The 57,381-nt window shown below is 60.7% G+C and carries 51 protein-coding genes and 2 tRNA genes (2 of these 53 cut by a window edge); 26 read left to right on the top strand and 27 right to left on the bottom strand.

Annotated elements, in window-relative coordinates; genetic code table 11:
• The 10 genes from J7548_RS16910 to J7548_RS16865 form a co-directional block, all read right to left on the bottom strand.
• Window positions 1–126, bottom strand: the 5' portion of a protein-coding gene (locus tag J7548_RS16910) for a CMD domain protein (protein WP_290976650.1). The gene continues 399 nt to the left of window position 1, outside the view; the window shows 126 of its 525 coding nt (coding positions 1–126); the start codon lies at window positions 124–126; its stop codon lies beyond the left edge, outside the window.
• Window positions 123–1,445: an acyl-CoA thioester hydrolase/BAAT C-terminal domain-containing protein gene (locus tag J7548_RS16905; protein ID WP_290976647.1), complete on the bottom strand. Its 1,323-nt coding sequence runs from the start codon at window positions 1,443–1,445 to the stop codon at window positions 123–125. Before J7548_RS16905 ends, J7548_RS16910 begins: the two co-directional genes overlap by 4 nt.
• A gap of 4 nt (window positions 1,446–1,449) precedes the next feature.
• Complete coding sequence (locus tag J7548_RS16900) at window positions 1,450–3,036, bottom strand: ABC transporter substrate-binding protein (protein WP_290976644.1); 1,587 nt, start codon at window positions 3,034–3,036, stop codon at window positions 1,450–1,452.
• A 74-nt stretch (window positions 3,037–3,110) separates the two neighbouring features.
• Window positions 3,111–4,127 carry an oligopeptide/dipeptide ABC transporter ATP-binding protein gene (locus tag J7548_RS16895; protein ID WP_290976641.1) on the bottom strand — a complete coding sequence of 339 codons (1,017 nt, stop codon included), beginning with the start codon at window positions 4,125–4,127 and terminating at the stop codon, window positions 3,111–3,113.
• The gene (locus tag J7548_RS16890) at window positions 4,120–5,124 is read right to left on the bottom strand and encodes an ABC transporter ATP-binding protein (protein WP_290976639.1); all 1,005 of its coding nucleotides are present in this window, start codon (window positions 5,122–5,124) and stop codon (window positions 4,120–4,122) included. Before J7548_RS16890 ends, J7548_RS16895 begins: the two co-directional genes overlap by 8 nt.
• Entirely contained in the window at window positions 5,121–6,056 is a 936-nt protein-coding gene (locus J7548_RS16885) for an ABC transporter permease (RefSeq protein WP_290976636.1), read from the bottom strand. Before J7548_RS16885 ends, J7548_RS16890 begins: the two co-directional genes overlap by 4 nt.
• Window positions 6,057–6,073: 17 nt before the next feature.
• Window positions 6,074–7,048, bottom strand: a complete 975-nt coding sequence (locus tag J7548_RS16880; protein ID WP_290976633.1) for an ABC transporter permease — start codon at window positions 7,046–7,048, stop codon at window positions 6,074–6,076.
• Window positions 7,045–8,508, bottom strand: a complete 1,464-nt coding sequence (locus J7548_RS16875) for an NAD(P)/FAD-dependent oxidoreductase (RefSeq protein WP_290976631.1) — start codon at window positions 8,506–8,508, stop codon at window positions 7,045–7,047. The genes J7548_RS16880 and J7548_RS16875 overlap by 4 nt, the downstream gene beginning before the upstream one ends.
• Before the next feature lie 24 nt (window positions 8,509–8,532).
• Complete coding sequence (locus J7548_RS16870; RefSeq protein ID WP_290976628.1) at window positions 8,533–9,468, bottom strand: LysR family transcriptional regulator; 936 nt, start codon at window positions 9,466–9,468, stop codon at window positions 8,533–8,535.
• Window positions 9,469–9,531: 63 nt separating this feature from the next.
• Window positions 9,532–9,714, bottom strand: a complete 183-nt coding sequence (locus tag J7548_RS16865) for a hypothetical protein (RefSeq protein ID WP_290976626.1) — start codon at window positions 9,712–9,714, stop codon at window positions 9,532–9,534.
• Between J7548_RS16865 and J7548_RS16860 the strand changes: the two genes are divergently transcribed.
• The 4 genes from J7548_RS16860 to J7548_RS16845 all read left to right on the top strand — a co-directional run bounded on the left by J7548_RS16860 (window position 9,713) and on the right by J7548_RS16845 (window position 13,549).
• Complete coding sequence (locus J7548_RS16860) at window positions 9,713–10,900, top strand: aminotransferase class V-fold PLP-dependent enzyme (RefSeq protein WP_290976624.1); 1,188 nt, start codon at window positions 9,713–9,715, stop codon at window positions 10,898–10,900. The two genes, J7548_RS16865 and J7548_RS16860, sit on opposite strands and share 2 nt — an antisense overlap.
• Before the next feature lie 142 nt (window positions 10,901–11,042).
• On the top strand, window positions 11,043–12,053 hold the full coding sequence (locus J7548_RS16855; protein ID WP_290976621.1) for an ATP-binding cassette domain-containing protein: 1,011 nt from the start codon (window positions 11,043–11,045) through the stop codon (window positions 12,051–12,053).
• Window positions 12,050–12,721 (top strand): methionine ABC transporter permease, encoded by a 672-nt coding sequence (locus tag J7548_RS16850; protein ID WP_290976618.1) that lies wholly within the window; start codon window positions 12,050–12,052, stop codon window positions 12,719–12,721. The genes J7548_RS16855 and J7548_RS16850 overlap by 4 nt, the downstream gene beginning before the upstream one ends.
• Window positions 12,722–12,757: 36 nt before the next feature.
• Window positions 12,758–13,549: a MetQ/NlpA family ABC transporter substrate-binding protein gene (locus J7548_RS16845; protein WP_290976616.1), complete on the top strand. Its 792-nt coding sequence runs from the start codon at window positions 12,758–12,760 to the stop codon at window positions 13,547–13,549.
• Between the two features lie 84 nt (window positions 13,550–13,633).
• On the opposite strand, the gene J7548_RS16840 is transcribed toward J7548_RS16845, so the two are convergent.
• A complete protein-coding gene (locus J7548_RS16840; RefSeq protein WP_290976613.1) occupies window positions 13,634–14,638 on the bottom strand; it encodes an HD domain-containing phosphohydrolase in 1,005 nt (334 codons plus the stop codon).
• A 54-nt stretch (window positions 14,639–14,692) separates the two neighbouring features.
• The gene (locus tag J7548_RS16835) at window positions 14,693–17,566 is read right to left on the bottom strand and encodes an MHYT domain-containing protein (RefSeq protein WP_290976609.1); all 2,874 of its coding nucleotides are present in this window, start codon (window positions 17,564–17,566) and stop codon (window positions 14,693–14,695) included.
• A 972-nt stretch (window positions 17,567–18,538) separates the two neighbouring features.
• On the opposite strand from J7548_RS16835, the gene J7548_RS16830 reads away from it, so the two are divergent.
• From J7548_RS16830 to J7548_RS16815, 4 genes are all read left to right on the top strand, one after another.
• On the top strand, window positions 18,539–20,656 hold the full coding sequence (locus J7548_RS16830) for a bifunctional diguanylate cyclase/phosphodiesterase (protein WP_290976608.1): 2,118 nt from the start codon (window positions 18,539–18,541) through the stop codon (window positions 20,654–20,656).
• A gap of 246 nt (window positions 20,657–20,902) precedes the next feature.
• A complete protein-coding gene (locus J7548_RS16825) occupies window positions 20,903–21,727 on the top strand; it encodes an ABC transporter substrate-binding protein (protein ID WP_290976606.1) in 825 nt (274 codons plus the stop codon).
• 66 nt (window positions 21,728–21,793) lie between these two features.
• Window positions 21,794–22,540 (top strand): amino acid ABC transporter permease, encoded by a 747-nt coding sequence (locus J7548_RS16820; protein ID WP_290976605.1) that lies wholly within the window; start codon window positions 21,794–21,796, stop codon window positions 22,538–22,540.
• Window positions 22,540–23,301: an amino acid ABC transporter permease gene (locus tag J7548_RS16815; RefSeq protein WP_290976603.1), complete on the top strand. Its 762-nt coding sequence runs from the start codon at window positions 22,540–22,542 to the stop codon at window positions 23,299–23,301. Before J7548_RS16820 ends, J7548_RS16815 begins: the two co-directional genes overlap by 1 nt.
• Window positions 23,302–23,367: 66 nt before the next feature.
• Here the strand turns inward: J7548_RS16815 and J7548_RS16810 are convergent, their stop codons facing one another.
• Window positions 23,368–23,529, bottom strand: coding sequence for a hypothetical protein (locus J7548_RS16810; protein ID WP_290976600.1), 162 nt, complete (start codon window positions 23,527–23,529; stop codon window positions 23,368–23,370).
• 22 nt (window positions 23,530–23,551) lie between these two features.
• Window positions 23,552–25,033: a putative sulfate exporter family transporter gene (locus J7548_RS16805; RefSeq protein ID WP_290976597.1), complete on the bottom strand. Its 1,482-nt coding sequence runs from the start codon at window positions 25,031–25,033 to the stop codon at window positions 23,552–23,554.
• A gap of 427 nt (window positions 25,034–25,460) precedes the next feature.
• Between J7548_RS16805 and J7548_RS16800 the strand changes: the two genes are divergently transcribed.
• The 7 genes from J7548_RS16800 (at window position 25,461) to J7548_RS16770 (ending at window position 33,181) form a co-directional block, all read left to right on the top strand.
• The gene (locus J7548_RS16800) at window positions 25,461–25,961 is read left to right on the top strand and encodes a rhodanese-like domain-containing protein (protein ID WP_290976594.1); all 501 of its coding nucleotides are present in this window, start codon (window positions 25,461–25,463) and stop codon (window positions 25,959–25,961) included.
• A gap of 24 nt (window positions 25,962–25,985) precedes the next feature.
• Window positions 25,986–26,906 carry a serine O-acetyltransferase EpsC gene (epsC, locus tag J7548_RS16795; protein WP_290976591.1) on the top strand — a complete coding sequence of 307 codons (921 nt, stop codon included), beginning with the start codon at window positions 25,986–25,988 and terminating at the stop codon, window positions 26,904–26,906.
• An 11-nt stretch (window positions 26,907–26,917) separates the two neighbouring features.
• The gene (locus J7548_RS16790; protein ID WP_290976588.1) at window positions 26,918–27,238 is read left to right on the top strand and encodes a helix-turn-helix transcriptional regulator; all 321 of its coding nucleotides are present in this window, start codon (window positions 26,918–26,920) and stop codon (window positions 27,236–27,238) included.
• Between the two features lie 79 nt (window positions 27,239–27,317).
• Window positions 27,318–28,250, top strand: a complete 933-nt coding sequence (locus J7548_RS16785) for a family 2A encapsulin nanocompartment shell protein (RefSeq protein ID WP_290976585.1) — start codon at window positions 27,318–27,320, stop codon at window positions 28,248–28,250.
• A 9-nt stretch (window positions 28,251–28,259) separates the two neighbouring features.
• Window positions 28,260–30,116, top strand: a complete 1,857-nt coding sequence (locus J7548_RS16780; RefSeq protein WP_290976691.1) for a family 2A encapsulin nanocompartment cargo protein cysteine desulfurase — start codon at window positions 28,260–28,262, stop codon at window positions 30,114–30,116.
• 252 nt (window positions 30,117–30,368) lie between these two features.
• Window positions 30,369–32,069 carry a methyl-accepting chemotaxis protein gene (locus J7548_RS16775; RefSeq protein ID WP_290976582.1) on the top strand — a complete coding sequence of 567 codons (1,701 nt, stop codon included), beginning with the start codon at window positions 30,369–30,371 and terminating at the stop codon, window positions 32,067–32,069.
• A 203-nt stretch (window positions 32,070–32,272) separates the two neighbouring features.
• The gene (locus tag J7548_RS16770) at window positions 32,273–33,181 is read left to right on the top strand and encodes a bestrophin family ion channel (protein WP_290976580.1); all 909 of its coding nucleotides are present in this window, start codon (window positions 32,273–32,275) and stop codon (window positions 33,179–33,181) included.
• 100 nt (window positions 33,182–33,281) lie between these two features.
• On the opposite strand, the gene J7548_RS16765 is transcribed toward J7548_RS16770, so the two are convergent.
• Window positions 33,282–34,244 carry a Dyp-type peroxidase gene (locus tag J7548_RS16765; RefSeq protein WP_290976578.1) on the bottom strand — a complete coding sequence of 321 codons (963 nt, stop codon included), beginning with the start codon at window positions 34,242–34,244 and terminating at the stop codon, window positions 33,282–33,284.
• Between the two features lie 169 nt (window positions 34,245–34,413).
• The gene (locus J7548_RS16760; protein WP_290976575.1) at window positions 34,414–37,014 is read right to left on the bottom strand and encodes an EAL domain-containing protein; all 2,601 of its coding nucleotides are present in this window, start codon (window positions 37,012–37,014) and stop codon (window positions 34,414–34,416) included.
• Window positions 37,015–37,147: 133 nt separating this feature from the next.
• On the opposite strand from J7548_RS16760, the gene J7548_RS16755 reads away from it, so the two are divergent.
• On the top strand, window positions 37,148–38,743 hold the full coding sequence (locus J7548_RS16755; protein ID WP_290976572.1) for a sensor domain-containing diguanylate cyclase: 1,596 nt from the start codon (window positions 37,148–37,150) through the stop codon (window positions 38,741–38,743).
• Window positions 38,744–38,798: 55 nt separating this feature from the next.
• Here the strand turns inward: J7548_RS16755 and J7548_RS16750 are convergent, their stop codons facing one another.
• Window positions 38,799–39,977 (bottom strand): MFS transporter, encoded by a 1,179-nt coding sequence (locus tag J7548_RS16750; protein WP_290976570.1) that lies wholly within the window; start codon window positions 39,975–39,977, stop codon window positions 38,799–38,801.
• 100 nt (window positions 39,978–40,077) lie between these two features.
• Between J7548_RS16750 and J7548_RS16745 the strand changes: the two genes are divergently transcribed.
• The 4 genes from J7548_RS16745 (at window position 40,078) to J7548_RS16730 (ending at window position 42,512) form a co-directional block, all read left to right on the top strand.
• Entirely contained in the window at window positions 40,078–40,695 is a 618-nt protein-coding gene (locus tag J7548_RS16745; RefSeq protein WP_290976567.1) for a carboxymuconolactone decarboxylase family protein, read from the top strand.
• Between the two features lie 430 nt (window positions 40,696–41,125).
• Window positions 41,126–41,386: a hypothetical protein gene (locus J7548_RS16740; protein WP_290976564.1), complete on the top strand. Its 261-nt coding sequence runs from the start codon at window positions 41,126–41,128 to the stop codon at window positions 41,384–41,386.
• A 69-nt stretch (window positions 41,387–41,455) separates the two neighbouring features.
• Window positions 41,456–41,833 carry a hypothetical protein gene (locus tag J7548_RS16735; RefSeq protein ID WP_290976561.1) on the top strand — a complete coding sequence of 126 codons (378 nt, stop codon included), beginning with the start codon at window positions 41,456–41,458 and terminating at the stop codon, window positions 41,831–41,833.
• Between the two features lie 409 nt (window positions 41,834–42,242).
• Window positions 42,243–42,512, top strand: coding sequence for a hypothetical protein (locus J7548_RS16730; RefSeq protein WP_290976558.1), 270 nt, complete (start codon window positions 42,243–42,245; stop codon window positions 42,510–42,512).
• Between the two features lie 59 nt (window positions 42,513–42,571).
• Here J7548_RS16730 and J7548_RS16725 read toward each other — a convergent pair whose 3' ends face one another.
• From J7548_RS16725 to J7548_RS16710, 4 genes are all read right to left on the bottom strand, one after another.
• Window positions 42,572–43,108, bottom strand: a complete 537-nt coding sequence (locus J7548_RS16725) for a hypothetical protein (protein WP_290976555.1) — start codon at window positions 43,106–43,108, stop codon at window positions 42,572–42,574.
• Window positions 43,109–43,591: 483 nt separating this feature from the next.
• The gene (locus J7548_RS16720) at window positions 43,592–44,284 is read right to left on the bottom strand and encodes a winged helix-turn-helix domain-containing protein (protein ID WP_290976553.1); all 693 of its coding nucleotides are present in this window, start codon (window positions 44,282–44,284) and stop codon (window positions 43,592–43,594) included.
• A gap of 84 nt (window positions 44,285–44,368) precedes the next feature.
• Window positions 44,369–44,923 (bottom strand): DUF4755 domain-containing protein, encoded by a 555-nt coding sequence (locus tag J7548_RS16715; protein WP_290976550.1) that lies wholly within the window; start codon window positions 44,921–44,923, stop codon window positions 44,369–44,371.
• A 9-nt stretch (window positions 44,924–44,932) separates the two neighbouring features.
• A complete protein-coding gene (locus J7548_RS16710; protein WP_290976546.1) occupies window positions 44,933–45,262 on the bottom strand; it encodes a hypothetical protein in 330 nt (109 codons plus the stop codon).
• A gap of 99 nt (window positions 45,263–45,361) precedes the next feature.
• Between J7548_RS16710 and J7548_RS16705 the strand changes: the two genes are divergently transcribed.
• On the top strand, window positions 45,362–45,622 hold the full coding sequence (locus J7548_RS16705; RefSeq protein ID WP_290976543.1) for a helix-turn-helix transcriptional regulator: 261 nt from the start codon (window positions 45,362–45,364) through the stop codon (window positions 45,620–45,622).
• 86 nt (window positions 45,623–45,708) lie between these two features.
• Here the strand turns inward: J7548_RS16705 and J7548_RS16700 are convergent, their stop codons facing one another.
• The 4 genes from J7548_RS16700 to acs all read right to left on the bottom strand — a co-directional run bounded on the left by J7548_RS16700 (window position 45,709) and on the right by acs (window position 50,096).
• On the bottom strand, window positions 45,709–45,996 hold the full coding sequence (locus tag J7548_RS16700; protein WP_290976541.1) for a hypothetical protein: 288 nt from the start codon (window positions 45,994–45,996) through the stop codon (window positions 45,709–45,711).
• A gap of 92 nt (window positions 45,997–46,088) precedes the next feature.
• Window positions 46,089–47,594 (bottom strand): phage integrase N-terminal SAM-like domain-containing protein, encoded by a 1,506-nt coding sequence (locus J7548_RS16695; protein ID WP_290976539.1) that lies wholly within the window; start codon window positions 47,592–47,594, stop codon window positions 46,089–46,091.
• Window positions 47,595–47,847: 253 nt separating this feature from the next.
• A tRNA-Ser gene (locus J7548_RS16690) sits at window positions 47,848–47,938 on the bottom strand.
• A gap of 175 nt (window positions 47,939–48,113) precedes the next feature.
• Window positions 48,114–50,096: an acetate--CoA ligase gene (gene acs, locus J7548_RS16685; RefSeq protein WP_290976536.1), complete on the bottom strand. Its 1,983-nt coding sequence runs from the start codon at window positions 50,094–50,096 to the stop codon at window positions 48,114–48,116.
• A gap of 423 nt (window positions 50,097–50,519) precedes the next feature.
• Between acs and J7548_RS16680 the strand changes: the two genes are divergently transcribed.
• From J7548_RS16680 to J7548_RS16665, 4 genes are all read left to right on the top strand, one after another.
• Entirely contained in the window at window positions 50,520–52,061 is a 1,542-nt protein-coding gene (locus tag J7548_RS16680; protein ID WP_290976533.1) for a fumarate hydratase, read from the top strand.
• 117 nt (window positions 52,062–52,178) lie between these two features.
• Window positions 52,179–53,006 (top strand): glutamate racemase, encoded by an 828-nt coding sequence (murI, locus tag J7548_RS16675; RefSeq protein ID WP_290976530.1) that lies wholly within the window; start codon window positions 52,179–52,181, stop codon window positions 53,004–53,006.
• A 155-nt stretch (window positions 53,007–53,161) separates the two neighbouring features.
• A tRNA-His gene (locus J7548_RS16670) sits at window positions 53,162–53,237 on the top strand.
• Between the two features lie 334 nt (window positions 53,238–53,571).
• Window positions 53,572–54,765 (top strand): GGDEF domain-containing protein, encoded by a 1,194-nt coding sequence (locus J7548_RS16665; RefSeq protein WP_290976528.1) that lies wholly within the window; start codon window positions 53,572–53,574, stop codon window positions 54,763–54,765.
• A 25-nt stretch (window positions 54,766–54,790) separates the two neighbouring features.
• Here J7548_RS16665 and J7548_RS16660 read toward each other — a convergent pair whose 3' ends face one another.
• Window positions 54,791–55,777 carry a quinone oxidoreductase gene (locus J7548_RS16660; RefSeq protein ID WP_290976525.1) on the bottom strand — a complete coding sequence of 329 codons (987 nt, stop codon included), beginning with the start codon at window positions 55,775–55,777 and terminating at the stop codon, window positions 54,791–54,793.
• Between the two features lie 84 nt (window positions 55,778–55,861).
• Here J7548_RS16660 and J7548_RS16655 point away from each other — a divergent pair, with 84 nt between their 5' ends.
• Entirely contained in the window at window positions 55,862–56,761 is a 900-nt protein-coding gene (locus J7548_RS16655; RefSeq protein WP_290976523.1) for a LysR family transcriptional regulator, read from the top strand.
• Window positions 56,762–56,799: 38 nt separating this feature from the next.
• Here J7548_RS16655 and J7548_RS16650 read toward each other — a convergent pair whose 3' ends face one another.
• Window positions 56,800–57,381 carry the end of a fimbria/pilus outer membrane usher protein gene (locus J7548_RS16650; RefSeq protein ID WP_290976520.1) on the bottom strand. Its footprint extends 2,046 nt past the window's final position, so only the last 582 of its 2,628 coding nucleotides appear in the window; its start codon lies beyond the right edge, outside the window; its stop codon occupies window positions 56,800–56,802.

Here is a 57,381-nt window from a genome sequence, read left to right as displayed (position 1 = left end):
GCTGCCCTGGCTGGCGGCGGCGACCTTGTCGCGCTGGTGGCGCAGTGCATACAGCGGACTGCCGGGTTCCAGGCCGGCCAGCTGGTCGATGACATCGTGGCCGATGTCGTAGACGGGAGTGCTCATGGGTTTTCCTTTCGGAGCTGGTGTTGGGAGACGGCATCGCGCAGGAAGCGCTGCGCGTGCTGCCATGAATCGAGGTCGGCGCGGGCATTGGCCGCGGGTTCGCCGCCGCCGGTGCTGATGCGGCCCGAGACCGGGTGCGCGTAGGTCGTCTGGGTGGTCGGCACGAACGGGAACAGGATCGAATGCCCGGCGTTGGCATAGTCGCGCCACACCACCGGCCAGGCATGCTTCACCTCGGCCAGCTTGTCGCTGACCATGCGGCAATACACGCTGGAAGGCCAGGAGCCGTCGTCGGTGGCCGACAGCAGCAGCACCGGCGCCCGGATGCATTCCACCGGGATGCGGGCGCGCGCCACGGCTTCCTCATCCTGCAGCGCGGTCAGCATCGCCAGTTCGTGGCGATGCGGCGACGGGCCTTCGTCGAAGGGCTTCCAGCTGGCGGTGCGGTTGCCTTCCCACTGGTGCGGCAAGGGCTGGCCGCGCAAGAGCCAGGTCGGCCCTTCCCTGCCCACCACCGGATCGGCCGCGTTCTGGCCGCTGTGCACCAGCGCGCTGGGCACGTAGGCCAGCACCGCCGACACCTTCTGAGGGAAGGTCGCACCCAGCAGCAGCACCAGCTCGCCGCCGCGCGACTGGCCGCTGATGGCGACGAAGCCGTCCTGCGGCTGCACCTCGGCGCGCAGCCAGTCGAGGCCGCGCTCGAAGTATTCCAGCGGCGTGTTGGAGATGTAGTCGGACAGGCCCGGCGCCTTGAAATACGCCAGCGCGAACGCCGCATAACCGCGCGAGGCATACAGCGCCGCGCGCGGCTCGTTGATGCCGCCGCCCGAGCCGTTGACGATCATCACCGCCGGATGCGGGCCGGGCGTGGCCGGCAAAAACAGCGTGCCGACCAGGCCTTGCTCGCGCACTTCGCGCCGTGTCACTCCCGCCGCCGCCAGGCGCTGCACCAGCTCGGCGCCGGCCGTGCCCTGCGTGCCGCTGGCCTTGATGACGGTGACCAGCGGCGCCGTGACATCGGCGTGGAAGTTGTCGCGCTTGCCCGCCTGCAGCGGCTTTTGCGACCACAGCAAACCCATCGCGTCGATACCGCGGTAGTCGCCGTAGTCGTCACCATCAATGGCGGGGCTCATCGCGAGGTCGGCCTCGCCCTGCGCGTCGGCGACGAAGCAGGCGCTGCTGGCCCACTCGGCGCCGTTGCGCACGGTCGATGTCGAGACCCGCACCGTTTCGCCCGGCGCCGCGCCGCGCACGACGATGCGGCGCGGCACGTCGACCAGGTCGTCGGCCGGGGTGACGGCGATCGAGAAGTCCGGCATGGCCTTACTTCTTTTCCTGGGTGACCATCATGGCGGTGGTGCGGTCGCTGCTGACCGGCGTCACCTTCAGGCCCTTCTTGGCGGCCCAGATGTTCTGGTAGTGGTACAGCGGGATCACGCCCACATCGTCCGACACCACCTTGGCCGAGGCGCGCAGGATGGCTTCGCGCTTGGCGGCGTCAAACTCGGCGGTGGAGTCGGCCAGCGCACGGTCCACGGCCGGGTTGCTGTAGTGGTTCCAGTTGGAAGCGCCGATGCCCTTCTTGGCGTCGACCGTGCCCAGCACGTTGACCAGCGCGTAGCTGGCTTCGCCGGTGCCGTTGCCCCATGCCAGTACCGATACCGCGAACTCGTTCTTGTTGGCGCGCGAGGAGTACGAGGCCCACGGCAATACCTCGACCTGGGTCTTGATACCGATGCGGGTCCAGAACTGCGCCACCGCCTGCATGGTTTCCGGCGCTTGCGGGTAGCGGTCGTTAGGCACGTGGATGGTCAGCTTGAAGCCTTCCGGGAAGCCGGCGTCGGCCAGCAGCTTCTTGGCCTGGGCGGCGTCGAACGGGATGTTCTTGATCTCCGGGTTGTAGCCGAAGGTGTCGGACGGCATCCACTGGTTGGCCTCGGTGGCCGCGCCCTGCAGGATGCGGTCGATCAGCGCCTTGCGGTTGATCGCCAGCGACATGGCGCGGCGCACGCGCACGTCCAAGAGCGGGTTCTTGTCCAGTTGCTTGCCGGCGTTGTCGGTGATGTACGGGCTCGGGCCTTCATGGAAGGTCGGCTGGATCAGCAGCACCCGCAGGCCGTTGTACGGATAGACCGTGACGTTGGGCGACTGCTTGAGCTTGGCGATGTCGGACACCGACACCTTGTCGATCACGTCCACGTCGCCCGACAGCAGCGCCGCGGTGCGCGCGGCGGCGTTGTTGATGTAGCGGTAGTTGACCTTCTCCCACAGTGCCTTGCCGCCCCAGTAGCCGTCGTTGCGCTGCATCACCACGCGGTCGCCCGGGGTGTAGGAGACGAACTTGTAGGGGCCGGTGCCGACCACGGCGGCGCCGCTGTTGTAGTTCTCGGTGGAGGACTTCTCACCCACGTGCTTGCTGACGATATGCACCGACGCCAGGTTCAGCGGCAGGTCGGGGTTGGGGATGTTGGTCTTGATCACCAGCGTCAGCGGGTCCTTGGCGGTGACTGACTCCACCGTGCGCAGGTAGCCGGCGAAGGTCGCCACGCTGCCCGGCACGCTGCGCGCGCGCTGGTAGGAGAAGATCACGTCCTCGGCGGTGAACGGCTTGCCGTCCTGCCACTTGACGTTGGGGCGCAGCTTGAACTCCCAGGTCTTGGGGTCGATGTTCTTCCACGACACGGCCAGGCCGGGCTGCAGCTTGTTGTAGTTGTTCTCGACCAGCAGGTCCCAGAAATGCAGGTCCACCGAGCGGTCGCCGGCGTGGTTGTTCAGTTGCGGATCCAGCGAGGACAGCGGATCGGCGAAGGCGATGTTGAGGTTCTGCGCGCGGGCGGCGTCGGCGGCCGAAGCCAGTGCCACGCCGGTCAGGGCGACCGCCAGCAGGCGGGTCAGGAGCGTTTTCTTCATGTGCTGTTTCCTCTGTTTCTGGTCAGGTTGAAAGCAATCGGCGATTCTTTGTTTCTTGCTGCGGTAATACGTATTCAGGTCTCGTCATTCAAATGGCAGGCGCTCATGTGCCCCGGCGCGATTTCCTTCAGCGCCGGCGCCTCTTCGCGGCAGCGCTGCGTGGCGTACGGGCAGCGCGGGTTGAAGTGGCAGCCGGAAGGCGGGTTCAGCGGGCTGGGAATCTCGCCCTTGATCGCCGTGAACTCCTTCTTGCGCGCCGACAGGCGCGGTACTTCGGCCAGCAGCGCCTGGGTGTAGGGATGGTTGGCATGGCCGAACAGCTCCTGCACCGGCGCACTCTCCACCACCCGCCCCAGGTACATGATCACCACGCGGTCGGAGACGTGCTCCACCACGCCCAGGTCGTGGCTGATGAACAGGTAGGTCAGGCCGAGCTGCTCGCGCAGGTCGGCGAACAGGTTCAGGATCTGCGCCTGGATCGATACGTCCAGCGCCGCCACCGCCTCGTCGCACACCAGCATGCGCGGCTGCACCGCCAGTGCGCGGGCGATGCCGATGCGCTGGCGCTGGCCGCCGGAGAACTGGTGCGGATAGCGGTCGCGCAGCGCCGGATCGAGGCCGGCGCGCAGCAGCTGGCGGCACACGTAGTCGTCCAGGTCGCCCTCGACCTTGCCGTTGACCTGCGCCGCCTCGCCGACGATCTGGTCGATGCGCAGGCGCGGGTTGAGGCTGGCGTAGGGGTTCTGGAAGATCATCTGCACATCCAGCCGGGCCGCCTCGCGCTCGGCGCCGGTGAGCGCGGCGCGGTCGCGCCCGCCGACCAGCGCCTGGCCGTCGGATGGATCGAGCAGGCCGCAGGCGATGCGGCCCAGCGTCGACTTGCCGCAGCCGGACTCGCCCACCAGCCCCACCACTTCGCCCGGCATGACCTTGAGGTCGACGTTGTCCAGCGCGCGCGTGACGGCCGGCGCGCGCGTCCAGCCGCGCTGCTGCAACTGGCGCGCCAGCCAGCCGTCGCGGCGTTCGCCGAAGCGCTTGCTGACGCCGCGCGTTTCGATGATGGGAACGGCCTTGTGTTGCACATCATGCATGTTGAGGCACCTTCGATTCATATTGCGCCGGATGGAAGCAGCGCACCAGGCGGCCGGCCAGCGGCTCGCTCAGCGCGGGCGCCGTCAGGCATTGCTGGCTGACCCGCTCGCAGCGCGCGGCGAAGGCGCAGGTCGGCGGCAGGTGCAGCAGGTTGGGCGTCATCCCCGGGATCTGGCGCAGGCGGCTGCCGCGCCGGTTGTTGCTGGGCAGGCTGCCGATCAGGCCTTGCGTGTAGGGATGCAGCGGCGCATCCAGCACGGCATCGACCGCGCCCTGCTCGACGATGCGTCCGGCGTACATCACCGCCACTTCGTCGGCCAGGCCGGCCACCACCGACAGGTCGTGGGTGATCCAGATCAGCGAGGTGCCATGCTGGCGCGCCAGCTTCTGCACTTCCGACAGGATCTGCGCCTGGATGGTGACGTCCAGCGCCGTGGTCGGTTCGTCGGCGATGATCAGGTCGGGCTTGTGCAGCAGCGCGATGGCGATCGCCACGCGCTGGCGCATGCCGCCGGACAACTGGTGCGGATACGCCTGCAAGCGTTCTTCCGGGCTGGCGATGCCCATCATGCCCAGCGTGTCGCGCGCCAGTTCGCGCGCGGCCTGGCGGCCGACCTTGCTGTGCGCCAGCACGGCATCGACCATCTGCGCTTCGACCTTCAACACCGGGTTGAGCGTCATCATCGGGTCCTGGAAGATCATGGCGATGCGGTTGCCCTGCAGCTCGCGCAATTCGGTACGGCTCATCTGCACCAGGTCGCGCCCCTGGAACAGGATCTCGCCGCCGACGATGCGGCCCGGCGCATCGACCATGCCGAGGATGGAGAAGCCGGTGACGCTCTTGCCCGAGCCGGATTCGCCCACCAGGCCGAGGATGCGGCCGCGGCCGACCGACAGCGAAACATCGTCCACCGCCGGCAGCACGCCGTCGGGAGTGAAGAAATGGGTGCGCAGCTTGCGCACTTCCAATGTAGGGGGAAGGTTCGGCGCGCTCACTTCTGCCACCTCGGATTCAGGATGTCGCGCAGGCGGTCGCCTACCAGGTTGATGGCCACGATCACCACCAAGAGCGTGATGCCGGGATAGAAGCTGATCCAGTATTCGCCCGACAGCATGTATTGGTAGCCGTTGGAAATCAGCAGGCCCAGCGACGGTTCGGTAATGGGCACGCCCAGGCCGAGGAAGGACAAGGTCGCCTCCAGCGTGATCGCGCGCGCCACCTGCAGCGTGCCGATCACGATCAGCGGCGGCAGGCAATTGGGCAGGATATGGCGCACCATGATGCGCCACGCCGACAGGTTCAGCCCGCGCGCCGCCTCCACGTATTCCTTCTGGCGCTCGACCAGCGCCTGGCCGCGCGCGGTGCGGGCGTAGTAGGCCCACTCCAGCACCACCAGCGTCACCATCACGTTCATGATGCCCTTGCCGACATAGGCCAGGATCAGCATCGCCACCAGGATCGAGGGGAACGACAGCACCAGGTCGGCCAGGCGCATCAGGAGCGTATCGACCTTGCCGCCGGCATAAGCCGCCAGCAAGCCCACCAGCGTGCCGATGATGCCGGCGATCAGCGCCGAACCGACGCCGATGCCCACGCTGATGCGCAGGCCGTACAGGATCGCCGACACCAGGTCGCGGCCCTGGCCGTCGGTGCCCAGCCAATAGGTGAAGGTGCCGGCGCCGTTGGCCGTGCCGGGATGCAGGCGCGCATCCAGCACGTCGAGCTGCATCAGGTCGTACGGGTTCTGCGGCGTGATCCAGGGCGCGGCGATGGCGGCGATCACCAGCAGCAGCACCACGGCCAGGCCCAGCATGGCCGACTTCGAGGCGATGAAATGGCGCACCACGCGGCGCCAGGGCGACTCGCGGCGCGGCGCCGTGAAGGCGGACAGTTCAGCGATGCGCGCGCGCACCTGTTCCTGCGTCATGATTGGTTCCGGCGCGCTCATGCCCTCGCCTCCACCCGCACGCGCGGGTCAAGAATCTTGTAGAGCACGTCCACCACCAGGTTGATGGCGACGAACATGCACACGATCACCATCAGGTAAGCCACGATCACCGGGCGGTCCAATGCGTTGATGCTGTCCAGGATCAGCTTGCCGGCGCCGGGCCAGGCGAAGATGCTCTCGGTCACCACCGCGAACGCGATGGTGGAGCCGAACTCCAGCCCCAGCACCGTCACCAGCGGGATCAGCGTATTGCGCAGCACGTACATCAGCACCACGCGCGCCGGGGCCAGGCCCTTGGCGCGGGCGAACTTGACGTAGTCCATCGGCAGCACCTCGCGCACGTTGGCGCGGGTCAGGCGGATCACCAGCGAAATCTTGAACAGCGACAGGTTGAGCGCCGGCAGGATCATGTGGCGCCAGCCGTCGGAGGTCAGCCACGACCATTGGATGCCGAACAGTTCGGCGGTCTGGCCGCGCCCGCCGGATGGCAGCCAGCCCAGCGTGACCGAGAAGGCCATGATCAGCATCAGGCCGATCCAGAACGTGGGCAGGGAAAAACCGAAGATGCTGCTCGTCATTACCAGCCGCGAGAACGGATGGTTGGGCTTCATGCCGGCGAACAGGCCCAGCGGGATGCCCACCAGCACGGCCAGGATCAGCGCCGCGAACGCCAGCTCCAGCGTGGCCGGCAGGCGCTGGAAGATCAGCAGGATGGCCGGCGAGTTGTAGACGAAGCTGTTGCCCAGGTTGCCGTGCAGCGCGCCGTTGAGGAAGGCCAGGTACTGGCGCCAGATCGGCTGGTCCAGCCCCAGCTCCTTGATGATGCGCAGGCGGTCGACCTGGTCGACGTCCTGGCCGATCAGGATATCGACCGGATTGCCGATCAGGTGCAGGCCGAAGAAGACGATCACCGTCATCAGCAGCACCACCATCAGCGCCTGCAGCAAGCTCTTTGCGATGGCGATGGTCATCCCGGCAACTCCCATTCCGACGGCGTCCACTCGTCGCCGACCAGTTCGGGTTCTTCGTAGGCCTCCAGGTTGCGGTAATGGTATTCCACATCCTCGCCGTACAGCAGCGAAGCGATGCCCTGCGCCAGGCGGTAGGCGCCGTCGCTGATGGCCGGGATGTCGCCGGAGACGGTGCCGTGGCTGGCCGCGGCCGGATAGCAGAAGCAATGCACGCGCTCCAGGCCGGGCAGCGCGCCGGGGGTCTTTTCCTGGAACTCGAAAGCCGGGCCGAGGTAAGGCGAATCGGACAGCTCGGCGTCTTCGTCGCCGGCCGGCGGCGTGTAGCGCTCGTTCCAGGTCAGGATGTGCTGGGAAATGGCGGCGAATTCGGGACGCACGCTCCAGTCGATCCGGAAACCGGTGGAGAAGAACAGGAAGTCGAGATCCAGCGGGCCGCGGTTGGTCTCCAGGCGCAGCGTGCCGTCCGGCTGCACGGCCACATCCTTGATGGCGGTGCCGAGCAGGAAGCGCGAGTTGGCGAAGCGCGACACGCGGCGGGTGCTGCCCGACGGCGGCGGCACCTGCTGCACGTTGACGTAGTGGCGGATGCGCCATTTCCATTCGTCCGGCAGGTGCTGGTGGCCGTTGACCAGGCCCGGGTTGCCCGAACCCTTGCCCTTGTTGACGCGCGGCAGTTCCTTGCGGCGGATCAGCAGGTCGACCCGTACTGCACCCGCTTCCAGCGCGGTGGCCGCGCTGTCCATGGCCGACGAGCCGCCGCCGACCACGCCCACGCGCTTGCCCTTGAGCGTGGCGTAATCGAGCACGTCGGACGAATGCGCCCAGCGTGCGCGCGACAGCTTGTCCACCAGCGGCGGCAGGTAGGGACCGCCCAGGCCGTCGCGGCCGGTGGCCAGCACCACGCGGCGCGCCAGCACCGAGGATTCGCCCTGCGGCGAGGCCAGCTTGAGTTCCACCACGCCATCGGCGCGCGGCAGCACGGCCAGCACGCGGTGTTCGTTGCGCACATCCAGGTTCATCACGCGGCGGAACCAGCGCAGGTAATCCATCCACTGCAGGCGCGGGATCTTGTCCAGTTCTTCCCAGGCCTGCGCGCCGAACTGCGCCTCGAACCAGGCGCGGAAGGTCAGCGCCGGGAAGCCCAGCGCGGGGCCGGTCAGGGTCTTGGGCGAGCGCAGCGTTTCCATGCGCGCGGTAGTGGCCCAGGGGCCTTCGAAGTCCTTGGGAGAACGATCGTAAATGACGTTGGGGATGCCCAGGTGGCTCAGGGCCACCGAAGCCGCCATGCCGGCCTGGCCGCCGCCGATGATGGCCACGTCGACCACCGCCCTGCCGTCGCGCTCGGTCTGCGGCGTCCACGCCTTGCCGGGCAGCGCCAGCCATTCGAGGTCCTGGCGCAGGCGCGCTTCCAGCGCGGCCAGGCCCTGCGGCGCGGCAGCGGTCGATTCCGTATTCGGCATGTGTCTCCCCCTTCCAAAAATCGGTTACAGCAATTCGTCATGCTCGGCCGCGTCGCGTTTGACGAAGCCGTGCAGGATATGGCGCGCCGCGGTTTCGACCGCGTCGATCAGCGCCAGCGTGGTGCCTTCGACCGGCCGGCCGAACGGCGTCACCACGCCGAAATAAAACGGGATATCCACCGCCAGCGGCCTGGCCACCAGCCCCTCGATGGGCATGCCCAGCGCCGTGATCGGCTCCACCAGCGCCACTCCCAGGCCTGCATGCGCGGCCATGATGGCGTTGAAGGAGGTATTGGTATCGATCGCCACTTCCAGCGGGCCGCCGGCGCCCAGCGCGGTTTCGATGCGCTGGCGCAGGCGGTAGCGGTTGGACATGGTGATCACACGTTCGCCGCGCAGGGCCGCGCGCGTGATCTTGTCCTTTTGGGCCAGCGGATGGTCGGCGCGCATCACCGCCACGCAGGGCGCCTCGCCGATCCAGTGCAGATCCAGCCCGCGGTGCGCCACCGGCAGGCTGGTCAGGCCCAGGCTGACGGTACGGTGCAGCACCGCGTGCACCACCTGTTCGGCCGAGGCGCTGCGCAAGTGGATATGTTCGGGAAATGCCGCCTGGCCCTGCGCCAGCAATTTCAAGGCGGCCGGGGCGATGGTCGAGGCCAGCGCCGGGGTCGCCACCAGGTGCACCGGCTGCGCCTCTTCGCGGCCGATCTCGGCGGCGCGTTCGCGGATGCTGCGCAAGCCGACCAGCGAACGCTCCACCTCTTCGTACAGCAGGAAAGCCTTGCCGGTGGGCGTCACGCGCGGCCCGTTGCGGTCGAACAACGCATAGCCCAGTTCCGCCTCCAGGTCGCCGATGGCCTTGCTGATGGCCGGCTGCGAACGGCCAAGGCTGCGCCCGGCGCCGGTAACGCTGCCGATCGTCATGACTGCCGCAAAAGCTTCCAGCTGGTTGAGATCCATCAATGTCCCGGGTCAAGATCCATGCATATGATTTTCGAATTATAGGTTTGTATTTATTCTATTTCAGTATAATAATTTTGTATAAGCAAATGCAGGAAGTGCCAGGCCGACCGGGAATTGGCCATACTTCCTGCCTGGCTTGCCATTTTTGCCATTTTTCCGTTTCGCATTGCCTTTCAGACAAAACTCGGTGTAGCGGCGAATGCCGGCACCGCTTTTCCCTGGACTTCCTGAATTCGCCGCCATGAACGCCCCTGCTCCCTGCCGACCGCCTGCCGACCTGGCTTTCCCCATTTACCTGGACTACGGCGCGACCACGCCGGTCGATCCCCAGGTGGCCCGGATCATGTGCGACTTCCTTACCGAGAAATTCGGCAACGCCGCCAGCAGCTCCCACCCGTTCGGCTGGGAAGCCAAGCGCGCCGTGGAAAAGGCGCGCGCGCAGGTGGCCGGCCTGCTGGGCGCGCAGCCCGGCGAGATCGTCTGGACTTCGGGCGCGACCGAATCGAACAACCTGGCCATCAAGGGCACGGCCCAGGCGCTGGCCGGCAAGGGCAAGGGCCGCCACCTGGTTACCGTGGCCACCGAGCACAAGGCGGTGCTGGACACCATGCACACGCTGGAGCGTGCCGGCTTCGAAGTGACCTTCCTGCAGCCGGGGGAAGACGGCCTGGTCACGCCGGAACAGTTCTGCGCCGCGCTGCGCCCGGACACCATCCTGGCGTCGGTGATGTATGTAAACAACGAGATCGGCGTAATCCAGCCGATCGCCGAGCTGGGCGAGATCTGCGCCGCGCGCGGCATCGTCTTCCATGTGGACGCGGTGCAGGCGACCGGCAAGGTCGCCATCGACCTGGCCAGCCTCAAGGTCGACCTGATGTCGGTCTCCGCGCACAAGGTCTACGGCCCCAAGGGCGTCGGCGCGCTGTACGTGCGCCACAATCCCGAACTGAAACTGGAAGCCCAGATCGACGGCGGCGGCCACGAAAACGGCATGCGCTCCGGCACGCTGGCCACGCACCAGATCGTCGGCATGGGCGAGGCGTTCGAGCTGGCCGGCAAGCTGCTGGCCGAAGAAAGCGCGCGCATCCGCGCCCTGCGCGACCGCCTGTGGGCCGGCATCAACGGCCTGCCCGGCGTGCAGCTGAACGGCTGCGCGGTCAATCGCGTGCCGCACAACCTCAACGTCAGCTTCCCGCCCACCCGCTACGGCACGCTGGCCAGCCAGTTGCTCGGCATCGCGGTGTCGGCCGGCTCGGCCTGCAACTCGGCCGCCGCCCTGCCGTCCTTCGTGCTGCTGGCGATCGGCCGTTCGCCCGAAGTGGCCCGCAACGCGGTGCGCTTTTCGCTCGGCCGCGGCACCACCGAGGCCGAGATCGATTATGTAGTGGCGGCGATTCGCCAGGTGCTGGCGGCCGATGCCGCCGGCTGATCCGCCTTCCTGCGCCTGGCATTGCATGCCATATAACGGCTATTTCCTTAATCGTTTTTCCTCATAAGCAAAAAACAAATAAGAACTTCCCGCCTAAATAACTAAAAGTTAGACTTGGTCAGTTTCATCAACACTGACCATTGTGATCCGCATCGAGCACCTCCATAAAAACTACCAGGTAGGCAAGCGCGACATCGTCGCCCTGCAAGACATCAACCTGGACATCGCCCAAGGGGAAATCTTCGGCATCATCGGTCGCTCCGGCGCCGGCAAGAGCACGCTGATCCGCACCCTGAACCTGCTGGAACGCCCTGACAGCGGCCGCATCCTGATCGACGGCGAAGACATCACCGGCCTCGGCCACGACGGCCTGCTGGAACTGCGCCAGCACATCGGCATGGTGTTCCAGCATTTCAACCTGTTGAACGCCAAGACCGTGGCCCAGAACATCGACTGGCCGCTGAAGATCACCGGCCGCTACAGCCGTGAGCAGCGCGACCGCCGCGTCGACGAGCTGCTGCAGCTGGTCGGCCTGGAAGCGCACCGCGACCAGTATCCGGCGCAGCTCTCGGGCGGGCAAAAGCAGCGCGTTGGCATCGCCCGCGCGCTGGCCAATTCGCCGTGCCTGCTGCTGTGCGACGAGGCGACTTCCTCGCTCGATCCCGAAACCACCCAATCGATCCTGCGCCTGCTGCTGGAAATCAACCGCAAGCTGGGCCTGACCATCGTACTCATCACCCACGAAATGCAAGTGATCCGCAACATCTGCGACCGCGTGGCGGTGCTCGACGCCGGCCAGGTGGTCGAGCGCGGCGACGTGGTCGACACCTTCCTGCACCCGCGCCATGCGGTCACGCGCGCGCTGCTGGCCGAGAGCTTCGCCTTCGACGATGTGCTGGCGCCCTATACGCGCCGCGCCGGCGGCAAGCTGGTGCGCCTGACCTATGCCGGCGAACTGGCGGCGCAACCTATCCTGTCGCAGCTGACCGCGGCCACCGCGGCGCTGGCGACCATCGTGCAAGGCACCGTCTCGCGCATCAAGGACACGCCCTATGGGCAATTGCTGGTGGAGTTCTCCGGCGGCGAGGAAGCCGTGGCCCAGGTGCTGGAGCGCCTGACCACTTCCGGCATCGACCATGAGGTGCTGGCATGAGCGCGCTGATCGACTTGTCGCAGATCGACTGGAGCGAAGTCTGGGACGCCACGCTGGAAACCCTGGCCATGACCGGCGGCTCGCTGTTCTTCACGGTGCTGCTGGGACTGCCGCTGGGCATCCTGCTGTTCCTCACCAACCGCAAGCAACTGCTGGAGCAGCGCGGCGTGTATGCGGTGCTGTCGCTGCTGGTGAACGTGCTGCGCTCGGTGCCGTTCCTGATCCTGCTGATCGTATTGATCCCGTTCACGCTGTGGCTGGTGGGCACCTCGCTGGGCGTGACCGGTTCCATCCCGCCGCTGGTGATCGGCACCGCCCCCTTCTTCGCGCGCCTGACCGAAAACGTCCTGCGCGAGATTGACCGCGGCGTGATCGAAGCCTGTACCGCCATGGGCGCGCGGCGCCGCCAGATCATCTTCGGCGCGCTGCTGCCCGAGGCCCTGCCGGGCCTGCTGGCGGCGGTCACGATCACCGCCATCACGCTGATGTCGTATGCCGCGATGTCGGGCGTGATCGGCGGCGGCGGCCTGGGCGACCTGGCGATCCGCTACGGCTACCAGCGCTTCCAGACCGAAGTGATGGTGGTGACCGTCGCCATCCTGGTGGTGCTGGTGCAATTGCTGCAGTTCTTCGGCGACCGCCTGGTGCTGCGCTTTACCCGTAAATAATCTTTTGACCTCTCACAACAAGACTGGAGCAAACACATGTCCCGCAAACTGATCCCCCACCTGTTCGCCGGCGCCGCACTGGCGTTTTCCATCGGCGCCCACGCCGCCGACAAGCTGGTGATCGCCGCCACCCCGGTGCCGCACGCCGAGATCCTGGAACACATCAAGCCGGTCCTGGCCAAGGAAGGCATCGACCTGCAGGTGAAGGTATTCACCGACTACGTGCAGCCGGCCGCGCAGACCAACGAGAAGCAGGTCGACGGCAACTTCTTCCTGCACCAGCCCTACCTCGACCAATTCAAGAAGAGCCACAAGAACGACATCGAAGTGCCGGTCGCCAAGGTCCACGTCGAACCGTTCGCCGCCTACTCGCAGAAGTACAAGAAGGTTGCCGACATCCCCAACGGCGCCACCATCGCCATCCCCAACGACCCGTCCAACTCGGGCCGCGCCCTGCTGCTGCTGGCTCGCAACGGCCTGATCAAGCTCAAGGACAACACCAGCATCTCGGCCACCCAGAAGGACATCACCGAAAACCCGAAGAAGCTGAAGTTCCGCGCACTGGAAGCGGCCACCCTGCCGCGCGTGCTGAACCAGGTGGATGTGGCGCTGATCAACACCAACTACGCGCTGGAAGCCAAGCTGAACCCGGTCAAGGATTCGCTGTTCATCGAAGACGCCAACTCGCCCTACGCCAACCTGCTGGTGGCGCGCGAAGACAACAAGGACAGCGCCGCCATCAAGAAGCTGGCCGCCGCGCTGAACTCGCCTGACGTCAAGAAGTTCATCGAAGAGAAGTACCAGGGCGCGATCGTACCGGCGTTCTGAGAAGCAACGCAGGTTCCCAAGCCATAAAAAAAGACGGTGGAATTTTCCACCGTCTTTTTTATTTTCCGCCGGGGCTCGTCCCGCTCAAACGGGAACCTCCATCGGATCGCTCCAGCGCGCCTTGATTTCCAGGATCTCCGGCAGGCACTCCACAAACAGCGGCACCAGCTCCGGATCGAAGTGCTTCCCGCTTTCGCGCTGGATCAAGGCCAGCGCGTCTTCCACCGACCAGGCCGCCTTGTACGGCCTGACGCTGGTCAAGGCGTCGAACACGTCGGCAATGGCGATGATGCGCGCCGCCTGGGGAATATCGTTGCCGACCACGCCGTTCGGATAACCGCTGCCATCCCATTTTTCATGGTGGTACAAGGCGATCAGCCGGGCCGTCTTCAACAGGCCGGTGGCATGCTCGCCGATGATCTCGGCGCCGATGCGCGCATGCTGCTGCATGATGGACCACTCTTCCGGCTCCAGCTTGCCGGGCTTTTGCAGGATCGCGTCCGGAATGCCGATCTTGCCCACATCGTGCATCGGCGCCGCATGCAGCAGTTCCTCCGCCTCGGAGGCGCTGTATCCGGCCCGCAGCGCCAGGGTCTTGGCGTAATGGCTCATGCGGATGACGTGCATCCCGGTTTCGTTGTCCTTGTACTCGGCCGCCATCCCCAGGCATTGCACCACCTGCAGGCGGGTCTCCCGCAGCACGTCCAGCTGCACCAGCGAGAGCTGGCTCTTGACGCGCGCCTTGACGATGATCGGGCTGAACGGCTTGGTGATGTAGTCCACCGCGCCGAGGTCGAAGCCCATCTGCTCATCGGACACCTGGTTCAGGGCCGTGATGAAAATGACCGGGATCGCCTGGGTTTCCGGCGCCGCCTTGAGCGTCTTGCAGACGTCATAGCCGGACATGCCGGGCATCATCACGTCCAGCAGGATCAGGTCGACCTTCTCGGCCCGCGCCAATTGCAGCGCCTTTTCCCCGTCCTTGGCGAACAGGAGCCGGTATTCGTCCTGCAGGGTGTGCCTCAAGACTTGCAGGTTGGTGGGCTCATCGTCCACCAGCAGGATACATTTGCGTTCTTCGTTTTTCATTGCATTACATTCTTATTGCCGCCCATCCCGGATGCCGGGATCCCGGACAGGCGCTTATACGGAAGGGGACTGTTCTGCCTTGAGCGATTCCATCAGCTTTCCAAGCTGCTCGCCGGCGCTTTCGAAGTCGAACGACTCGATGGCGTCGTGAATCGAATTGCGCACGCCCACTTCGCCATTCTCAAGCAGCCAGTTGCTGATCTTGTCGAAATTCTCCTCATCCAGCTCGCCATGCCGCAGGCGCTTGCTCAGCTTTTCCAGCGATACGGCGATATCGGCTAGATCGGCGGGAGTGCCGGCAGCCGCCGTCATCTGCGAAGACGACCATTCCTGCTCTTGCAGCGTGCTCTTGACCAGCGCCAGTTGCGTCCGCAATTCCTGCAGCTGTTCGAACCAGCCGTCGGCCGGCCCATCGGTTCCCTGTTCGAGAATGCCGCTCAGGTTGGCCACCGCGAGCAGCCCCAGGTTGGCCGACGCGCCGCGGATGCCGTGCAGGCTCTTGGCCGCCTGCACCCAGTCCACGGTATCGGCGGCCGCGCCCGGCAGCGGCAGCGGATGGCGTTTCTCGACATCGGCCAGGAAGCGGAAAATGGCTTCGGCCATCCGTTCCCTGGTGCGCCACAACTGTTCGCCCCGCACCCAATCGATGACCCTCTTTTCCTGCCCATCCTGGATATCGGCCATGATCGGCTCGCCGGGCGCCACCTTCAATACGCGGGCAATTTCGGCGCGCAGCTTGGGGATGTCGAAGGGCTTGCTGGCGAAGCCGTTCATGCCGGCCGCCTGCGCCGCCTTGCGGTCGGACTCCATCACGCTGGCGGTCAGCGCAATGATCGGGGTTTTTTCGCGTCCCAGCTTTTCTTCCTCGACGCGGATGCGGCGGGTAGCTTCCAGGCCGTCCACATTCGGCATGTGCACATCCATCAGCACCAGGTCGTAGCGGCCGGCGAAGAACAGGTCGATCACCTGGGTACCGTCGCTGGCGGCCGTGACCGTATGGCCGGCTTCTTCCAGCAGGAGCGTGAGCAATTCCACGTTCTGGGGAACGTCGTCGGCGATGAGCACATTCAATGCCGGCAGCTTGCCGATGCCCAGCGCATTGGCCTGGAACGACGGCTTTTCGCCGGGCTTGAGCGGGAGCGACAGCCGGAACACGCTGCCCTTGCCCAACTCGCTCTCCGCCGTCATCGTCCCGTCCATCAGTTCGATCAACTGGCTGGCGATCGTGGTGCCCAGGCCCGTTCCGCCGAAACGACGGCTGATGGAGGCATCGGCCTGCGAGAACGGATCGAAAATACGGCTCAACTGCTCCGGCGTCATGCCGATGCCGGTATCCCACACTTCGATGCCGACGCGCTCGCCGTCCTGGTACAGATGCAGGCGCACCGTGCCTTGCTGGGTAAATTTGATGGCGTTGCCGAGCAGGTTGGTCAGGATCTGCTGGATACGCAGCGGATCGCCCTTGAAATATTCCGGCAGGCCCTCGGCGTAATCGAGCACCAGGTTCAGCTTCTTCTTTTCGGCATTGAGGCGCAGCGAAGTGACGATCTGCTGCGCCACTTCGCGCAGGGAAAAGTCGATGCTCTCCAGCGTCACGCCGCCCTTTTCCAGCTTGGTGGTATCCAGGATGTCGTTGAGCAGGCCCAGCAGCGAGCGGGCCGACTGGTGCACCGTGGTCATGTGGGCGCGCTGGGTGGGGTTCAGATCCCCCTTGAGCAGCAGCTCCGAGAAGCCGATCACGGCATTCATCGGGGTGCGGATCTCATGGCTCATATTGGCCAGGAAGGTGGTCTTGGCCGCCGCGGCCTGCTCCGCCTTCTCCGCCGCTTCGCGCAGCGAGGCTTCCAGCGCCCGGCGCTCGCTGATGTCGGTCAGGAAGCCGACGAACAACGGCGCGCCCGGCATGTCGACCTGCCCTACCGCCAGGCGCACAGGAATCAGTTTGCCGCTCTTGTGGAGCGCAGTCACTTCACGCCCCTGACCGATGATCTTGGCGAACCCGGTGGACAGGAAATTCTTCAGGTAGCCATCGTGGCTCGACTGGTGCGGCTCGGGCATCAGCATCTTGATGTTCTTGCCCAGCACTTCGTCGGCCGACCAGCCGAACAGGCGCTCGGCCGAGCGGTTCATCGCCTGCACTTTGCCCTTGCTGTCGATCGTGATGATGCCGTCGACGGCGGTCTCGACGATGGCGCGGATGCGCGACTCGCTCTCCTTCATCATCTGGAAGGTTTCGTTGTAGCGCATCATCCCGTTGGCCGCCGTCACCAGCACCGTGACGGTGATGGTGAACATGGAGAGCGCCAGCGAGGCGAAGGTCGTGCTGATGAGTATCCCGCTGTGCTGCGTTTCGGCGGCGCCGATGAAGCGGGCCGCGCTCATGCCGGTGTAGTGCATGCCGCAAATGGCCAATCCCATGATCGTGCCGCTGATGATCAGGCGGGTGATGCGGCACATCTTGATGCCGCGCAGCTTGAAGCGCACGCCCAGCGAGATGGTCGCAAGGACCACGGCGACCACGATGGACAAGGCGAAATACCAGGGATCGTAGCGCAGCACGGCGGACATCCGCATCGCCGCCATGCCGGTGTAGTGCATGGTGCCGATGCCGGCGCCGACCAGCACGCCGCCGGCCAGGAGCTGGAGTATCGAGATATTGGCCCGGGACAGCATGTTCAATGCCACCCAGGAGGCGGCCAGCGCCGGAACGACCGACAAGGCGGTGATGCCCAGGCTGTAATCCACCGACAGGCACAGGTCGAACGCCAGCATGCCGATGAAGTGCATGGTCCAGATGCCGCCGCCCAGGGCGATGGCGCCGGTGGCGATGGCGACCTGCCGATGCATCTGCTGGGTGGTATGCCTTGCGACATAGGAGGTCTGCAAGGCCATCGTGGCTGAAAATACCGACACGAACAACGACAGCAATACCAAGCCTATGCTGTAAGTGCCTTGCAGAATATTTCCCCCGTCCGCGGCACTAAAAAAGAAATTCCCCATCCGACATCTTCCCCGACACATCAAAAGTTCATAGATTTGGCGACATTTTATCCATTAATTGCCCTATGCCTGTTTTCGCACCGGCTTCAGGCGGGCAGATCCGGCCGATGTCCCGCCAATTGAGAAAGAAATGATGTTTTATTGCCTCATCTGACAAGAGGGCTGCGGACGATCCGTTTTCCCCAAGTTCATTCTCATTAAATCGGCATTAATTCTCAAAATTATTAATAACAAATCCTATCCAGGCACATGGCCCTACGTCCTGCTGGTATGACATCCTAAAATTGAGACATGTTCGTGCGAACTTCGTCGATCCGCGCGCATTGCGCATGACTTTCGAGTGCTTCTCAGGCATGATGCGGAAAACAAAAAATAAGCCAAGGCGCAGCGTCATCCACCTTGGCCATCACGCAAGCAATATCCCCGTCTTATTTTCATCTTTTTGCCTCGCCGTTCCGGGCTCCTGACACAGGGATCCCGGGTGGCCTGCGCGCAGGCGACAGGGTATCCCAGGGTATCCATGCCGCGCCGGCCTCGCAGAAGCCCATGAGATGTACGACGGCAGCCTTTACGCGAGCGCCGGATTGACCCCGGTGTTCTTATCGCGCCAGAAGGCCCCTTGGCGACCTTTTCCCGAAGGTTGCGCGCGGCTCCTGGGTGGATAGCGGAAGGCGGGAAGGAGACAAAGACAATTGAAAAAAAGCACATTGGGACAAGCCTCAAAGGAAAAATCCCGGCGCATCTGCGCCAGCGGGAACAGGCAGCAAACAAAAACGCCGGCGCATCCTGGTTTTGCGTAGCGGCCCCCGGCTGGGTATCCGCCAGGGCCCCGTACCGGCTCAGCAAGCTTCCGTTCGTGTATTACCGGTTCTAAGACCACAATGAGTGTGGAAACAAACTATGTCCGTGTCCATCAACAATACTTCGGTTGCCCCCAACGACCCGCAAGGCTATTTTCCGCCGCGCCAGGACGGGAATGCGGCCTTGCCTGAACGCAGCGTGCGCCATTTCCACGAACAGGCGCTGGTCGGGATCTACATGGTCGACGCGGCAGGCTGCGTGCTGTACGCCAACCCCAGGATGGCGGACATCCTGGGCTACGGCAACGCGCAGGAGATGGTCGGGCTGCCGTTTTCGGAACTGGTCGCGCCGGAAGACCTGGCGCTGGTGCAAACGCAGCACCGGCAATTGCTGGACGGCGCCCACAGCCGCGTCCGCCATACCTGCCGCATGTCGGCCCAGGACGGAACCCGGCGCTGGGTCGAAGTGCACAGCAGCGTGGATGAATTCGAAGGCCGCGCCGCCCTCATCGGCATGGCGCTGGACGTCAACCAGCAAGTGCAGGCCGCCTCGCATTCGCGCCTGGCCGACCGGGTGTTCGAATCGGCCAGCGAAGGCATCCTCATCACCGATGCGGAGTGCCGCATCCTGACGGTCAACCCGGCCTTCACCCGGATTACCGGCTACGGCATCGATGAAGCGATCGGCAAGCATTCGCGCATGATGACCGGCCCCAGCTCCCGCACCAACGTCAACCGCAGCATGCTGGAGCAGTTGGCCGCGATCGGCAACTGGCAAGGGGAAATGATGGACCGCCGCAAGGACGGCACCTGGTATCCGGCCTGGCTGTCGATCTCCACCATCCGCGACAGCCACGACGCCATTTCGCACTATGTCGGCGTCTTCACCGACAACACCATCCGCAAGGAAACCGAGAACAAGCTGGCCTACCTGGCCGAGCACGACAACCTGACCGGACTGTTCAACCGCAACAGCCTCATGCGCGTCCTGTCCGAGAAGATCGGCGACGCGGAACAGCGCGGCGAGCACCTGGTGCTGTTCTTCATCGACTTCGACCGCTTCAAATCGGTCAACGACACCCTCGGCCACCACTCCGGCGACCAGCTGCTGGTGGCCGCCACCGAACGCCTGCGCCGGCAACTGCGGCAACAGGACGTGCTGGCGCGCTTCGGCGGCGACGAATTCATCGTGGTGCTGGACGACTCTCCCTCGGAAGACATCGTGGCCGCGCTGGCGCAGCGCCTGATGAACGACATGGCCGAACCGTTCTTCATCAACGGCCACAAGATCTTCCTGAGCGCCAGCATCGGCTGTGCGATGTACCCGCAGCACGGCAAGGATGCCATGACCATCCTCAAGAACGCCGACATCGCCATGTACCGCGCCAAGGAGCGCGGGAAAAACACCTTCCAGCTCTTCAACAAGGAAATGAGCGACCACGCGCTGGAGCAGATGCTGCTGGAGAACAGCCTGCGGCACGCGCTGGAACGCGAGGAATTCGAACTGTTCTACCAGCCCCAGGTCTCCTCCGACGACGGCGGCATCTGCGGCATGGAAGCGCTGGTGCGCTGGCGCCATCCGACCCGCGGCCTGATCGCGCCGGGACTGTTCATCAGCCTGGCCGAGCAGACCGGCCTGATCGTCCCGCTGGGCAACTGGATTTTGCGCGAGGCCTGCAAGCAGGGCAAAGCCTGGCTGGATAGCGGCTACCGCTTCGGCCGCATCGCCGTCAACCTGTCACCCTGCCAGTTCCTGTCCGACGACCTGACCGCCAGCATCGATGCCGCGCTGGCGCAAAGCGGCCTGCCGCCGTCCCTGCTGGAGCTGGAGATCACCGAGGGCGCCATCATGCAAAACCCGCAGGCGGCGGCGGCGCTGCTCAAGCGCATGCGCGAACTGGGCGTGACCATTTCTGTCGACGACTTCGGCACCGGCTATTCGTCGCTGGCGAGCCTGAAGCAATATCCGCTCGACACCCTCAAGATCGACCGCAGCTTCGTCAAGGACATTCCCCACGACGCCGACAACGTCGCCATCACCGAAGCCATCATCGCCATCGCGCACAAGCTGCGCCTGCGGGTCGTGGCCGAGGGCGTCGAGTCCGAAGACCAGAACACGTTCTTGCGCGCGGCCGGCTGCGATATCATCCAGGGCTACCTGCATGGGCGCCCGCTCTCGCCTGCCGAGATCGAGAGCCGCTGGTTCGCGCAGAAATAGAACATCCCGCGCCGCTGCAATTGCGGCATGACAAACGCCACCGTCGTCCCGATCTGCGCCGGGACGACGGCGATGCGTACACTTTCCCGCCCTCTTCCTCATCGCCGATTTCCGCATATTCAAAGCCGGAAATAGTCGTTCCCTCTCCCTCCCCCGCTTCCTATACTCGCTCCCATTTGGTGCACCCTCACACCAGATGATGTCGCCCGACCCGGGCCGGAACTCACAACAACAAGGAAGCCCCTCATGCAATTACGTACCGCATTCACCCCATTGTTTCTCGCGCTGGCCCTGATCTCGGGCGCCGCGCACGCCGACAAGCTGGACGACATCAAGAAGGCCGGCGTGCTGCGCGTGGCCGCCTTCGACGGCAACCCGCCGTTCGGCTACGTCGACGCCAACAGCAAGAAGATCGTCGGCCTGGACATCGACTACGCCCAGGAACTGGGCAAGAAGCTGGGCGTGAAGGTGGAGATCGTGCCGACCAATCCGGCCAACCGCATCCCGCTGCTGACCTCCAACAAGGTCGACCTGGTGTTCGCCAACTTCACCATCACCGAAGACCGCGCCAAGGTGATCGATTTCAGCATTCCCTACATCGCCTCGGGCCAGCAGTTCCTGGCGAAGAAAGGCCTGCTCAAGAGCGCCGACGACATCAAGAAGGTACGCGTAGGCACCGACAAGGGCACCACGATGGAAACCACCCTGCGCGAGAAGTATCCCGACACCAAGGTCGTGCTGTACGACGATACCCCGCTGGGCCTGGCTGCTCTGCGCAACGGCAACATCCAGGCCTTCAGCCAGGACGGCACCAAGCTGACCGCGATCCTTGGCACTCTGCCGGACAAGGACAAGTATGAAATCCCGCCGTTCGCCATCTCCGAGGAGTACGAAGGCGTGGGCGTGCCCAAGGGCGAAACCCGCCTGGTGTCCTACCTCAACGACTGGCTGCGCGAACTGGAAAAGAACGGCACCGCGCAGCAGATCTACGACAAGTGGTTCGGCCCGCAAAGCGCCCAGCCGCTGCCGCGCCTGTTCAAGATCGGCGATACCAAGCTGAGCCAGAAATAATCCGCAGCAAGCTGCTGTAACCGTGGCCGGCATTGCGCCGGCCGTTTGCTTTTCTTCGCGCCCACCATGCTCGCCCAACTCTACGCCGGTCCCTTGCTGGCGCCGAAATACCTGTACTGGATGTGGCAAGGCTTCCTGACCACGCTGTGGCTGACCGCCTGTGTCGCCTTGCTTTCCACCCTGGCCGGCACGCTGCTGGCGGCGGCGCGCTCCAGCGCCAACCGCGCGCTGCATGGCGCGGCCGCCGCCTACACCTCGCTGTTTCGCAACACGCCCTTGCTGGTGCAATTGCTGTTCTGGTACTTCGGCGTGCCCAGCCTGTTCCCCGAAGGGACCATGGACTGGCTCAACGGCGACCACAGCCTGCGCCCGTTCGGCCTGTTCACGCTGAGCTGGCCGTCCTTCGAATTCCTGGCCGCGCTGTGCGGGCTGGTGTTCTATTCCACCGCCTACGTCAGCGAGGAAATCCGCTCCGGCATTCGCGGCGTCGCCCCCGGCCAGGCGCTGGCGGGCGCGGCCATCGGCATGACGCGCTGGCAGGTGCTGCGCTACATCGTGCTGCCGCAAGCCACCCGCATCGCCCTGCCGCCGCTGCTGGGCCAATACATGAATATCCTCAAGAACACCTCTCTGACCATGGGCATCGGCCTGGCCGAACTGTCCTACACCTCGCGCCAGGTAGAGTCGGAAACCTTCCTGGCTTTCCAGGCCTTCGGCGTGGCCACGCTGCTGTACATCACCGCCATCGCCGCCATCGAAAGCGCCGGGCATTACCGCCTGCGCATACGCCGAGTGCAACAAGGAAGACGCTGATGCAACTCGCTGTCCTTCTCGACAACCTGCCCTATCTGCTGTGGGGCAACTACCCCGACGGCCCGCTCGGCGGCGCCGCGCTGACGCTGCTGCTGAGCGCCGGCTCGGCCGTCATGTCGGCAATCCTGGGACTGCTGCTGGGCATCCTGCTGGCCATCGGCAGCGGCCCCTGGCACAAGCTCTTGATGCTGGCGCTGGGATTCTTCCGCGCCATCCCGGTGCTGATGCTGATCTTCTGGACCTACTTCCTGCTGCCGATCGCCTTCAGCATCGACGTGCCGGGCGTGCTGTCGGTGATGTTCGCCCTGTCGCTGGTGGGCGCGGCCTACCTGGCGCATTCGGTGGCGGCCGGCATCCACGGCATCGGCCAAGGGCAATGGCAGGCCGGCCTGTCGCTCGGGCTGCCGCGGCTGGCGGTGCTGCGCCACATCATCCTGCCGCAGGCGCTGCAGATCATGCTGCCCTCCTTCGTCAACCAATGGGTCACGCTGGTCAAGGACAGTTCGCTGGCCTACATCGTCGGCGTGGGCGAATTGTCGTTCGTCGCGGCCCAGGTCAACAGCCGGCTGATGGTGCATCCGGCTGAAATCTTCCTGTTCGTCGGCATCCTGTACTTCCTGCTTTGCTCGGCATTGGAACAGTTCGCGCTATGGGTCGGTCGCCGTTCCGATCCGCAGCGCATGGCCGCGCGCCGCCTCTTGCGGGAAACGCCGGTCACTCATGCGGACGGCATGGAGCAAGGCGTCAGGCTTCCCGGATGAATTGAAAAGACAAGGCCCCGGCGGCCCATCACAATGGGCCGCCGGGGCGCTGCGGATGACGGCCGCTCAGCCCGCCAACGGGAAGAAACGGTTGGCGACGAACAGAACAACCAACAGGATGATGCCGGTGATGAGGCTGCCGGCGATCAATTTCTTTTCCACCGGCAGCAACGGCTCAGCCGGCCCGGCAGCGTTCAGTTCTTTCTTCAGGTCTTCTTGCGACGACATGATTGGCTCCTTGCCCAGTTGTTCAATTGGCCAGCGGCGGTTTGACGCCACTGAAGAAAATCCATGACACCAGCAATCCGACCCAGATCACGAAGCCGAACAGGCTGAGCACATACACCGCCACCAGCTTGCCCAGGCCGTCTTCCCACAACTTGCGGAAATTGGACAGCACGCCGATCGAGAAGAAGGTCAGGATGAAAAAGATCACGCGGAAGGTATTGGCCACACCCACCGATGGCGTCAGCTTGGCCAGCGTCTCGGGCGTGCCGGAGGCGGCCAGCCAAAAACCGAGCAGGAAGGTCGCGACGAAACCGATGATGAACTTCGGGAAGCGCTCCCAGATTTCCGCCGCCCTGGCCCGCTGGCCCGGCTGGACGTTGATATGGTTGGTCCAGACATAGGCCAGGATGAAGGCCCAGATGCCGATGAAGACATCGATGAATACCTTGACCGTGGCCGTGGTGCCGAGGATCCATCCCGGCTGGTAATGGATGCCTTGAGCGGCATTCTTGGCCTGGATCAGCGCCTCGGCGATGCCGCCCGCGGCCACCGCCGCGCCATCGGTCTTGACCGCCAGTCCCAGCCACGCCGCCGCCACCAGCGGTTCATCCGACAGGAACAGCTGCGCCAGGAACGGCAATACCAGCACTTCGATCACCGCGAAAATCACCACCAGCGACGACACCAGCACCGGCACCGCGGGACGCGAGCGGATCGCACCGCCCGTGGCGATCGATGCCGCCACGCCGCAAATGGAAATGCCCGAAGCCAGCGGCGCCGCCCATTCGCGGCTGAAGCCGAACCATTTGCGGGCGACGAAGTAGACCACCGCCCAGTAGATCAGGTAAGCCTCGACGATGGCGGCCAATCCGCGCAGCAAGACCGAACTGGCCAGCGACAATTTGCCGGCGATGGTCACGGCGATGAAGCCGCCCAGAATCACGATGGCGATCTTGATGTACAACTCGGGGCGGATCGCCTCCTTGAGCCATTCGGCGAAACGGGGAAAGAAATTGCTGATGACCAGCCCCACGATCAAGGCCACCACGAAGCCGCCTTCATTGGTCAGGTGCAACGACCAGGCAATACCGAACTTTTGCTGGTCGGCCGGCGTCACTGCGGCCAGATAGGCATTGTTGCCGGCGAACCAACTCAGGTAAGCCAGCGCAAACACCACGGTAAAAGCCAGCGCGAAACGGCGCACGTTCAGCTTGAGCAAGAAGGCAGCGGCGGACAGCACCACCAGCAGCGCCGCATAGGTTGCCAGCAAGGCCCCGGCGCCGCCCCAGCCGGCATAGGACTTGGCAGTCGGCGCCAACGCTCCGGCCGGGTCGCTCCAGACCGCGGTCGACACTACCCATCCCAGTACATTTCCGCCCCCGAGTCCGGACAGCGCCAGCAAGAAAATCAGCAAGCCTATCCCCAGCGCCAGCCAGTCCTCGTTGAAGCGGGCCTGGTGGCCGGTCTGCGAATTGGCTGCGTTGGCAATCGTTGGATTCGACATATGACAAACACCTCCATGTAATCCGGAACGGGCCCGGATGATCGCGCTGCTGGCGCCGCTCCGTTGCTTCGATGACGGCCTCCGCGCAGGCGGCGGCCCGGATGTGCCTGCCTCCCCTCCTTTATGGCGCGGCAGCCGCCCGGTGTGAGGCGGCAGGCCAGGCCGGCAGTGCTATTGGCGATATAGGTTGGTGAAGTGGAGCAGACCTTGCCAACATACCGCGCCGCCGCCCTGTGCCAAACGAATCGATTCGCATAACCATGCGCAGCTTTTGCAATTGGAACGTCTCTCTTATGCGTTTTTCTTCTTTGCAGCCTCTCTTTTATTCGTTCGTTTTCTCGTGGCGCGGTTTTAGAGTTGCTCCATGAATTGCCGTCTATAACCACCAAATCCGGTGGTGGCGGCATCCGTATCAGGAGAACCCGACATGTCATCAAGCGCCACCCTCAGCACCGTCCCGGCCCAGCTTGCCGCTCCGCTCGAACTGCCCCAGGAACTCGCCGCCATCCGCGACCAGGCCATCGCCGCAGGCTTGCCCTACGCCGGCGGCGTCACGCCGCAAGCGGCATGGGAGCTGTTCTCGTCCGGCCGCGCCTTGCTGGTGGATGTACGTACGGCCGAAGAGCGCAAGTTCGTCGGCCACGTTCCCGGCAGCGCGCACGTCGCCTGGGCTACCGGCACCTCGCTGTCGCGCAATCCCCGTTTCGTACGCGAACTGGAAAGCAAGATCGGCGGCAAGGACGTGCCCACCCTGCTGCTGTGCCGCAGCGGCAAGCGTTCTGTCGCCGCCGCCGAAGCCGCCACCAAGGCCGGGCTGACCTGTGTGTTCAATGTGCTGGAAGGTTTCGAAGGCGAGATCGACCAGCAGCACCAGCGCGGCAAGGCCGACGGCTGGCGCTTCCATGACCTGCCCTGGGTGCAGGACTAAGCCCATCTTTATCACGAGGATCGCGTGGCCAATTTCGATATCCATCAGATCGTCCAGTCGCTGCATGAGGCGCGCCTGGACTGGCGTCTCTCGCAGCGGCGCAACAACGACGCCAACGGCCGCGAGTTCCCCTCGCGCGATGCGCTGGCTTCGATCGTCGATACCCTCAAGGGCGTGCTGTTCCCGATGCGACTGGGTCCGCCCGACCTGCGCCAGGAAAGCGAAAACTTCCACGTCGCCCACGCGCTCGACGCCGCCCTGCACAGCCTGCTGGAGCAAGCCCGGCTGGAACTGAAATACAGCGCCAGCCTGCAAAACAAACCCACGCCCGATCTCGACACCGAAGCCCTGAGCGTGACCCGCGCCTTCGCCGCTTCGCTGCCGGAGATCCGCAGCCTGCTCGATACCGACGTGCTGGCCGCCTACCACGGCGATCCGGCTGCGCGCAGCGTCGACGAGGTGCTGCTGTGCTATCCCGGTACGCTGGCGATGATCCACTACCGCCTGGCGCACCGCCTCTACCAGCTGGGCTTGCCGCTGCTGGCGCGCATCATCTCGGAACTGGCGCACAGCGCCACCGGCATCGATATCCACCCCGGCGCCAGTATCGGCGCGGGCTTCTTCATCGACCACGGTACCGGCGTGGTAATCGGCGAAACCACCATCATCGGCAACCACGTGCGCATCTACCAGGCCGTCACGCTGGGCGCCAAGCGCTTTCCCACCGATGCCCAGGGCAAGCTGGAAAAAGGCCATGCGCGCCATCCGGTGGTCGAAGACGGCGTCGTCATCTATGCCGGCGCCACCATCCTCGGCCGCATCACGCTGGGGCGCGGCGCGGTCATCGGCGGCAATGTCTGGCTGACCCACGACGTGCCGGCCGGCGCCCATATCTCGCAGGCGGCATCGCGCGAAGAAGGCGCCGCCCTCACCGCCGCGGCTTGACGGAGAAGACCATGAGCCAGCTCGCCGAACCGCAAGAAACACCCAGCCAGGATGAAGCGCTGCTCAGCGCGCTGGTGCAAAGCTTCGGCATCGGCGTACGCCAGCTGCGGCGCGCACGCGGCTGGTCGCAGGAGCGCCTGGCCGAGAACTCGAACCTGAACCGTTCCTACATCGGGGAAATCGAGCGCGGCACCGCGATCGCTTCGCTGGTGACCGTGGAAAAACTGGCCAATGCGCTGACCTTGTCGCCGTCCGAACTGGTCACGCGAGGAGAACACATCAGCCAGCAGAACCTGGTGCGCGGCCTGAAATTGATGGCTATAGCATGTTGAGCCATCCGCCCCCAGCCGCGACACTTTAAGTCGTTGTTTCACCCGCAACTTCCCCTAACCCACCCATATTGGAGTCCAAATGTCGGCAACAGTCGGCGGTACCACCGCACTCGGCGATAACGCAGCAAGGCAGCTAGCCAACGCCACCAAAACCGCCCCACAACTCGAAACCATCAGCCCGCGCTGGCTGACGCACCTGTTGCAATGGGTACCGGTGGAAGCCGGCATCTATCGCCTCAACAAGGTCAAGAACCCGGAGTCGATCAAGGTCACGTGCACCGCGCGCGAAGCAGAAAACCAGTTGCCGCGCACCTTCGTCGACTACGAGGAACAGCCGCGCGAGTATTTCCTGAACGCGGTCTCCACCGTCCTCGATGTGCATACCCGCGTCTCGGACCTGTACAGCAGCCCGCACGACCAGATCAAGGAACAGCTGCGCCTGACCATCGAGACCATCAAGGAAAACCAGGAAAGCGAACTGATCAACAACCCCGACTACGGCCTGCTGGCCCAGGTGACGGACGAGCAGCGCATCTTCCCGCTGACCGGCGCGCCGACCCCGGACGACCTCGACGAACTGCTGACCAAGGTCTGGAAAGAACCGGCCTTCTTCTTGGCGCACCCGCTGGCGATCGCCGCCTTCGGCCGCGAAGCCACCCGCCGCGGCACGCCGCCGCCGACCATCAGCCTGTTCGGTTCGCAGTTCATCACTTGGCGCGGCATCCCGCTGATCCCGTCGGACAAGGTGCCGGTGGCCGACGGCAAGAGCAAGATCCTGCTGCTGCGCGTGGGCGACAAGCGCCAGGGCGTGGTCGGCCTGTTCCAGCCGGGCCTGCCGGGCGAGCAAAGCCCGGGCCTGTCGGTGCGCTTCATGGGCATCAACAACCATGCGATCTCGTCGTACCTGATCTCGCTGTATTGCTCGCTGGCGGTGCTGACCAGCGATGCGCTGGCGGTGCTGGACGACGTCGAGATCAACAAGTACCACGACTATCCCGACACCTACAAATAAGAGGACTCAATAGTGGGCATCCCCTCTTCCGCTCCCACCGTGCTGGAGGCATCGGCGGCGCCGTTCGACCCGGCGCTGCTGGCACGCCTGGCCACGGAACTGTTCGCCGCGCCGCCGTTCGCGCCGCACGGCGTGCAGGCGCCGGCCAACATCGCGCCGCCGGCCTCGCCGCTGTCCGGCCCGGCCGGCTTCGGCCAGGGCGTGCCGGGCACCGCCATTCCCCAGGGACTGGCGCCCGGCCTGAACCTGACGCCGTCGTCGCCGCACCAGGTACTGTCGCTGGGCAACCGCGCGCCGTCGCTGGCGCCGGCCGCGCAAGCCGGCAACGGCGTGCCCGACAAGGCGCTGTCGGCCTTGCCGGCGTACGAGCCGCGCCTGGGCGGCGCCGTCACCGGCGTGCCGCAGTCGGTCTCGCCGCCGGCTGCCTTGCCTGCGGCCGATACCGGCTATTACTTCCTCAACGGCGGCCACGGCCATCCGTCGGCGGGTACGCCATCCGTCGCCGCGGCCCAACCGGCGCAGGCGGCAACTGCGCCGCAGTATTACTTCCTGCACGCGGTCGAACTGCCCAGCGGCTTCGTAACTCCGCCCAAGCAGGATCCGCACAACCGCGCGCCGCTGGCCGGCAGCGGCCGGCATCCTGCGTTCGACGTGCATGCGGTGCGGCGCGACTTCCCGATCCTGCAGGAGCGCGTCAACGGCCGCCAGCTGATCTGGTTCGACAACGCCGCCACCACCCACAAGCCGCAGTCGGTGATCGACCGCATCAGCGAGTTCTACCGCCGCGAAAACTCCAACATCCACCGCGCCGCGCATGAACTGGCCGCGCGCGCCACCGATGCCTACGAAGGCGCGCGCGAACGGGTGCGCGGCTTCATCAATGCGCCGGATGTGAACGAAGTCATCTTCGTGCGCGGCACCACCGAGGCCATCAACCTGGTGGCCAAGAGCTGGGGCAGCAAGCACGTCGGCGCCGGCGACGAAATCATCGTCTCGCACCTGGAGCACCATGCCAACATCGTCCCCTGGCAGCAATTGGCGGCCGAGAAAGGCGCGAAGCTGCGCGTGATTCCGGTGGACGATTCGGGGCAGGTATTGCTGGACGAATATGCCAAGCTGCTCAACGACCGCACCAGGATCGTGGCCGTCACGCAGGTCTCGAACGCGCTGGGCACGGTCACGCCGGTCAAGGAAATCGTCGAACTGGCGCATCGCGCCGGCGCCCGCGCGCTGGTGGACGGCGCGCAATCGGTATCGCACATGCGCACCGACGTGCAGGCGCTGGGAGCGGACTTCTTCGTGTTCTCCGGCCACAAGGTGTTCGGTCCGACCGGCATCGGCGTGGTGTGGGGCAAGCGCGAAGTGCTGGAGGACATGCCGCCCTGGCAAGGCGGCGGCAACATGATCGCCGACGTCACGTTCGAGAAGACCGTGTTCCAGCCCTTGCCCAACACCTTCGAAGCCGGCACCGGCAACATCGCCGACGCCGTCGGACTGGGTGCGGCGATCGACTACGTCAACCGCATCGGCATCGAGAACATCGCCAGCTATGAGCATGCGCTGCTGGAATACGGCATGCAGAAGCTGGGCGAGATCGACGGCGTGCGGCTGATCGGCACGGCCGCGCACAAGGCCAGCGTGATGTCCTTCGTGCTGGACGGCTATTCCACCGAGGAAGTCGGCAAGGCTCTCAACCAGGAAGGTATCGCGGTGCGCACCGGCCATCACTGCGCGCAACCGATCCTGCGCCGCTTCGGGGTGGAAACCACAGTACGCCCGTCACTGGCGTTCTACAACACCTTCGATGAAATCGACTGCCTGCTGGCGGTCGTCGGTCGCCTTAACGCCCAGCGCGGCAAGCGCTGAACGGGCAAAACCCGAAGTACGGCAGATGGCCATTGCAGCATCTACGGCCATCTGCCACCTCCCTCTCCTCCCTCTCCTCCTTCTGCCATAACACGCCAGACGCATTCCGCCTATTCCCCATATAGCAACAGCGATATTGCGCAAGCGGGAAAAAATATCGCACAATCAGCACAAAAAACATGCGCCATTAATGCTTGCCGCTTCGGCAATCACTATCCACCAAGCTTTTTCATGTTTTCAAAGGGGGAAACAATGCGCATAACAAACTTGAAGATCGGTACACGCCTGAGCATCGGCTTCGGATTCCTGGTCGTACTGCTGCTCGCCATGGCTGCATTTGGCACTTCGCGGCTATTCATGCTCAATTCTCAAATCGACGACGTCATCAACGACAAATATCCCAAGACCGTCCTGGCCAATGACATTATTGGCAATGTCAACCTGACCGCGCGCGCCTCGCGCAACATCTTGCTGATGAACGATCCCGGACAGATCGCCAAGGAAATCCAGGTAATCCAGGAGGCCAGCCGGAAGAACCAGGCCTCGATCGACAAGCTCGACAGCATGATCAGCGGGGAAAAGGGGCGCGCCCTGATGAAGGATGTCCAGGAAGCGCGCGCGAAATACAATGCCGGCCGTGAAGAGGTGCTCAAGCTGGCGCAGGCCGGCGCCAAGGACGAGGCCACCGCCGTGCTGCTGGAAAAGGTGCGACCCGTGCAATTGAACTACATGAACACGGTGGAAGCCTTGATCAAGCACCAGAACCAGCTGATGCATGAATCCGGCGAAGAGGCGAAGGACGAGTACCAGGAAGCGCGCAACCTGATGATCGCCCTGGGCACGCTGGCCATCGTGTTCGCCGCCCTGACGGCATGGCTGGTGACGCGCAGCATCACTTCGCCGCTCAACCGCGCCGTCAAGGTGGCCGAGACCGTGGCCGCCGGCGACCTGACGTCGCAGATCGACGCCAGCGGCCGGGACGAGACCGGGCAGCTGCTGCGCGCCTTGCGCACCATGAACGACAACCTCCTCAACATCGTCACCCAGGTCAGGGTCGGCACCGACACCATCTCCACGGCGTCGAGCCAGATCGCCGCCGGCAACCTCGACCTGTCAAGCCGCACGGAAGAACAGGCCAGCTCGCTGGAAGAAACCGCTTCGTCGATGGAGGAACTGACCGCCACCGTCAGGCAAAACGCTGAAAACGCACGCGAAGCGAACCAGCTCGCCATCTCCGCATCGGCCGTGGCGGTCGAGGGCGGCAACGTGGTCGGGCAGGTGGTCGACACGATGAGCGCCATCAACGAATCGTCGCGCAAGATCGTCGACATCATCGGCGTGATTGACGGCATCGCCTTCCAGACCAATATCCTGGCGCTCAACGCCGCGGTGGAAGCGGCGCGTGCCGGCGAGCAGGGCCGCGGCTTCGCGGTCGTGGCCAGCGAGGTGCGCACACTGGCGCAGCGCAGCGCCGCCGCGGCCAAGGAAATCAAGCAACTGATCGACGACTCGGTCGACAAGGTCGATTCCGGCAGCAAGCTGGTCGACCAGGCCGGCCAGACCATGAGCGAAGTGGTGGCCAGCGTCAAGCGCGTGACCGACATCGTCGGCGACATCACCGACGCCAGCCGCGAGCAAGGCGAAGGCATCGAACAGATCAACCAGGCGGTGACGCAGATGGACCAGGTGACGCAGCAAAACGCGGCGCTGGTCGAAGAAGCCGCGGCAGCCGCGCAGTCCTTGCAGCACCAGGCGTCCAACCTGTCCGAGATCGTCGGCGTGTTCAAGATCGACAACAACCGCCTGGCGCACGATGCGTCCTCGGCGCCAAAGCCATACGAACGCGACATCACGCCGAAGCTGCCGACGCTGGAAAGCCGGGCCGCACAGCGCCGCCCGGCGCCGGCGGTGGCGTCTACGGCTGCCGCCAAGGACGACTGGGAACAGTTCTGACGCTTCTCTCCCCAATGAGGGGGGAGGCAACCTTCCCCCCTCATTGCCTGACACCGGCATCATCCCGGCGAAGGCACAGATATTTGCTCGCAGGCCCACACCAATCGGCTAGTATCTGAAATTGCCTCACGTTTCCGATGGTGCCTTATCGTGTCTTGCCTGCCGCTTTCCCCGCCCGCCTTTGCCCCTGATGGAAGGTCATCATGATCATCCGCGACCGCCCGAATTTCCTGAAGATATTTTTCCTGCTGCAAGGCTCCATCGTCCCCAAGATCCTGCCGCAGATCCTGATCGTGGGTGTGCTGTCGGCCCTGGTGATGTTCGTACATTTCCATTGGCCGCACTTCCTGCCGATCTATGACGGCGGTCCGTTCGCGCTGCTCGGCATCGCCATCTCGGTGTTCCTCAGCTTCAGGAACAGCGCCTGCTACGAAAGGTGGTGGGAGGGACGCAAGCAATGGGGCGCGCTGGTCCACGCCTCGCGCAACCTGGCGCGCCAGACCGCCATCCTGCCGCCGCAGGACCGCCAGCACCTGCTGAACCTGGCCTGTGCCTTTTCGCATGCGCTGGTGCACCATCTGCGGCCGGGGCAAGAGGAAGCGGAAAAGGTGTCCGCCTTCCTGAGCCGGGAAGAAACCGAGCTCTGGCAAAAAAGCCGTTTCCCGCCCGACCTGATCGTCCGGCTGATGGGTAGCAAGCTGGCCGGGTTGCACCGGCAAGGCATCATCGGCGACATTCCCTATCAGATGCTGGATCGCACGATCGGGGATATCGCCGGCGTGCTGGCCGCCTGCGAGCGCATCCGCTCGACCCCGATACCGTTCCCCTACATGCTGCTGCTGAACCGCACGGCCTTCCTGTTCTGCCTGTGCATCCCCTTCGGTTTCGCCCATACCCTGGGCTGGGCCACGCCGTTCCCCACCATGCTGATCGCCTATACCTTCTTCGGGCTGGACAAGGTCGGCGACGAACTGGAAGACCCGTTTTCCATGCATGACAACGGCCTGCCGCTGTCCTTCCTGGCCAAGGTGATCGAGCTCAATATCCGGGAAGCGCTGGGCGAAGAAAACCTGCCGCCGCTGCCTGCCGCGCAGGGCTACATCCTGAGATAAGCGCAAAAGCGCAAAAAAAACCGGCCGGGAAGATGACTCCCCGGCCGGATTCGCTCAACCCGGATGACAATTCACGTCCCGCGCGGGACGACTCCGGAATTCAATCGTTGTCTTCGGGCTCAATCCCCGCGGCGGCCAAGGCATCCAAACTTGGCACGAAATAGACCGCGGAAGAAAGGGGACGGGAAAAATCCAGCAGCCGGTCGGTCTTTTTGACGCCGTCGGCGCCGACCCCGTACATCTGCTCCAGCATGCCCATCGTCACGGAAATATCGTTGCAGAAACCGACGAACATGATCCCCGATTCCCGCGCATTGCCGTAATTGGCGTTGCGCCGTACGATATCGATCTCTTCGCCGTTTCTCCGGAACTGGTTCCGGCCGACATGGGAATCCTCGGGCAGCGGCGACAGCTCATGGCTGCCGGCCTTGGTCCGCCCCCAGACGCCCTCGGCTTCATGCACGGAAAGCGCCTTCAACTTCTCCACTTCCATCATCCACTTCTGCACCAGCACCGTCGACCCGCCCGCCCCCGGCTGTCCGTCGGGAATGATCGCCACGCTGCTGGCGCGGAACGGGTTGGGATTGGCGACGCCGTCGGCGAAACCGTCGAACGTCACATTGTTATGGTAGGGGAAGCAGACTTGTTCGCTCACCAGCTCGGCGAAGGGGCGCAGCAGCGCCACCGCCTTGCTGGTGCTGTCATACAGCGTCGCCGCGCTCGATTGCGTGATCCAGACCCAAAGGTCCTGCTGGGTGGCGGGCGCCACCTTGCCGTTGATCCCGACCAAGTCCTTGCTGAAAGAGTGCAGGTTGTCCGGCACGCCTGCCGGGCACACCTCGCGCCACAGTTCCGGCCTGAAACCCAGGACCACATTGGCCGTTCCTCCGGCCAGCTCATGGTCCGGCGCCAGCGTCGGGTCGGTGATGCCGGTGATCCCCGCCTCCCACAGCTTGCCCAGCTCCTGGAACAGGGCCCGGATATCGACGCCCTCTTTCAGCGCAAACTGCAGATGCACCTCATCGCGGGCGACGACCGACAGCATTGTTTGTGGAATTGCCATTCTCTTGACCTCGTTTCACGCTTATCTTGTCAGGGCATAACATAACTTACCTGCGGCGAATCGCCTATCCCCGCCCAACTGTATCCTGCTTCCGGCGCGCCAGTTGTATCCAACCTGCGGCCTGGCTCCCATGATACCAAGCGGGAATCCACCCGGCCCAATGCCCGGTTCAGCGCCGGATGCGCACCGCCGCTTCCTCGCCCAACCCATCCATCCAGGTTCTGAGCTCGTCAAGCGGCATGGGGCGGGCGAACAGGTATCCCTGCACATATTCGCACCCCATCGCGCGCAATATCTCGGCCTGTTCCTCCGATTCGATCCCTTCCGCGACGCAACTGATCTCCAGCGACCTGGCGATGCCGACGATCGCGGGCAAGACCGCCGATGCCCGCCCTTTCTCGGTGGAGCGGACAATAAACGAACGGTCCAGCTTGACGCAATTGAAGTTGAAGTTATGCAAGGTGGACAGGGACGAATAGCCGGTCCCGAAATCGTCCAGGCACAATCCGAAGCCATAGCTCCCAAGGCGCCTGAATTGCTCCCGGATGTGGTTCGTGTCGTCGATCAGCAGGCTCTCGGTCAATTCCAGCGTGATGTATCGGGGCGGCAGGTCGTGCTCGATGACGACCTCCCTGATCTGCTCGAAGAAGTGGGCATGCATCATCTGGCGCGCCGACACATTCACATGCGCCGAAAAACCGTCCGGCAGCGCCCCCTCCGCACGCAGCGCGGCGATGTCCCGAACCACCTTGCGCAAGGCCTGCGAACCCAGCATGGCGATCCGTTCGCTGCGCTCGGCCAGGGGGATGAATTCCGACGGCGGCACCATGCCCAGGACCGGAGAGTTCCACCGCATCAGCGCTTCGACGCCATGCAGCGCCCCGCTGCGCAGGTCGCAGATCGGCTGGTAGAACATCATGAACTCTTCTTCGACAGCCGCCGAATCCATCGCCGCCAGCACGGCCTGGGTGCGCAACTCCTTCTCCAGCATCGATGGATGGAAGAACGCAAACCCCGGACCATTGGGAAGCTGGGCCGCGCGCAGCGCCAGCACGGCATTCGATACGGCGGCATCGAGCGAGGCCGGACGATCGTCGGCCCCGACGCTGACGCCGAAGCTGAGAAAGACGCGCACCTCTTCTTCTTCGCCCGTCGCCAGGATAAGCGACGCTTCCCGCTGCATCTTCCCGATGGCGGCCTGGTGCTCGCTTTGCTTTCCCAGCATCAGGATCACCAGCCGGCTTTCGCTGTAGCGATAGCAATAAACCCGGTCTTCCGGCATGCCCTCCCAGCACGACGCCAGCCTCTTGCACAGGCCTCGCCATAAAAGCCGTAGCGCCACGCGGTTGAGCGTGTCGGAAAGCTGGACGTAATTATTGATTTCCACCACGATCACGGTCGACTCCTGCCACGGCATCTTCTGCAGCAGGTTGGCGGCGCCGATCAGGCTGAGCTGGCCGCTTTCCTCGTCCTTGTCGACCCGCTCCCGCAGTTCGTGATAGAGGGAGTAAAGGCTGTTGGCCATTTTCTCGACCGCATCCTGGACCGACACGATTTCCTCGATCGCGCGCCCCTTCGGATACAGGCGCTCGAACTCCTGGGACGACACCACTTCCTTGAAAGCGACCTGTTTCGCCTGGTCGCGCAGCCGGATCAGGGGGAAGGTGATGCTTGAGCGGTACACCCGGATCAGCATATAGGCCCCCAGGATAATCAGCAGGAGGGCGAACCAGCTCAACCAGAAGAAATTATTGAAGACCGAAAACAGCGCGTCCCGGGAAGAAATGACGACCACCCGGAAACGCGAGAAATCGCTCTGGCTTTTTCCCAGTTCGCCGAGGGGCTTCTGGTAGATCAGGAACTTCCCCCGTGAATCGAGGCGGATGTTGATAAGCTGCTGTTTTTCCTCCAGCAGCAGATGCGCCAGGGCGGCTTCGCTGAATTTGACCTTCTTGTCCTCTTCTCCCAGGAAAAAATCCCTGTCGGCCTGGCCCAGCCGTTCCGACTTGAGCAGGACGCGGTTATTGTCGTCCAGGATGAACACGCCCGATATCAGCGATTGCTGGATGGCGGCATCCAGCAGCTTTTGCAACCTGTCGGTAGACAGATCGACCGCCAGGATCCCCTGTTCCTTGCCCGCGCGTCCCAGCGGGCAAGTGATGGAAGCGTTCCATTCGGCATCGCCTCCCAGGCTGAAATACACCGGCGAGACCTGGGGGCAATCGGATGTCGCATTCGCATACCAGGGCCTTTTCCTCGGATCGTACCCTTTGATCGTGGCCAGCAACTGCGCCCCGGCCAGGTCCGGACGGCGGTCGAAATGGTGCAGGCCGTGCTGGTGCAAGGCATCCTCGATATAGAAATCCATCGCGCCGTTGCCCTTGAGGTTGATGGAAACGAACTCCCCTTCCTTGTTGCCGAACTGGATGTAGGAAAACCTGGGCTCGGCGCCGTTTTCCCGCCTGGCCAGCGCTTCCAGGAACTGCGCCAGCTCGCGCAAGTCGCCATGCAGGCCGACCGGGGAATCCGTCAGCAGACCCTGCATCTGCCGGATGAAAATGCCGCCGGCCAGGTATTCCGACCTGAAGCCGTCCAGCACCCGGTTCACCTCGCGCTCAAGCAGCGGCTGGACCACCTTCTCTTCCAGGTCGCGCTCCAGCCAGAAAAAACCGGCGATGCCGAACAGCGCCAGTATCCCGATAAAGGAAATCAGCGCACCGACAATGAGGTGGCCGATTTTCCACTGGTGGTCCTTGCGCAAGAATTTCATTTCTCCCCCGAATTCCCGATACGCCCCAAGGCGCCGTTCCCCCCGGCGTGAATTCCGCAGCCATTTTCCCTCTTGTTTTACCCCATACACCACGCTATCCGCAAACCGTATCCTCCATCCGCTTGCTATTGCCTTGAACCAACAAATGCGCCGACTATTTTTTGCTACTCAACCGGGGGGAATTAAGAGTAATCTCAATTATCCTGAACAGATAAAAAAAACAGATAAAAATAAAAGCAAAGACACGGAGGCGAATATCAGAAAATTGCGGATACAGTTATTGGCGGCAGGCGCCATCGCGCTATTGATGCTGGCGGGCCTGAGCGCCGGCATGCTGTTCCAGAGCCACAGGCAAGCCTCATTGAGCGCGGGCGAAAACGCACGAAATATCACGCTGATGGCCGAACGCGCCATCCAGCGCAACATCGAGGTCATTTCGGCGGCGCTGGACAGGCTGGTGTTTCGCTACCAATATGCCCCCGACACCGCCCTCCCCCCTGCGCAACTGGCGGCCTACCTGTTCGGCAGCAACGTAAAGAACCTGATCTTCTCCGCGATACTGGACGCCAACGGCGCCCTGGTCTCGCAATCCCAATCCGGCGGACAGGAAATCACCGATGCCGCCGCCGGCAAGCGTTTCTTCCAGGTACACCGGGATGCGCCCGACGCCGGCCTGTTCATCTCCGCGCCGCTCGATGTCAAGCTTGGCCGCCCACGCCAGGCCATCGTCCTGTCCAAACGCCTGGCCCATCAGGACGGAAGCTTCGCCGGCGTCGCCTTGATGGCCCTGGACCTGGAATATTTCAGGGAAACCTTTGAAGACCTCGCGCTGAATGAGTACGGGTTCATTGCCCTCTTCTCGGAAGACGGCACCGTCTATATGCGCTACCCCTATTCCGCCTCCATGGTCGGCTACCGCTTCCAGGAAAACGCCAATATCGACAGGATAAAAGCGCATCCCGAAACGCAGCAAGGGAGCTTTTTCGCCACCTCCCCGAAGGACCATGTCGAACGCTTTTATACGTACCACCGCATTCCCAATACCAAGCTCATCGTCCTCTTGAGCTATTCGAAAGCATCCATCTATCGCCATTGGCGGGAAATGCTCCATACGATCCTGGCCCTGCTCATCTCGATCGTCATCGTCTACTACCTCCTGTACCGCAGCTTGAGGCGCGAACTGCATGCGCGGCTGGCAGTGGAGGAAAAGCTGTCCGAACTGGCGCAAAAGGATGCACTGACCGGCTTGCTCAACCGCAGAAGGCTCGACCAGATCCTCCAGGATCTCTGGCAAAGCAGCCACCGCAACGCCCACTCGGAGTTCTCCATCCTCTTCATCGATGTGGATTACTTCAAGTTCTACAACGACAGCTACGGCCACCAGGCAGGAGACAAGGTCCTCGTCAGCGTGGCCCAAACCATCACCCGCGCCTTGCCGCGGGCATCGGACCATGCGGCCAGGTATGGAGGCGAGGAATTCGTCGTGCTGCTGAGCCAGACCGGTTCCGACGGCGCACGGCTGGTCGCCGAACGGATACGGTCGGCGGTGGAACAACTGGCGATTCCCCACAACACCAGCCAGACCGGCATCGTGACCGTGAGCATCGGCGTCGCCACCCTGCGCGAGCATGCGCATACCCGCATAGAAGAACTGATCAAGGCGGCCGACAGCGCGCTGTACCGCGCCAAGGGCAACGGCAGGAACAACGTCCAGTTATCTGCCGCCTAGGCAGGTGAATAGCCCAGGTTGGCCGCGTAGCGGCCTTCGGGCGACAGATGCCCGGTTATTTCAAGCGCCCTTTGACCAAGAGTCCTGATAGCGCAACCACAGAAAATCCGGCTCCGGCCAAAAACGTCGAAGACGCCCCCAGCCGGTCCCATAGCAACCCGGCCACCGCGCTGGCAATCAGCATGGCCACACCGCTGACGAGGTTGAAAAAGCCATAGGCCGTCCCCCGGAGATCCGCCGGCGCCGTATCGGCGACCATGGTCGCCAGCAGGCCCTGGGTCATCCCCATATGAATGCCCCATAAGGCCACGCCGATACCCAGCGCCAGCCAATGGTCATTGAGGGCCAGCACCAGGTCGGCCGCGATCAACACGGCCAGCCCCAACGACAGCAGGGTCGCATGGTTCATCCGGTCGGAGAGTTTTCCGAATGGGTACGCCGATGCCGCATACACGATATTCATCGCGACCATGACCAATGGCACCAGGGCCACGGGAATACCGCTCTTCTGTGCCTTAAGGACCAGAAAAGCCTCGCTGAACCGCGCCAGCGTGAACACCGCGCCGATGGCGACCACCCACCAATAGCCGCGGCCAAGACGCCTGAGGTTGTCGCGGCGGATGGGATTGGCGCGCTTTTCGGCGCTTCGCCGGTCAGGCTCCCTGACCCCGGCTACGAGCAAGGCGACCGCAAGCATTCCGGGAATGACCGCGACCCAGAATACCGAACGGAAATCATCCGCCCATAGCAGCATCAACCCCACCGCCAGGAGCGGGCCGAGGAAAGCGCCGATGGTATCGAGCGCCTGGCGCAATCCAAACGCAGCCCCGCGGATTTCAGGCGGCGCGACATCCGCCACCAAGGCGTCGCGCGGAGCGCCCCGTATCCCTTTGCCGATCCGGTCCAGCAAACGCCCGGCGAGAATGAAGCCGGTCGTCGGCGCCATGGCAAAAATCGGTTTCGTGAGCGCGCCCAGGGCGTAGCCGAATATCGCCAGCCCCTTGCGCTTGCCGAGGTAGTCGCTCAATACCCCGGAGAAAACCTTGACGATCAGCGCGGTGGATTCCGCCAGCCCTTCGATGAGGCCGACTGCGAAAGCGCTTGCCCCCAATGTGCCGACCATGAACAGAGGCAGCAGGCTATGGATCATCTCCGAGGAAATATCCATCAGCATGCTGACGAAGCCCAGGACCCATACGCTTGCGGGAATTTTTCTCAATGTCGAAGCAGCCATGTTCATTGGAGTGGAACCACGAAACAGCATTGGAAATGGAGTAGCATCAGCCACTCATCAAAAAAGGATTGTTACAACCAATATTAAAGGAGACAACAGAATGAAAAACCTGCTGCTCGGTGCTGCAATCGCCGTTACCTTCCTCAACCAGGTTCACGCCACCGAACGTTTCCCCACCCTCTCCCCCAATCAATATAGCGCCGAGCAGCAAAAAGCGGCCGAAGAATTTTTGGCAGCACGCAAAGTCCCGGTTTTCGGCCCGTTTGAGCCATTGATGTACAGCCCCCAAGTAATGAGCCAGGCCCGCTCAATGGGGGACTACCTGCGCTACAACTCCGCCATCGGCAATACGCTGAGCGAGCTGGTGATCCTGATCACCGCCAGGGAATGGACACAAGACTATGAATGGTATGTGCATGCGCCTATTGCACTGAAGGCAGGGATCAAATCCGAGATCATCAATGCCATCGCCGATGGCCGCCGCCCGACGGGCATGAGCGAAGATGAAGAAATCGTTTACGATTTTTCCACCGAGCTGCACAAAAACAAGCGCGTTTCCGATCGCACCTTCGAACGGGCCGAGAAACGCTTTGGCAAGAAAGCCGTGATCGACCTGACCGGGATCAATGCCTATTACACCCTGCTGGCCATGCAGTTGAACATGGCGAATTACGCCTTGCCCAAGGACGGGAAAAAGCTTCCCCGTTTTCCTGAGTAGGAGCAGGTTTTCAAAATGCAGAAATAGGGATCCGCTCATCGCCGCGGAGGGCACAAAAGAAAAAAGCCCCGTTGAACGGGGCTTTTTGAACTACTGGCGGAGAGGGGGGGATACGCCTCCAACCAAATATAAACTCTTGATTAATAAAGAATTTTTCTTGCCAAACGTTACAGGTGATCCACTTTTTCATGGGACCCCTAGTTGTGACACCGTCATCCTGCTCACTCGGTGGGAGCATGTCAACAGGTAAGTGAAAAACAGGATTGAAACTGCTGGTAAGGATTAAACTGTCTTCTTGGTTCCACCGTAGGAACCAGACGAGACTGGTTCATTTTCACTACCGTGATTCAGCTAAGGCATTGTGGGAGTAACACTAGGTCAATCGGTCGCTTGATCTCGAAGTTTCGAGATCTCCAGCCGGAGAGAAGATATGGACTTAATCAATAATGACTCAATAAAACGATTTGTCTTTCAAGACCATTTCATCTATGTGATTTTCAAAGATGAAACGAACAAGCCAATTCCTCTCACCATTGAGAATATGAAATGGGTCAGTGAGTTTTCTAAATCAACAGGTACTAGTGTCAATGCCAACTACAACCGAATCAGCCCCAAGGACAGGATTCTTTGGAGAGAGATTCATGGATTGCCACCTGTAGAGGGATGGGATGAGAACACCGTCTTGGTGTGACCATGAAAGCACCAATTATTGACTTCTGTTTTTCATTTCGTATGTTGTTCTCAAAAAGGAGAACAGCACATGAAATGGTTACGAAGAATTTTTAACTGGTTGAAAAGGATATTTGGAATGGTAGATTTACCAATAATTAAAACAACCGGCCTGATTGATAAGAGAAAAGTACAATCAGCCGTAATGCTGAAAGATTCCAATGGCAGCTTTTATTTCATTCTCTCCATAGTGATTACAGATGGAGATAGCGAAACTGTCGTGGAAGATGTTTTTTCATATTCAGAGGAATTTCATCAGTGGTTAATCAATAGTGGAATTCCAATCAAAGACCTAACCGAATTTTTCTCATCCAATCCCAATAAGCACATAAAAATTTACACAGCCAACAACATTCCAGAAGATATAGTGATTAGTAAACATGTGTCCTTATTCAAGTTAAAAAAATAAGAAAACAAACCGAGTGCTAAAAATAATCCTGCCATTGAGCAGGATTTTTTTTGGCATTCGGAACAGGAGTTTGAGGATAAAGTCCTCAAGGTGTTGAAGTTGCTTTTGACTTTGGTTTTGTTTTTGGGTGTTATGTTTTTAGCCTCGCGGCAGCAGCGGGTGTGGGTGAAACCCACAATATTCAATCCAAGAATAGCCCAAAGGGATATACGTAGGATTGATTGACCTTGCTTGATCATCTTTTAATTGATTTTTTTGAATTTTCAAGGGGTTGGAGTAACGAAAAAACTTCTCTTAAATTTATTTCTTCTACATATATGTAGAAGAAAATTTAGCACCACCTCTGTGTTGACTTCTCAATGCCATCTGCTATTCGTCTACATATAAGAAGAATAAAAAAGGAATACATATGGCAAAGACTGGAAGACCCAAAAAATACCATGACCTAGTTCAATTCAATCTCTATATTGAACGAAGCGATTTAGAAATTTTACGAAGGACCGTTGATAAGTTAAATGAAAATCACAAGACAGATTCCTATACCTTGGCAACAGTCACAAGAGACATCCTATCTTCCAAAACCAAGGTTCTGGAAAAGTATTTGAATGATGCTGCTAAGGCTAAAGCATGGGCTGATCTCTTAGGGATACCAATTAAGAAAAATGAATCACACGATTGAATAGAGAACCAATCAAGCAATTTTCATAGTGCCTGATTGGGTTACTCTTCTCCTTTTTATTAATTATTTTTTCGTTTTGTTACTGAACCCAATTCATTCTTATAGATGCATAGGAAATTTTCCACTTCATGAGCATCCAGAATTTGCAGTTCTTTAGAAAGTTCCGCCATTGATACATAACTTCGCCTGCCATCAATATCAATTTTCTTAGCCCCCACTCTGGTACCTGCATGTAAGTAGACATGGATTGGTTCATGTTTTATTGCTACAGAAATTCTAAGTGCCGTGTCATATGTATAAAGCTCACCAAGACCAGATATTGCAGATGTGATCTGCTGAACAATCTTAAAAACTGCTTCAAAGGACTTTGTTTTTTCAAACTCGTCCTTTTTTTCCATAAGAAATTTCTTTGCCAGTTCAAGATTTTTACGTTTAAGACGCCGCTGATGTGAAAAACGTTTACCTCTAGAATCCTTCGCCAAGGCTGCATAATCCAGAGCAATATCAAAAGGGCGAGTACTAAAAAATGCAAGTTCCTCTCGTCCCTTAGGTCGATATATTTCAATAAACTCTCTGACCATTTCCTCCAATGTCATGAGCTTTCTTCCATGACGACAGCAAGATTTCTTTCGACTATTCTTTTGACAAATGGACATCCAGTTCTCCTATCGGTTAGATAAAATTTAGCATGGTCATTATGCCGCTGTTCCATTTTTTATTTCATAAAACCTCTAACGAGATTCTTCTTCTTTTGAGGAAGATTAATTAGTAGTTCGATGGATGTTTACTCATTCTGTATAAATAACTCTTAATCTATATGTAGTAAATGCTATATCTTCTTTGCCTCTTTCAGACATCTTTTTAATCAGACATGTCCGTCCCGATTTTTGGCATGGTCTGAAGCATTGATGTTCGTGTTTTTAGATGTAGTGCTGTCATTTTTTCTGGTATTAAAGTAGGTATTACACCTCCCAGCAAACCCAGTCTGGGTGTGGCTTTGAGTGGTATTAAAGTAGGTATTAAGCTCGATTTTTCTCTTGACTTGCGAATGTTTTCTTATAGGCGAAAAAAAAATCCCCTTATGGGGATCGTTCTTGATTGACTTGGATATATCCGTTTGTCGTTTCGTTATAAATTAGAATCTCTGGATGCCTTGCCTTCGTCAGAAAGCTAATCACATTTAATTCCTGGGCATCGGTTCTGGTGAGGATTTCACCATCAAATAAAAATTCCTCTTCTTGGCTGCCCTGGTAATTCTCTGGCACTACTGCTTTCCTCATTCTTTCCACCAGAATTTCCTTTTCATATTCTTTGAAGTCAGCAAAAAATGCTGTTTTTCTCTTCTTAAATCTATGAAATTGAAATTCCTGTGGGTGAGTAGCTACATACAACAACATGCCTTTAATGCTATCAATTTTCGGCATCTTGGGTGCCTCCAAGATTTGGAGCACTAGAGGGCTATGGCTGAATATCTGAATGTAATTTAACTCTTCAAGCTGTTTTAGATAGCGAGAGATATTTCCCTTGTAGATATTGAGTTGTTCTGCAAAGTCTGACTTACTGATTCTACTGAATACACCAACTAGACCATTCTTATAGGTGCAATAGCAAGTTAATCTCATTAGAATTTTTAGAGGAATGAGATTGTCTTTATCGGTCAATGTGAAAATGGCTTTTTTGCTGATGGTGCAGTAGTCCATTTCTGGTATTTCTATTCCCTCGTCCCTATTGACATCTGAATTATTTTTGCTTAAATCATTATTGTTAGTCATGGATTCTCCTTATTATTTTTCTAGACAATTTTTAATAAAGCAGAATGCCAAAAAAAATCAAGCCCCAGAAATGGGGCTTTGTTTTTAATCGTTTATCTCTTGCTGTAGGATTTCCATCCACTTGGCTAGAGTCTTTGCATCTTTGATTTTGATATGCCACTTAGGATGCTCCACATCCCTTGTGGAGATAAACAAGCCTGTCCCTTCTCTAGCTCTTCTAGACTCTTGGGCAACAACAGCCAATCCAGCTAAACCACCACCAGCAACCACACCCTGTTCATAAATTGAACTTCGCCACTCTCTGATTTGGCTGGGGTCATAGGCTTTGATAATTGCTCCATCACTCAGAATTATTTTTCCCTTGTTAGTGACGACAATTCCAGAGTTATTTTTATATTCTCTATATTTAATACCTCCTGAATCATTGGCGAGGTCTTCAATTTTCTTATGGTGGGCTTTTTCATACCGACCAACAGTTCTTTTCAAAAAGAATCGTGGTGCCCAAAAAACTAAGCCTACAACGACCATTGGAAGCCCTGGTTCTTTACCAATTGTGCAAAGTCCCACAACTATGCAGACCCATCCAATAAGCATAAAGGGAACGGATAGCATAGAAAGAAGCCTGATTAAAGTTTCCATCGCTGCTCCTTATTGAAGAGAAGGAAGTGGTTCCCCAGGCTTCACACACTTGGGCAGTGAAGCACCTGCAAAAGAACTCAACATGCCGCAGCGATAGGATTTGCCTTGCACATTGGCTGCATAGAAGATTTGGGTTCCATTAAAGCCATTGTCTTTTTTAATGTCAGTGACTTTGACAGCAGTTGCAGGCACTCCAAAAACCTTGGAGGTTGCTTGCTGAATGTCTTCATCACTAGAGGTTCCAATCCCCATTTTCTGAGCAACTACGGGAGCGAATGAGCAACCTCCCAATATCAAAGCAAGGGATACAGCCGTAGCTGTGATTCTGATTTTTTGCATTTTTTCCCAATCAAAAAATAATTGTCGTTATCAACGGCATGCCTCATATGTGAAGCAAACTCCGTAGATGCAAATATATCAGATGAGTAGCTTGATGGCATGTCCGCCAAGCCAAAGCCACCAACAGAACTTCCAGCCTCTGACGATCTCCGTGGAGTGCTGGCTTTTAATGTGCGGTTACTGAGGGTGGAGAAAGGCTGGTCACAGGAAACCCTAGCCTTGGAGTGTGGATTAGATAGGACTTATGTATCAGCCGTAGAACGGTCACGATGGAATGTCTCTCTGTCCAATATAGAGGCATTTGCTCATGCTCTTGAGGTGAAACCTTGGGTGCTTCTCAAGCCCCCGACTGTAAAATAGCAGTTAAATTCATATGACTTTGACTGCTAATACGAATAAAAAAAAAGCACCCGAAGGTGCTTAAGGCTGCTGGATACTAGGCAATCTTAATCAATAATGTAGTTGACACACATTTGGGCTGAATCTTGAATGTGTTGAATATCGGGACGATGGCGAAGTATTTCTAATACGAGATAAATCTGTCCTCTACTGGGAATGATTTCAGTAGCACTACGACACATCCAATCTTGCAAGACCTTGCACAACTCTTTTGGCGGTAAAGTCGCAACTTCCTTTCGAGTTGGCACCTTTATATTCTGATGCTTGTTCCCTTGGTGAATTTTGGCTTGCTGAATATTTGTAATTGGCACACCAAAATACTGATACGAATCCATGATTATCTCCAATTGATGCTATTTAATCCTATCACCATCTGAGAAACCGTTGAAGTAGAAGAGACGAAAAATAAAAAGGCTAGCTACTTACTTCACTTACCCTTCCTTGCTGCTCGTTCTTTCTTGACCTTCTCACGGTGCAACCATCGTGCAGTCAATGAGCATTCTTTAGCCAATATTTCTTCAAACTGACCTGCCTTGTATTGCAGCTTGGTGAAGTCAAGGAATGGATAGCTCAACTTGCTGGCTACTTCCTCCAGAAGATATGGAAGCCTATGCGGCTCTGAATAGATAGCAGAGTTCACAGTGTCATGCTCATGACCTACAAACTGGCAGCGATCTTCTTCTGCCACTTTGTTGTGTTTCAGGCAGATATTTGAAGTAGAACGGAATGAGTGGAAGCCTCTTTGGGGACCATTAATCTTCAGAAACTTCATATGCTTGCTCCACCTCTCACCTGTTCTGATAGACCAAGAACCAAATTGACCACAAATGAGGTATGGGAAAAGTTTTGTCCCATGCCTACTAGCATCCTTCACATAGTCCAAGAATCCACATTCAATCAAGGTTGGGTGAATAGGAATGAGCCTGATAGAAGCTGGTGCCTTAAGCTGCTTGTCGCCTTCATCATTGATTGAGACTGACCAGATACCGTCATATTCTTTGATGTCTGTAATATCAATCTGCGAAAGTTCTGAAACACGACCACCAGTAAACAGCCCCATCATTGGAAGCCAGAAGTCAGCGGGTTGTTTAGCCTTACTCAAAAGTTCAGGCTGGAAAACCTTCTTGAGTTCTTCTTCAGTAAATGGTTTGTAGCTCTTACTGGAGGCAGTCTTTTTTGCATCCAGTTTGGTGAAAACCTTGTGATTATGAGTCACCAATAGCTCTCCACTCGGAATTGCTCCAATGGATTGAGCCAGTTCAAACAAGCCACTGATAGCCGCCAAATATTTTTGGCTCACCGTCTTAGCTGCAAGACCACTAGCCAACAGGTCATCAATGTAGTCTGCAATATCTGCACGAGTGGCACTGCGAATGGGAATGTGCTTCTTGCTCTTCCTGAGTTCCAGCCAAGCTACAAACTTACGGTGATAGTTCCCATACTCATAGAGGGTCTTGGCTCTCAGCTTGTCTTTTTTACGAGCAGCAAACCTTGGCACCATTTCTTGAATGGTCATGCCTGCCTCTGGTGTAGGCGGCTCTGGTGCTGTTTGTGGTGCTGGGATAGGGGTAGGTGCCACCTGAACAGGTTTGGGACCTGCAATGAGTGCTGCAATGGCTTCTGGTGACAGGTTCAATGCTTTGAGAACATGAACTGCACGGTTCATGTCTTCGTCACTGTTGATATTACGAAGATTGAGTCCGCCAAGCTCAATGTCCAGATTACGAGTGTTTGGTGTTGTTGCTGGTGGGGTCAGTAGTTCATTAACTGCTGACAAGGACATGCCTGCTACATCTGCCAGTTGTTGGCGGTCAACACGGTGCAACAAATCCCAGAGGAAACCGCTATTGGGGTCTTGAGCAGCAATGCTTGTTGCCGTGTTGAGGTAATCCGAAGCCATATCCCTTTGTTGTTTCTGTTTGTGAGAAACCATTATCCCTGAAAGGCATTGGGCTTTGAAACGGGCTTCCTGTGGATTCTTGGTATGAAGGGACAGCCTCTTCTCTTTCCTGACTCCTCCAATGCTGAAGGTAAGACGGAAGTAGAAGACTCCATGTCTGGACTTGGTAAGGTGTGCTGGCAGGTGCAATTTAGGTGATCCACTAAAAAGTGGGACCCCTTGGTGTGACACCTGTTGCGAGTGGAAAAGAAAAAAGCCCTTGAATAATCAAGGGCTTATCTCATACTGGCGGAGAGGGGGGGATTCGAACCCCCGATAGGCTATTAACCTATACACGCTTTCCAGGCGTGCGACTTAAACCACTCATCCACCTCTCCTGGATTCGGGTTCGCGTTTTGCGAAGCCGCTGATTATAGCAAGATTTTTGGCGAATCCAAGGGCTTTCGGCGTATTTTTCCCGTCCGACCATGAAAAAAGCCGGCGAATCGGGCTGGAATGTTGCTTGCGCCCTGCTCCGCCGGCCTTCTTCGGCTTGCGACTACCTGGTCAAACTTATTGCGCTTCTTTCAACTGATCCAGGATGGCCGGGTTTTCCAGCGTCGAGACGTCCTGGGTGATGGCTTCGCCCTTGGCCAGCACGCGCAGCAGGCGGCGCATGATCTTGCCGGAGCGGGTCTTGGGCAAGTTGTCGCCGAAGCGGATTTCCTTGGGCTTGGCGATCGGGCCGATTTCCTTGGCGACCCAGTCGCGCAGCTCCTTGGCGATCTGCTTGGCTTCGTCGCCGGTCGGGCGCGGGCGCTTCAGCACCACGAAGGCACAGATCGATTCGCCGGTGGTTTCGTCCGGCTTGCCGACCACGGCGGCTTCGGCCACCAGGCTGTTGGCGACCAGGGCCGATTCGATTTCCATCGTGCCCATGCGGTGGCCAGAGACATTGAGCACGTCGTCGATGCGGCCGGTGATGGTGAAGTAGCCGGTTTCCTTGTTGCGCACCGCGCCGTCGCCGGCCAGGTAGATCTTGCCGCCCAGTTCCTCGGGGAAGTAGCTCTTCTTGAAACGCTCGGGGTCGTTCCAGATGGTGCGGATCATCGACGGCCAGGGGCGCTTGACGACCAGGATGCCGCCATTGCCGTTGGGCAGGTCGTTGCCGGTTTCATCCACGATGGCGGCGGTGATGCCCGGCAGCGGCAGCGTGCAGGAGCCCGGCACCTGGGGCGTGGCGCCCGGCAGCGGCGAGATCATGTGGCCGCCGGTTTCGGTCTGCCAGAAGGTGTCGACGATCGGGCATTTCTCGTTGCCGATGTTCTTGTAGTACCACATCCAGGCTTCCGGATTGATCGGCTCGCCCACCGAGCCGAGGATGCGCAGCGAGGACAGGTCGTATTGCTTGGGATGCACCTTCTCGTCGGCGTCGGCGGCCTTGATCAGCGAGCGGATCGCGGTCGGCGCGGTGTAGAAGATGGTGGCCTTGTGGCGCGCGACCATGTCCCAGAAACGGCCGGCGTTGGGATAGGTCGGGATGCCTTCGAACACGATCTGGGTGGCGCCCACGGCCAGCGGGCCGTAGGTGATGTAGGTATGGCCGGTGACCCAGCCGATGTCGGCGGTGCACCAGTAGACGTCGTCGGGCTTGATGTCGAAGGTCCACTTCATCGTCAGCACCGCCCACAGCAAGTAGCCGCCGGAGGAGTGCTGCACGCCCTTGGGCTTGCCGGTGGAGCCGGAGGTGTAGAGGATGAACAGCGGATGCTCGGCGTCCACCCATTCCGGTTCGCAGGCGTCGGACTGGTTGGCCAGCACGTCGTGCAGCCACAGGTCGCGTCCTTGCACCCAGTTGATCTCGGCGCCGGCGCGCTTGTAGACGACGACGTTCCTGATGCTGTCGCAGCCGCCCATGGCGAGCGCTTCGTCGACGATGGACTTGAGCGGCAGTTGCTTGCCGCCGCGCACCTGGTAGTCGGCGGTGATGACGGCCACGGCGCCGGCGTCGATCACGCGCTCTTGCAGCGACTTGGCGGAGAAGCCGCCGAACACCACCGAGTGGGTGGCGCCGATACGGGCACAGGCTTGCATCGCCGCCACGCCTTCGACCGACATCGGCATGTAGATGACCACGCGGTCGCCCTTCTTCACGCCCAGCGATTTCAGGCCGTTGGCGAACTGGCAGACCTTGCTGTGCAGCTCGCGGTAGGTGACGCGGGTGACCTTGGCGTCGTCGGCCTCGAAGATGATGGCGGTCTTGTCGGCGTTGCCGTTTTCGAGGTTGACGTCCAGGCAGTTGTAGGAGACGTTGAGCTGGCCGCCTTCAAACCATTTGTAGAACGGCGCGTTGGATTCGTCCAGGGTCTTGCTGAACGGCTTTTGCCATTTCAGGTTGTCGCGGGCCAGTTGCGCCCAGGTGCCCTCATAGTCGCGTTCGAATCGGGCGTTCAGGGCCTGGTACCCTTCCATGCCGGAAATGGCGGCGTGCTTCACCAGTTCGGCGGGCGGTGCGAATACGCGGTTCTCTTGCTTGAAAGTTTCGATGTCAGCCACGGTAGTCTCCACTAAGTAGTTTTTGCTTTCCGCAAAACATAGGCCGTTTCACTTACTCAGTCCTTACACAAACAGCAGTGTTCCCCTGCGGGAACGCCCGTGCGCAAGGCTTTGCGAGCGGCGGCGGCGGCTTTTTGCGGAATGTCCGAAGAATGCTCAAGGGCTTGCGCCCTGCAGCGCTCCCATTCAAGGAGACTGGAATCATGTCGATATGTTCACGACCTGGCCATTGTGGCACAGCCGCATGTTTCCCGCAGGTATTGCCCGGCTCGCATTGGCTGGCGCGATCTCTTGCGCCGCTGCGCGAATCGGCGCCCAAGGGCGTGTAGAATATGCCCCCATTCGCAGCAGATCCTCGACGCCGGCATGCCCGGCACGCGCACCGATCTCGCTCTCCCATTCCAAACCCAGAGAGAACCAGCCATGACCATCATCAAGCAAGACGATCTCATCGAGTCCGTAGCGGCCGCTCTGCAGTACATCAGCTACTACCACCCGGTGGACTACATCCAGCACCTGGCGCGCGCCTATGAGGCCGAACAGAACCCGGCTGCCAAGGATGCGATCGCGCAGATCCTGACCAACTCGCGCATGTGCGCCGAGGGCAAGCGTCCGATCTGCCAGGATACCGGCATCGTCAACGTGTTCCTGAAGGTGGGCATGGGCGTGCGCTTCGAAGGCTTCACCGGATCCATTACCGACGCCGTCAACGAAGGCGTGCGCCAGGGCTACATGCATCCGGACAACGTGCTGCGCGCCTCGATCGTGGCCGACCCGCAGTTCGAGCGCAAGAACACCAAGGACAACACCCCGGCCGTGATCCACATGGAACTGGTGCCGGGCAACACCGTCGACGTGCGCATCGCCGCCAAGGGCGGCGGTTCGGAAAACAAGACCAAGTTCGTCATGCTCAACCCGTCCGACAACCTGGTGGACTGGGTGCTCAAGACCGTGCCGACCATGGGCGCCGGCTGGTGCCCGCCGGGCATGCTGGGCATCGGCATCGGCGGCACCGCCGAGAAGGCCATGCTGATGGCCAAGGAAGTGCTGATGGACGACATCGACATGTACGAGCTGAAGAAGCGCGGCCCGAACAACAAGACCGAAGAGCTGCGCATCGAGCTGTGCGACAAGGTCAACGCACTGGGCATCGGCGCGCAAGGCCTGGGCGGCCTGACCACCGTGCTGGACGTGAAGATCATGATGCACCCGACGCACGCCGCCTCCAAGCCGGTCGCCATGATCCCCAACTGTGCCGCCACCCGCCACGGCCACTTCGTGCTGGACGGCTCGGGCCCGGCCTACATGGAACCGCCGTCGCTGTCGGAATGGCCGGAAGTGCACTGGGTGCCGGATACCGAGAAGTCCAAGCGCGTCAACCTCGACACGCTGACCAAGGAAGAAGTCGCCTCGTGGAAGCCGGGCCAGACCCTGCTCCTGAACGGCAAGATGCTGACCGGCCGCGACGCCGCGCACAAGCGCATCCAGGACATGCTGGCCAAGGGCGAGAAGCTGCCGGTGGACTTCACCAACCGCGTGATCTACTACGTCGGCCCGGTCGATCCGGTGCGCGACGAAGTGGTCGGCCCGGCCGGCCCCACCACCGCTACCCGCATGGACAAGTTCACCGACATGATGCTGGAGCAGACCGGCCTGATCTCCATGATCGGCAAGTCCGAGCGCGGCCCCGCCGCGATCGAGGCGATCAAGAAGCACAAGTCGGCCTACCTGATGGCGGTGGGCGGCTCGGCCTACCTGGTCTCCAAGGCGATCAAGTCGGCCAAGGTGCTGGGCTTCGCCGACCTGGGCATGGAAGCGATCTACGAGTTCGAGGTCAAGGACATGCCGGTGACGGTGGCGGTCGACGCCAACGGCATCTCGGTGCACAACACCGGCCCCGCCGAGTGGAAGGAAAAGATCGCTCAGAGCGTGGCGCTCTCGAAGATTCCCGTCACCACTGCCTGATCAGTCCATCATTAACAGCACCACCGCGAACTACCCGTCATCCGCAGGAGAAACCGAAGCGCTATGCCGCAACACCGTTCTGACGCTTCTCCCGCGATGACGTCCGCAGTTCCATCAATGCCGATGACAGCCGACGCTGCCATCGGCATTTTCGATTCCGGCATCGGCGGCCTGTCCGTGCTGCGCCACATCCACGCCGCCCTGCCCCGCGAAACGCTGCTGTATTTCGCCGACTCCGGCTATGCGCCCTACGGCGACAAGACGGAGGCCGAAATCGTCGACCGCTCACTGGCGGTCGCCTCGTTCCTGCTGACGCAAGGCATCAAGGCCCTGGTGGTCGCCTGCAACACCGCCACCGCTGCGGCCATCCAGGCGATACGCGAACGCTGGCCGGAATTGCTGGTGGTGGGCATCGAACCGGGACTCAAACCGGCAGCCCAGCAGACAACCAGCGGCACGGTAGGGGTATTGGCCACCCGCAGCACGCTGGCCAGCCAGCGCTTTGCCTTGTTGCGCGAACAGATGGAAAGCCAATACCAGGTACGTTTTGTGCCGCAGGCCTGCGTCGGCCTGGTCGAGCTAATCGAGAAAGGCGAACTGTATTCGCCCGCGACGGTGGCCTTGCTGGAACGCTACCTGGTGCCGCTGCTTGAGCAAGGCGCCGACACGCTGGTACTGGGCTGCACCCATTACCCGTTCGTCCGCGAAGCCATCGACGGCATCTGCCGCCGGCTGGCCGGCCGGCCATGCGCGATCGTCGATACCGGCGAAGCGGTGACGCGGCAGTTGCTGCGGCTGCTGCAGGCGCGCAGCCTGCGCCGCGAGTCGGGGCCGGGATCATTGACAGGCTATACCACCGCCAGCCGCTCCACGCTGGAAAATGCCTTCGCCACGCTGCTGGACCTGCGCCCGGAAGTGCTTGCGTTGGGACAGCAGCAGGCCTGAATCCCCGGTATCAGTGGCCGGAGCCGGCCCCGTTTTACCTGAGCAGAGTTTTTTTGAAGAAATCAGGAATATAGTTGCTATCCCTTCCAAGGCTTTGTATAATCGCTAGCTTCGCTGATGAACAGTAGTTCTTCTTTGACATCAGTGCATCAGTGGTGGCTGTAGCTCAGTTGGTAGAGTCCAGGATTGTGATTCCTGTCGTCGTGGGTTCGAGTCCCATCAGCCACCCCAAAAGTTTCCATTTAAATTCAGGCGCTTATGCGCCTGTTTTTATTTCTGGGGAATAAATCCGGAAGCATCCGATGCTGCTGGCACCATCTCCAGCCTCTCTATCTCCCCCACCCGGCCGCTTCGCACCGATACATACAAGCATTTCAATCCGACACTCCAATTGCCGCGTGCAACATGCGGACACTAAAAAATACAGCCAGCGGCAAAAGGCTCCGCACATTGAATTTTCTCGTTATCTTGCTATAAGATTAACTCAGAGGGAATCGATTGGACTGAGGGGTCTGCGATGCAGCCGCAATACAAAAGCAGTATGCCGATATAAGGATGCTAGCTTATGTACTTGCTAGATCCACGCACGACCGTATTAATCGGGGGCATCACTTCAGGCCTGATGGCTTTCGTGTTGACCATGCTCACGCGCGCGGCTCCGCTCCCGGTTCCGGGTATGCGAACCTGGGCGATCGGAGCATGGCTGGTTTTCGTCGCCTTGATATTGCTTGGATTGCGCGACTGGATCACTCCGCTGGCATCGGTCACCCTGGGCAACACCGCCCTGATACTCGCTTCCATCGTCTGGCTTGCAGGGACCCGGCAACACTTTTCCAGCCCCATGCGCTGGACCTATTGGCTGGTGGCGCTGGTTCTGGCCGCACTTGCGCTCACATGGTTCGTTTATGGCGAGAAGAGTTTTCGTGTCCGGCTAGTCATCGTCGCCGGTCTTTCCGCGTACATCAATATCTGCCATGCGCTGGTATTGCTGCGGACGCATCGATCCGAGCACTCCCGCAAAGGGATAGGCGTGACATTGACCGCCTCCTGGCTGGCAGTGTTGGGACTGGTGTACTTTCTCAGGATGCTGCATGCATCCGTTCTTTCCCAGGGCGACATCGGACTGTTGACGCAAGACATCGTCCAGATCGTCTACACCGGTAGCTTCACCATCTGCGATCTCATGCTGGTGATCGGATTTGCCACGATGGCGTCGGACTATGTGCGCGCAATGGTGGAAGAGCAGGCGATGCGTGATCCCTTGACCGGCATCTTCAACCGCCAGGCCCTGGTCAAATACCTGGAGCGCGAGCTCGCTCAAGGCATACGCGGCAACCATGCATTTAGCGTTGTCATGCTGGATGTGGACCATTTTAAAAAAATCAATGACAAATATGGGCATCCTGTCGGGGATCAGGTCCTGATCCAGCTGTGCCGGCGATTGGAAAGCCTGATACGCCCATACGATGTGCTCGCGCGTTACGGCGGCGAGGAATTCTTTATCGTGATGCCGGGAACCCCTCTTCCTGCCGCCTTGCTGGCCGCGCAGCGGATTCTGGTCGATGCGGTCCGGGTGAGCAATTCCTCCTTGCCGGATTTCACGATCAGCATGGGCGTCGCCGAGTGGCGGCCAACAGACGTATCGATTGCCGCGTTGATTTCCCGAGCGGATATTGCGCTCTATCAGGCAAAAGAAAATGGGCGGAACAGGATTGAAACCTCCGGCATGTGCGTAGAGGAAACCGCCGCGGCGGGCTAATCCGGTTCGCCCTTTTTCCGCGGAATCAAGGCCGCAGCAACAAAGAACCGACCGTTTCTCCCGCTTCGAGAAGACGATGCGCCTCCGCCGCGGCCGATAAGGGCAACTCTTTTCCCACCGTAATGCGCAGCCCGGCCTCCAGATGGGCCAGCGTGGCCGCTGCGCCTTCCCTATAACGCTCCAGATCCGACATGAAACGAAACACGCTCGGGCGCGCCAGTGCGATGGATCGCGCCGGCCCCAGCAGGTTGATATCGATCGGCGCAATCGTTCCCGCCACCTGGCCGGTGCTGGCCAACATGCCATAAGGCCGTACGGTATCGAACGTGCGCAGCAGGGTATCCCCGCCGATGCCGTCGATAGCGAATGCAACACCCGTGCCATCGGTGAAGTCCTTTACCGCGGCGACAAAATCTTCTTCGCGATAGAGCACCGCGCGATCCAGCCCGTGCGCCAGGGCCAACTCTGCCTTGGCGCGACTGCCGACAGTGCCGATCACGCGAGCGCCGAGCGACTTCGCCCATTGCACCAGCACCAGCCCCAGGCCGCCTGCCGCGGCATGGATCAGCACCGTATCGCCGGCGGCAATGCGATGCACGTAGCTAAATAGCATGTGCGCCGTCATGCCACGCAGCATTGCGCCGGCTGCAACTTCCGAGGAAACCGTCTCCGGCAAGGGAATCAGGCATCCGGCCGGCAGATCGCGGCGCGATGCGTAACTTCCCGCCGGCAGGCCGGCATAGGCCACGCGCTGCCCGACCGATAATGTGCCGACCTCATCGCCCACCGCTTCGACGATGCCTGCGCCTTCTACGCCAAGCGCCGACGGCAGCGACGGTAACGGATAAAGCCCGGTGCGATGGTAGATGTCGACGAAGTTGACGCCGATCGCGAGATTGCGAACGCGCACTGCTGTCGGCGCCAGCGGCGGCAACTCGACTGTTTCCAGTTGCAGGGCTGCGGCATCCCCGTAGGCGTGAATGCGGACTTGTTGGGCTGAGCTTGGATTCATGGCGATCTCCGTGGCGTTAAACATTGCACAGCCAGATTAACCAGTGCAAAATCATTTGAATATCTCAATTCATTGGCAACATCTGTGCAAAAATTCGCAGACAAATCTCCCGACGAATCCGAGTCCCTACGCTGGGATGACGTGCGCTACTTCCTGGAATTGGCGCGTCAGGGCAGCCTGTCGGCCGCCGCCCGCGTGCTGGGGGTGGAACATTCCACCGTGGCGCGGCGTGTGGCCGCCCTGGAAGGGAGGATCGGAATACGCTTGTTCGACCGCTTGCCCAAGAGCTGGTCGCTTACCCGCGAAGGCGAGGAATTGCTGGAACATGCCGCACGCATCGAGGAAGAGGCTTTCGCCTTCAGCCGAGCAACGCTGGGCGTGGCAGCGTTGCGCGGGACGGTGCGGTTGTCGGCGCCGCCAGCTTTCTCCAGCCATTTCATCGTCCCGCGCCTGGGCGCATTGCGCCGCCGCTGGCCCGGCATCATGCTGGAGGTGATCGGCGAAGCGCGCGAGGCCAACCTGTTCCGGCGTGAGGCCGACCTGGCATTGCGCCTGGAACGGCCTCGCGCACCGGGCGTCGCCGCGCGCCTGGTCGGGAAAATGGGCTACGGATTGTATGCGACACGGGATTGGATAAAACGTCCGCCGGACGCCTGGGAATTCATCGGCTACGACGACAACCTGCGCCACACGCCGCAGCAGCAATGGCTGGAGAAGGTCGCCGCCGGGCGTGTTTTCGCGCTGCGCGCCAATGACCTGGCCGCCTTGCACCAGGGCTGCCGCGCCGGCCTGGGCATTGCGGCGCTGCCTCATTTCCTGGCACGGACCGATGCGACGCTACTGGCGCTCGAATCGGATATACCGGCGCCGAGCCGCAACCTGTGGCTGGCGCTTCTTCCCGACGTGCGGCGTTCGCCGCGCGTCAAGGCCATCGCCGAAGAGCTCGCTGCGCTGGTGCAGGAGAATGCGGCCTTGCTGGATTGAAGGCCGCAGCGATGTGAACGCGATCCTGGCGCCCCGCTTCATTGCAATCGGATCTCTCCCTTATCGGTGGTTTTTCCCAGCACGCCTGACGCGCTTTCCTGCCCCACTATCTCCGCCGGCGTTTCGCAAATGGCGCGCAATTGGTCGAAACCGGTTTCCTGACGCTTGCCGTCCCGCGGCTGCAGCGCATACGGGATCTGGCATTGCGCATTACGCTCGCCGCCCCAGCGGATGCTCAGGCGGCCGCTGTCGTTCTGGGTGCGGACGAAGACCGTGCCGCCTTGCCCCACCATCCCCAGCGCATTGCCCTGCTCATCGAGTACGTCCGCGCCGAAAGGCAGGGCTTCGCCGTTGCTGCGATAGGCGTTGATCAGCAATGAACGGCCGCTGACGGTTTCGTACTTCAGCAGCACCACGGCGCCGGCCACCGGCGCCACCCGCAGGCTGGTGGCCTTCATCTCGACGTCGGTGGAAGTGCCCTTGGGATCGAGCACGATTTCGTTATTGCGGAAAGGCGTCATGTGCGGCACCACCGCCTGCCCATCGCCGTTGAGGCGTACCCCGGCCGAATTGACGGCCGCGCCGGCGGCGCCATCGGCTTGCACGATGGCGATGGTGTC

It is taken from the genome of Herbaspirillum sp., assembly GCF_017744395.1.
Lineage (GTDB): Bacteria > Pseudomonadota > Gammaproteobacteria > Burkholderiales > Burkholderiaceae_D > Herbaspirillum.
This window is presented reverse-complemented; position numbering and strand designations above follow the sequence as displayed.

Bases quoted from the DNA above. Each gene is read 5' to 3' on its own strand.
- J7548_RS16730 (WP_290976558.1), top strand. From the start codon at position 42,243: ATGGCAAAGACTGGAAGACCCAAAAAATACCATGACCTAGTTCAATTC.
- J7548_RS16805 (WP_290976597.1), bottom strand. From the start codon at position 25,033: ATGTCGAATCCAACGATTGCCAACGCAGCCAATTCGCAGACCGGCCAC.
- J7548_RS16830 (WP_290976608.1), top strand. From the start codon at position 18,539: ATGTCCGTGTCCATCAACAATACTTCGGTTGCCCCCAACGACCCGCAA.
- J7548_RS16745 (WP_290976567.1), top strand. From the start codon at position 40,078: ATGAAAAACCTGCTGCTCGGTGCTGCAATCGCCGTTACCTTCCTCAAC.
- J7548_RS16860 (WP_290976624.1), top strand. From the start codon at position 9,713: ATGAACGCCCCTGCTCCCTGCCGACCGCCTGCCGACCTGGCTTTCCCC.
- J7548_RS16705 (WP_290976543.1), top strand. From the start codon at position 45,362: ATGTCCGCCAAGCCAAAGCCACCAACAGAACTTCCAGCCTCTGACGAT.
- J7548_RS16735 (WP_290976561.1), top strand. From the start codon at position 41,456: ATGAAATGGTTACGAAGAATTTTTAACTGGTTGAAAAGGATATTTGGA.
- J7548_RS16710 (WP_290976546.1), bottom strand. From the start codon at position 45,262: ATGCAAAAAATCAGAATCACAGCTACGGCTGTATCCCTTGCTTTGATA.
- J7548_RS16875 (WP_290976631.1), bottom strand. From the start codon at position 8,508: ATGCCGAATACGGAATCGACCGCTGCCGCGCCGCAGGGCCTGGCCGCG.
- J7548_RS16720 (WP_290976553.1), bottom strand. From the start codon at position 44,284: ATGACTAACAATAATGATTTAAGCAAAAATAATTCAGATGTCAATAGG.
- J7548_RS16800 (WP_290976594.1), top strand. From the start codon at position 25,461: ATGTCATCAAGCGCCACCCTCAGCACCGTCCCGGCCCAGCTTGCCGCT.
- J7548_RS16850 (WP_290976618.1), top strand. From the start codon at position 12,050: ATGAGCGCGCTGATCGACTTGTCGCAGATCGACTGGAGCGAAGTCTGG.
- J7548_RS16700 (WP_290976541.1), bottom strand. From the start codon at position 45,996: ATGGATTCGTATCAGTATTTTGGTGTGCCAATTACAAATATTCAGCAA.
- J7548_RS16660 (WP_290976525.1), bottom strand. From the start codon at position 55,777: ATGAATCCAAGCTCAGCCCAACAAGTCCGCATTCACGCCTACGGGGAT.
- J7548_RS16895 (WP_290976641.1), bottom strand. From the start codon at position 4,127: ATGCATGATGTGCAACACAAGGCCGTTCCCATCATCGAAACGCGCGGC.
- J7548_RS16770 (WP_290976580.1), top strand. From the start codon at position 32,273: ATGATCATCCGCGACCGCCCGAATTTCCTGAAGATATTTTTCCTGCTG.
- J7548_RS16750 (WP_290976570.1), bottom strand. From the start codon at position 39,977: ATGGCTGCTTCGACATTGAGAAAAATTCCCGCAAGCGTATGGGTCCTG.
- J7548_RS16820 (WP_290976605.1), top strand. From the start codon at position 21,794: ATGCTCGCCCAACTCTACGCCGGTCCCTTGCTGGCGCCGAAATACCTG.
- J7548_RS16885 (WP_290976636.1), bottom strand. From the start codon at position 6,056: ATGACGCAGGAACAGGTGCGCGCGCGCATCGCTGAACTGTCCGCCTTC.
- J7548_RS16695 (WP_290976539.1), bottom strand. From the start codon at position 47,594: ATGGTTTCTCACAAACAGAAACAACAAAGGGATATGGCTTCGGATTAC.
- J7548_RS16905 (WP_290976647.1), bottom strand. From the start codon at position 1,445: ATGCCGGACTTCTCGATCGCCGTCACCCCGGCCGACGACCTGGTCGAC.
- J7548_RS16665 (WP_290976528.1), top strand. From the start codon at position 53,572: ATGTACTTGCTAGATCCACGCACGACCGTATTAATCGGGGGCATCACT.
- J7548_RS16845 (WP_290976616.1), top strand. From the start codon at position 12,758: ATGTCCCGCAAACTGATCCCCCACCTGTTCGCCGGCGCCGCACTGGCG.
- J7548_RS16815 (WP_290976603.1), top strand. From the start codon at position 22,540: ATGCAACTCGCTGTCCTTCTCGACAACCTGCCCTATCTGCTGTGGGGC.
- J7548_RS16825 (WP_290976606.1), top strand. From the start codon at position 20,903: ATGCAATTACGTACCGCATTCACCCCATTGTTTCTCGCGCTGGCCCTG.
- J7548_RS16740 (WP_290976564.1), top strand. From the start codon at position 41,126: ATGGACTTAATCAATAATGACTCAATAAAACGATTTGTCTTTCAAGAC.
- J7548_RS16865 (WP_290976626.1), bottom strand. From the start codon at position 9,714: ATGGCGGCGAATTCAGGAAGTCCAGGGAAAAGCGGTGCCGGCATTCGC.
- J7548_RS16765 (WP_290976578.1), bottom strand. From the start codon at position 34,244: ATGGCAATTCCACAAACAATGCTGTCGGTCGTCGCCCGCGATGAGGTG.
- murI (WP_290976530.1), top strand. From the start codon at position 52,179: ATGCCGATGACAGCCGACGCTGCCATCGGCATTTTCGATTCCGGCATC.
- J7548_RS16680 (WP_290976533.1), top strand. From the start codon at position 50,520: ATGACCATCATCAAGCAAGACGATCTCATCGAGTCCGTAGCGGCCGCT.
- J7548_RS16810 (WP_290976600.1), bottom strand. From the start codon at position 23,529: ATGTCGTCGCAAGAAGACCTGAAGAAAGAACTGAACGCTGCCGGGCCG.
- J7548_RS16900 (WP_290976644.1), bottom strand. From the start codon at position 3,036: ATGAAGAAAACGCTCCTGACCCGCCTGCTGGCGGTCGCCCTGACCGGC.
- J7548_RS16880 (WP_290976633.1), bottom strand. From the start codon at position 7,048: ATGACCATCGCCATCGCAAAGAGCTTGCTGCAGGCGCTGATGGTGGTG.
- J7548_RS16790 (WP_290976588.1), top strand. From the start codon at position 26,918: ATGAGCCAGCTCGCCGAACCGCAAGAAACACCCAGCCAGGATGAAGCG.
- J7548_RS16870 (WP_290976628.1), bottom strand. From the start codon at position 9,468: ATGGATCTCAACCAGCTGGAAGCTTTTGCGGCAGTCATGACGATCGGC.
- J7548_RS16725 (WP_290976555.1), bottom strand. From the start codon at position 43,108: ATGACATTGGAGGAAATGGTCAGAGAGTTTATTGAAATATATCGACCT.
- J7548_RS16775 (WP_290976582.1), top strand. From the start codon at position 30,369: ATGCGCATAACAAACTTGAAGATCGGTACACGCCTGAGCATCGGCTTC.
- J7548_RS16760 (WP_290976575.1), bottom strand. From the start codon at position 37,014: ATGAAATTCTTGCGCAAGGACCACCAGTGGAAAATCGGCCACCTCATT.
- J7548_RS16715 (WP_290976550.1), bottom strand. From the start codon at position 44,923: ATGGAAACTTTAATCAGGCTTCTTTCTATGCTATCCGTTCCCTTTATG.
- J7548_RS16785 (WP_290976585.1), top strand. From the start codon at position 27,318: ATGTCGGCAACAGTCGGCGGTACCACCGCACTCGGCGATAACGCAGCA.
- J7548_RS16840 (WP_290976613.1), bottom strand. From the start codon at position 14,638: ATGAAAAACGAAGAACGCAAATGTATCCTGCTGGTGGACGATGAGCCC.